At 60.4% G+C, this 46,840-nt stretch carries 36 protein-coding genes, 2 tRNA genes and 7 pseudogenes; 31 read left to right on the forward strand and 14 right to left on the reverse strand.

Translation table 11 applies throughout. The features are described from left to right. Positions 1 to 236: 236 nt before the first annotated feature. Positions 237 to 701 carry a hypothetical protein gene (locus BM438_RS41190; RefSeq protein ID WP_093646656.1) on the reverse strand — a complete coding sequence of 155 codons (465 nt, stop codon included), beginning with the start codon at positions 699 to 701 and terminating at the stop codon, positions 237 to 239. A gap of 397 nt (positions 702 to 1,098) precedes the next feature. Then, positions 1,099 to 1,944, reverse strand: coding sequence for a FadR/GntR family transcriptional regulator (locus BM438_RS41195; protein WP_093646658.1), 846 nt, complete (start codon positions 1,942 to 1,944; stop codon positions 1,099 to 1,101). Between the two features lie 273 nt (positions 1,945 to 2,217). On the opposite strand from BM438_RS41195, the gene BM438_RS41200 reads away from it, so the two are divergent. From BM438_RS41200 to BM438_RS41235, 8 genes are all read left to right on the forward strand, one after another. Next, positions 2,218 to 3,426, forward strand: coding sequence for an ABC transporter substrate-binding protein (locus BM438_RS41200; protein WP_093646660.1), 1,209 nt, complete (start codon positions 2,218 to 2,220; stop codon positions 3,424 to 3,426). Positions 3,427 to 3,498: 72 nt separating this feature from the next. Next, positions 3,499 to 4,359 carry a branched-chain amino acid ABC transporter permease gene (locus BM438_RS41205; protein WP_093646663.1) on the forward strand — a complete coding sequence of 287 codons (861 nt, stop codon included), beginning with the start codon at positions 3,499 to 3,501 and terminating at the stop codon, positions 4,357 to 4,359. After that, positions 4,356 to 5,423, forward strand: coding sequence for a branched-chain amino acid ABC transporter permease (locus BM438_RS41210; protein ID WP_093646665.1), 1,068 nt, complete (start codon positions 4,356 to 4,358; stop codon positions 5,421 to 5,423). The genes BM438_RS41205 and BM438_RS41210 overlap by 4 nt, the downstream gene beginning before the upstream one ends. Beyond that, positions 5,420 to 6,187 (forward strand): ABC transporter ATP-binding protein, encoded by a 768-nt coding sequence (locus tag BM438_RS41215; RefSeq protein ID WP_093646668.1) that lies wholly within the window; start codon positions 5,420 to 5,422, stop codon positions 6,185 to 6,187. Before BM438_RS41210 ends, BM438_RS41215 begins: the two co-directional genes overlap by 4 nt. Beyond that, the gene (locus tag BM438_RS41220; protein WP_093646670.1) at positions 6,184 to 6,885 is read left to right on the forward strand and encodes an ABC transporter ATP-binding protein; all 702 of its coding nucleotides are present in this window, start codon (positions 6,184 to 6,186) and stop codon (positions 6,883 to 6,885) included. Before BM438_RS41215 ends, BM438_RS41220 begins: the two co-directional genes overlap by 4 nt. Positions 6,886 to 6,924: 39 nt before the next feature. Then, the gene (locus tag BM438_RS41225) at positions 6,925 to 8,205 is read left to right on the forward strand and encodes a Zn-dependent hydrolase (RefSeq protein ID WP_093646673.1); all 1,281 of its coding nucleotides are present in this window, start codon (positions 6,925 to 6,927) and stop codon (positions 8,203 to 8,205) included. After that, positions 8,202 to 9,692, forward strand: a complete 1,491-nt coding sequence (locus tag BM438_RS41230; RefSeq protein ID WP_093646675.1) for a M81 family metallopeptidase — start codon at positions 8,202 to 8,204, stop codon at positions 9,690 to 9,692. Before BM438_RS41225 ends, BM438_RS41230 begins: the two co-directional genes overlap by 4 nt. Before the next feature lie 112 nt (positions 9,693 to 9,804). After that, positions 9,805 to 9,881: transfer RNA gene (locus BM438_RS41235), tRNA-Val, on the forward strand. A 45-nt stretch (positions 9,882 to 9,926) separates the two neighbouring features. Here the strand turns inward: BM438_RS41235 and BM438_RS41240 are convergent. After that, the gene (locus tag BM438_RS41240) at positions 9,927 to 10,862 is read right to left on the reverse strand and encodes an amidohydrolase family protein (RefSeq protein ID WP_093646678.1); all 936 of its coding nucleotides are present in this window, start codon (positions 10,860 to 10,862) and stop codon (positions 9,927 to 9,929) included. 2 nt (positions 10,863 to 10,864) lie between these two features. Then, positions 10,865 to 12,163, reverse strand: a complete 1,299-nt coding sequence (locus tag BM438_RS41245) for an MFS transporter (RefSeq protein WP_093646680.1) — start codon at positions 12,161 to 12,163, stop codon at positions 10,865 to 10,867. 155 nt (positions 12,164 to 12,318) lie between these two features. Between BM438_RS41245 and BM438_RS41250 the strand changes: the two genes are divergently transcribed. Together BM438_RS41250 and BM438_RS41255 are read left to right on the forward strand one after the other, a co-directional pair. Beyond that, on the forward strand, positions 12,319 to 13,062 hold the full coding sequence (locus tag BM438_RS41250; protein ID WP_093646682.1) for a GntR family transcriptional regulator: 744 nt from the start codon (positions 12,319 to 12,321) through the stop codon (positions 13,060 to 13,062). A 241-nt stretch (positions 13,063 to 13,303) separates the two neighbouring features. Beyond that, positions 13,304 to 14,614, forward strand: a complete 1,311-nt coding sequence (locus tag BM438_RS41255) for an MFS transporter (protein WP_093646684.1) — start codon at positions 13,304 to 13,306, stop codon at positions 14,612 to 14,614. Between the two features lie 6 nt (positions 14,615 to 14,620). Here BM438_RS41255 and BM438_RS46820 read toward each other — a convergent pair whose 3' ends face one another. The 4 genes from BM438_RS46820 to selD form a co-directional block, all read right to left on the reverse strand. Further along, positions 14,621 to 14,755: a hypothetical protein gene (locus BM438_RS46820; RefSeq protein WP_266212432.1), complete on the reverse strand. Its 135-nt coding sequence runs from the start codon at positions 14,753 to 14,755 to the stop codon at positions 14,621 to 14,623. A 3-nt stretch (positions 14,756 to 14,758) separates the two neighbouring features. Then, complete coding sequence (locus tag BM438_RS41260) at positions 14,759 to 15,814, reverse strand: permease (RefSeq protein WP_093646687.1); 1,056 nt, start codon at positions 15,812 to 15,814, stop codon at positions 14,759 to 14,761. Positions 15,815 to 15,845: 31 nt separating this feature from the next. Next, positions 15,846 to 16,913 (reverse strand): tRNA 2-selenouridine(34) synthase MnmH, encoded by a 1,068-nt coding sequence (mnmH, locus tag BM438_RS41265; RefSeq protein ID WP_093646689.1) that lies wholly within the window; start codon positions 16,911 to 16,913, stop codon positions 15,846 to 15,848. A gap of 145 nt (positions 16,914 to 17,058) precedes the next feature. After that, positions 17,059 to 18,123 (reverse strand): selenide, water dikinase SelD, encoded by a 1,065-nt coding sequence (gene selD / locus BM438_RS41270; RefSeq protein WP_093646726.1) that lies wholly within the window; start codon positions 18,121 to 18,123, stop codon positions 17,059 to 17,061. A gap of 254 nt (positions 18,124 to 18,377) precedes the next feature. On the opposite strand from selD, the gene fdnG reads away from it, so the two are divergent. From fdnG to BM438_RS41340, 14 genes and pseudogenes are all read left to right on the forward strand, one after another. Beyond that, the gene (gene fdnG, locus BM438_RS41280; protein WP_143131847.1) at positions 18,378 to 21,446 is read left to right on the forward strand and encodes a formate dehydrogenase-N subunit alpha; all 3,069 of its coding nucleotides are present in this window, start codon (positions 18,378 to 18,380) and stop codon (positions 21,444 to 21,446) included. Between the two features lie 9 nt (positions 21,447 to 21,455). After that, the gene (gene fdxH / locus BM438_RS41285; RefSeq protein ID WP_093646694.1) at positions 21,456 to 22,388 is read left to right on the forward strand and encodes a formate dehydrogenase subunit beta; all 933 of its coding nucleotides are present in this window, start codon (positions 21,456 to 21,458) and stop codon (positions 22,386 to 22,388) included. After that, entirely contained in the window at positions 22,375 to 23,040 is a 666-nt protein-coding gene (locus tag BM438_RS41290; protein ID WP_093646697.1) for a formate dehydrogenase subunit gamma, read from the forward strand. Before fdxH ends, BM438_RS41290 begins: the two co-directional genes overlap by 14 nt. A 109-nt stretch (positions 23,041 to 23,149) precedes the next feature. Then, a complete protein-coding gene (gene fdhE / locus BM438_RS41295) occupies positions 23,150 to 24,148 on the forward strand; it encodes a formate dehydrogenase accessory protein FdhE (RefSeq protein ID WP_093646699.1) in 999 nt (332 codons plus the stop codon). 16 nt (positions 24,149 to 24,164) lie between these two features. Next, positions 24,165 to 25,595, forward strand: coding sequence for an L-seryl-tRNA(Sec) selenium transferase (selA, locus tag BM438_RS41300; RefSeq protein WP_208620768.1), 1,431 nt, complete (start codon positions 24,165 to 24,167; stop codon positions 25,593 to 25,595). Then, positions 25,592 to 27,508, forward strand: coding sequence for a selenocysteine-specific translation elongation factor (selB, locus tag BM438_RS41305; protein ID WP_093646704.1), 1,917 nt, complete (start codon positions 25,592 to 25,594; stop codon positions 27,506 to 27,508). The genes selA and selB overlap by 4 nt, the downstream gene beginning before the upstream one ends. Positions 27,509 to 27,565: 57 nt before the next feature. Further along, positions 27,566 to 27,658 (forward strand) — tRNA-Sec (locus BM438_RS41310). Positions 27,659 to 27,825: 167 nt separating this feature from the next. After that, the gene (locus BM438_RS41315) at positions 27,826 to 29,079 is read left to right on the forward strand and encodes a tyrosine-type recombinase/integrase (protein WP_093646706.1); all 1,254 of its coding nucleotides are present in this window, start codon (positions 27,826 to 27,828) and stop codon (positions 29,077 to 29,079) included. 1,271 nt (positions 29,080 to 30,350) lie between these two features. Beyond that, on the forward strand, positions 30,351 to 30,815 hold the full coding sequence (locus BM438_RS41320; RefSeq protein WP_093646709.1) for a hypothetical protein: 465 nt from the start codon (positions 30,351 to 30,353) through the stop codon (positions 30,813 to 30,815). 9 nt (positions 30,816 to 30,824) lie between these two features. Further along, positions 30,825 to 31,517 (forward strand): nucleotide-binding protein, encoded by a 693-nt coding sequence (locus BM438_RS41325; protein ID WP_093646711.1) that lies wholly within the window; start codon positions 30,825 to 30,827, stop codon positions 31,515 to 31,517. 85 nt (positions 31,518 to 31,602) lie between these two features. Further along, positions 31,603 to 32,214 (forward strand): hypothetical protein, encoded by a 612-nt coding sequence (locus BM438_RS41330; protein ID WP_425270765.1) that lies wholly within the window; start codon positions 31,603 to 31,605, stop codon positions 32,212 to 32,214. A 237-nt stretch (positions 32,215 to 32,451) separates the two neighbouring features. Beyond that, positions 32,452 to 32,757, forward strand: a pseudogene (locus BM438_RS47130) (SDR family oxidoreductase); the annotation flags it as partial. A gap of 91 nt (positions 32,758 to 32,848) precedes the next feature. Beyond that, positions 32,849 to 33,073, forward strand: a pseudogene (locus tag BM438_RS47135) (SDR family oxidoreductase); the annotation flags it as partial. A 122-nt stretch (positions 33,074 to 33,195) separates the two neighbouring features. Continuing rightward, a complete protein-coding gene (locus BM438_RS41340) occupies positions 33,196 to 33,531 on the forward strand; it encodes a DNA recombination/repair protein RecA (RefSeq protein WP_244179578.1) in 336 nt (111 codons plus the stop codon). Positions 33,532 to 33,833: 302 nt separating this feature from the next. On the opposite strand, the gene BM438_RS41345 is transcribed toward BM438_RS41340, so the two are convergent. Then, a complete protein-coding gene (locus tag BM438_RS41345; RefSeq protein WP_093646716.1) occupies positions 33,834 to 35,186 on the reverse strand; it encodes a chloride channel protein in 1,353 nt (450 codons plus the stop codon). 107 nt (positions 35,187 to 35,293) lie between these two features. Next, positions 35,294 to 35,719, reverse strand: coding sequence for a MarR family winged helix-turn-helix transcriptional regulator (locus BM438_RS41350; RefSeq protein ID WP_093646719.1), 426 nt, complete (start codon positions 35,717 to 35,719; stop codon positions 35,294 to 35,296). A 516-nt stretch (positions 35,720 to 36,235) separates the two neighbouring features. On the opposite strand from BM438_RS41350, the pseudogene BM438_RS47140 reads away from it, so the two are divergent. Beyond that, positions 36,236 to 36,310 (forward strand): annotated as a pseudogene (locus BM438_RS47140) (IS6 family transposase); the annotation flags it as partial. A 263-nt stretch (positions 36,311 to 36,573) separates the two neighbouring features. On the opposite strand, the gene BM438_RS41355 reads toward BM438_RS47140, so the two are convergent. Together BM438_RS41355 and BM438_RS46515 are read right to left on the reverse strand one after the other, a co-directional pair. Further along, positions 36,574 to 37,713 (reverse strand): IS110 family RNA-guided transposase, encoded by a 1,140-nt coding sequence (locus BM438_RS41355; RefSeq protein ID WP_093646721.1) that lies wholly within the window; start codon positions 37,711 to 37,713, stop codon positions 36,574 to 36,576. 128 nt (positions 37,714 to 37,841) lie between these two features. Next, positions 37,842 to 37,916 (reverse strand): annotated as a pseudogene (locus BM438_RS46515) (IS6 family transposase); the annotation flags it as partial. Between the two features lie 468 nt (positions 37,917 to 38,384). Between BM438_RS46515 and BM438_RS41365 the strand changes: the two are divergent. Beyond that, positions 38,385 to 41,072 (forward strand): glycoside hydrolase family 3 protein, encoded by a 2,688-nt coding sequence (locus BM438_RS41365; RefSeq protein WP_093646731.1) that lies wholly within the window; start codon positions 38,385 to 38,387, stop codon positions 41,070 to 41,072. A 29-nt stretch (positions 41,073 to 41,101) separates the two neighbouring features. Next, a complete protein-coding gene (locus tag BM438_RS41370) occupies positions 41,102 to 42,184 on the forward strand; it encodes a porin (protein ID WP_093646734.1) in 1,083 nt (360 codons plus the stop codon). 67 nt (positions 42,185 to 42,251) lie between these two features. On the opposite strand, the gene BM438_RS46880 is transcribed toward BM438_RS41370, so the two are convergent. Further along, on the reverse strand, positions 42,252 to 42,398 hold the full coding sequence (locus BM438_RS46880; protein ID WP_167378534.1) for a hypothetical protein: 147 nt from the start codon (positions 42,396 to 42,398) through the stop codon (positions 42,252 to 42,254). A 133-nt stretch (positions 42,399 to 42,531) separates the two neighbouring features. Here BM438_RS46880 and BM438_RS41375 point away from each other — a divergent pair, with 133 nt between their 5' ends. The 4 genes and pseudogenes from BM438_RS41375 to BM438_RS46525 form a co-directional block, all read left to right on the forward strand. Next, positions 42,532 to 43,935, forward strand: a complete 1,404-nt coding sequence (locus BM438_RS41375) for a Mu transposase C-terminal domain-containing protein (protein WP_244179579.1) — start codon at positions 42,532 to 42,534, stop codon at positions 43,933 to 43,935. Beyond that, positions 43,919 to 44,356, forward strand: a pseudogene (locus tag BM438_RS47145) (TniB family NTP-binding protein); the annotation flags it as partial. The gene BM438_RS41375 and the pseudogene BM438_RS47145, both read left to right, overlap by 17 nt. 111 nt (positions 44,357 to 44,467) lie before the next feature. Beyond that, positions 44,468 to 44,833: pseudogene (locus BM438_RS47150) on the forward strand (DDE-type integrase/transposase/recombinase); the annotation flags it as partial. Between the two features lie 109 nt (positions 44,834 to 44,942). Further along, positions 44,943 to 45,087, forward strand: a pseudogene (locus BM438_RS46525) (phage integrase central domain-containing protein); the annotation flags it as partial. A gap of 141 nt (positions 45,088 to 45,228) precedes the next feature. Here BM438_RS46525 and BM438_RS41390 read toward each other — a convergent pair. Continuing rightward, the gene (locus tag BM438_RS41390) at positions 45,229 to 45,987 is read right to left on the reverse strand and encodes a CerR family C-terminal domain-containing protein (RefSeq protein ID WP_093646724.1); all 759 of its coding nucleotides are present in this window, start codon (positions 45,985 to 45,987) and stop codon (positions 45,229 to 45,231) included. Positions 45,988 to 46,840 lie beyond the last annotated feature (853 nt).

A 46,840-nucleotide genomic window follows, 5' to 3' on the forward strand; every position in this document is an offset into this window, starting at 1 on the left:
TGATAGTGCGGATTCCCGTGTGAAAGTAGGTAATCGTCAGGCTCCCCAGCATGACCAGAAATCCCACCCTAAAAGGTGGGGTTTCTGCGTTTACGCGGCAAAAACGTGGACGCAGAAAACATCGCCGCGGTGAGACTTTGCCCGAAGCGCTCCGGTTCTTCTGGTCTCACCCCTATCCGTAATGCCGCAAAATCGCCGACGGTACTCCCCTCACCGTCCTGCATCATCTCATCCGTTTAAGCCCTTTTCCGCACCGGCGTCTGATACGACAAGCCTGCGGTGAAGCGGTCGAGCCGTTCACTGGCGTCGGTGATCGCCCAAAGGGGTGCGCTGTGCAGTTGCCGATCGTAGTTCGATGCGATTTCGGCGAAAAGCGCGAACCCTGCGCTGTCCAATCTCCACTCGCCGGTCTCACGGCCGATATCGAAAACCGCTGACACCGCTCTCTCCGCCGCACCGATCTGCTCGCCAGTCGTCGAGCCAAAACCCGATTCAGCCAGAAAACCCGTCAACAGCATGACCTGGGTGAGCGTTTGCGCATCGCTCGTGCTGCCGGCACCCCGGCGCAAGGCGTCGAGCGCCAGATGCACGCGCAGGGCAAGGTCGTCGGCGACCTGCCGGGCGATGGGCAACAGCATGGCTTTGTCATGCCGAGCACGTGCGGCGCCAGTCTTGCGGGAAAACGGAATAGGTTGTGCCATGACGGTCCAGTGTTATGCCTGTGCAGATGCAATAACGGCGCGTACGGCAAAAGGTTGAGTCCTTATTAGGCGGCTATCACACCCCAATTCGGTCGTCGAAAGCAGTGGAATGGCTGTCTTAAACCAATTGGCATAGACTGACCGGTGCACTCGAGCTTTCATCTCGATTGCACGGTTTTTCCGATTTCCCTTGTTTTGTCGCAGCCTCGGATCGAACAGTCTCTGGAACTACCGGGTCCCGCATCATGGCAATTTCGGACATACCGGCCCTGCTTGGTCGTCGTGTCCCGGCGGTTTGGTCGACCGTGAACACGCTGTTAGTAAACTTCCGACCTAAGCCGAGCACATTCCGTTGTAGACGCCGCGCTACCCAGCCGCAGCATCTGTCAAATCGGCTTCACTCCTGATCCGGCTCATCAACCGGCGCCACACTGCGCGCCCTCACGCGCCGGCGAATCTCCGAATCGAGAATCAGCCGGCCACGCAATTTGCCCTTCATCCGTTTCACGTAGCGTGGCGCTTCGGTCATGTGGACCACCATCAACTCGCGCACCTTTTCCACATCGCGTTCACGCGCCGCTTTCGTGATCGCTTTGTGAATCTTCACGTTGGCGAGACCAAAACGTTCATGTTCGACCTGCGGCGTGTCGTTACGAAACTCGATCAATTGCCGGATCATTTCGTTGATCAACTCGCAGCTGAAGCGCAGGAATGGATTGGGATTCGCCGCCGCGAGGATGTCGTGAAAATTGACGTCTTCCTGACGTTGCCGAACGATGTCCTGTCCGCCATGTGACGAAGCCGGCCGGTCGCAGCACGCAATGCTTGCTTCGAGCGCCTCGAAGTCCTGCTCCGTCAGATGCGGCACCGCACCCGCCGCTAGCTCCGGCTCCAGCAATTTGCGCACGGTGTAAATGTCGTCGATCGATACATCCTTGAAGAACAGGTAATTCTGCAGGAGCTGTAGCGTGCGATCGAGCGGCACTTCAACCACCATGCCGCCGCCGCTTGGGCCCGTGGTCACCTTGATGAGACCTTGCACCTCGAGAGACTTCAGTGCCTCGCGAATCGTGCTCTTGCTCACCGAAAAGAGCTGCTGCAGTTCCACCTCGCGCGGCAGGCGGTCACCCGGTTTCAGGTCTTTCTCTGTGATGAGCCGCTTGATCTCTTCGGCGACCAGATCGCCACGCTTTTGCTGCTTGATCTCAATCGCGGCGCCAGCCTTGGCGCGGTCGATGGCCATTTTCGTTACTCCCAGTTTTGTCCTGCGCGCTTTTGACGGGCTGCCGGGCCCGTCATGGCACGGAAAGCCGTGCCGCTGCCGCCAGGAATTTTGCCTTATTGACACTCGAATTTATTGTACCTACGATCGAGTCCAACCTATTTATCATGATAAATAGAACAAAGCCGGTGTGGTGGAAAACTTCTCGGCGGCCAGCAGGCTTTCGTCGTCGTTCGCGCAGTCTTTCAGTTTCGCAGTCGGTCAGTGCGTGTCTCTTTCTTAAGGAGCGTCATTTTGAATCGCCGAAATATGTTGAAGCTGGCCGCGTTGTCGGCCGTTCCGGGGACGTTGGGCTCGCTAGTCGCGCGTAGCGCGTTCGCGCAGGCCGGCACCTTGCAGTTCGCCTGTCCGGTGCCGATGTCGGGCCCGTTCGCGGCGAACGGCAAGTATGCCGACCTCGGCATGAAGCTCGCTATCGAGCAGTACGGCAAGGTACTCGGTCAACCGCTTGCGTACACGGTGCTTGACACGGAAGGCAAACCCGCAACAGCCGTGCGCCGAGTGCAGGAAATCGCACAGCAGAAGAATGCACGCTTCTTTGCCGGCGGTATTTTGTCATCCGAAGCATTGGCAATGGGCAAGGAAGTCCAGAAAGCTGGCGGCATCTTTATCACCACTGCAGGCGCGGACGAAATCACCGGCAAGGACTGCAACGACGCGACTTTCCGCTGGTCCGTGCCGACTTACGGCGCGATCGAACAGACCGTGCGTCCGTTGATCCAGATGATGCCGAAAGCCAAGCGCTGGTACACCATCACGCCGCAATACGTATTCGGCGATGGTTTGCTATCGGCGGCCAAGGCGATTTTCAAGGAGAAGGGCATTGAGCACGTGGGCAATAGCTACCACTCGCTCAACGAGAAGGAATTCAGCGGCTATCTGACGAATGCAGTCGCCGCGAAGCCTGACGTTCTGCTGATTCTCAACTTCGGTTCGCAATCGTCCGATACGTTGCGCCAGGCCGTGAGTTTCGGCATGAAGAACAATTGCACGATTCTGCTCGCGTGGGCTTCCGGGTTGGAGCAGTTCGAATCGCTCGGTGCTGACCTGTGCGAAGGCGTCTATTTTGGCGCACAGTATTGGCACGACATCGACTCGCCGCTCAATCGCGATCTCGTCAAACGCAGCAATGCCGCGTTCAAGGCCAATCCCAACTACAGTCTCGCAGGTTCTTACATCTGCACAAAGATCCTGCTCGACGGCATCGTGAAAGCGGGCACAGTCGATCCGAAGAAGGTGGTCGCAACGCTCGAGGGGATGAAGTACGACGGCTTGACCGGTCCGGAGGAAGTCCGCAAGGGCGACCATCAGGTGCTGAAGAACTACTATTTGTTGAAGGGCAAGGCGAAGAACAAGATGAAAAACGCCGACGACTACGCGGATATCGTGAGCTCCGGCCAGTCGTTCCTCCCGCTCGACAAGACCGGCTGCAAGATGGCCTGATGCATCAGCGCCGCAAGCAACGCGGCACGCTCATTAGCGAAACTCCATCGCTACACCCTTTAGACGGACGCCATGAACGTTTATCTCCTGCAGATCGTCAACGGCATCGGAGTGGGAATGCTGTATTTCCTGCTCGCGGTCGGTTTGTCGATCGTGTTCGGCCTGCTGCGCTTCGTGAATTTCGCGCACGGCGCGTTCTATCTGCTCGGCGCGTACTTTTGCTATCAGGCCATGCAGTGGTCGATGAATTTCTGGACCGCACTCGTCGTCGTACCGATCGTCGTCGGTGCGCTTGCGTGGATCGTCGAGAAGCTGATTCTGCGGCACGTCTACGCGCAACAGCATGAGTTTCATATTCTGGTGACGGTCGGTCTCGCCCTCGTCGTGCAGGAATGTGCGATCCTGGTCTGGGGACCGCTCGGCGACAACGTACCGGTTCCCGACATGCTGAACGGCGTGGTGATCTGGGGCAGTTTCGTGTATCCGAAGTACCGCCTGTTTGTGATCGGCTTCACGGCTGTGCTGGCTGCGCTGTTGTGGTGGGTGCTGGAGGGTACACGGCTCGGTAGCGCGGTGCGCGCCGGCAGTGAATCGACGGAAATGGTGTCATTGCTCGGCATCAACGTGATGCGCGTTTTCAGCCTTGTGTTCGCGCTGGGCGCCGCCACTGCCGCTTTGGCCGGTGTGCTCGCCGCGCCGATTCGCGGCGTTGATCCGTTCATGGGCATCGAGGCGCTCAGCGTCGCGTTCGTCGTGGTGGTAGTCGGCGGAATGGGCAACTTTCTGGGCGCGCTGGTAGGCGGACTGCTGGTCGGCATCGTGCAGAGCGTGATGAGTACGCTGTGGCCGGAAGGCGCACGGCTGATGATTTATGTCGCGATGGCCGCCGTGCTGCTGCTACGGCCGAACGGCCTGCTTGGGAGAGCGGCATGATCGATACCTCGAAACCTGCTGTTCATGATGCCTCTTCCCGGCCGGCTCAACGGAGCTTGAAGCATGCGTTGCATCGCTATCGCTTCCTGTTGCTTGCGTTACTGGTCGTGTGCGTATTGCCGCTGACGTTACGTTCCGGATCGTTAGCCACAGAAGTACTCGTGTTCGCGCTCGCCGCGCTCGGTTGCAATCTGCTGCTCGGCCATACGGGTTTGCTCTCTTTCGGGCAGGGCATTTTCTTCGGACTCGGCAGCTATTGCGCGGGCCTCGTCCTGACCAAAACGGGCATGCCGATACCCGTGGCGCTGCTTGCCGCGATCGTGATCGGCGCGGCTGCCGCGGCGCTGGTCGGCTGGTTTTCGATTCGTCAACGCGGCACGTACTTCGTCATGTTGACGCTTGCATTCGGGCAGTTGTTCTACTTCCTCGCCTACACCACGCCCGATCTGACCGGAGGTGACAACGGCTTGCTCGACATCCCACGCCCGGCGCTGGGGTTATTCGGCAAGGCACTCTTACCGTTGACTTCGCCGTGGCAGTACTACGCTTTCGTCGCCGTGCTGTTCCTCGTGGCGTTCTGGTTGCTGATGCGTGTCTCGCATTCGGTATTCGGCCGCACGTTGCTGGCGATCCGCGACAACGAGGCGCGTGCGGCCGCAGTCGGCTATGACGTCAAACGCTTCAAGCTCATGGCGTTCGTGATCTCCGGCGCAGTGACGGGCCTCGCTGGCGCGTTGCACGCGCTGATGACCGGCATCGCGCCACTGTCCAATATCGATTACCACACGAGCGAGATGATTCTCGTGATGACGGTGATCGGTGGCACGGGCAATCTGTTCGCGTCGGTGCTGGGCGCGGCGTTCTATGTGCTGTTCGCCGACTGGTTGTCCACGCTATGGCCGCGCTGGCTGTTGCTGCTCGGCATCGTGCTGATCGCCGTTAGCCTTTTCATGCAGCGCGGGCTATGGGGCTTGGGCGAACGAATCTGGCAGGCGCTGCGGCGTAACTCATCCGCAGACGCTGACAACGATACTGGCAACCACGCAACTGAGGAGCGCATATGACCGAAGCGATTCTGCAAGCGAGCGACGTGGTGAAGCGGTACGGCAAATTCACGGCGCTCTCCGAAGTCAATCTGCGCGTTATGCCACGTACCGTGCATTCGGTAATCGGTCCGAATGGCGCGGGCAAGACGACGCTGTTTCACGTGTTGACGGGTACGTTGCCCATCACCGACGGGAAGATCATCTTCGACGGTCATGACGTCACACATGAACCCGACCATAAACGCGTGCGCCGCGGCGTCGCGCGTTCGTTCCAGGTGACGAGCCTGTTCGCCAATCTGAGCGTGCGCGAAAATCTGCGGCTTGCCGCGCAAGGTGTCGACGCGGTGCGTGCATTGAACGCATGGACGCCGCCGCATGGTGCACTCACTCACGCGGACACCGTTGACAGTGTGCTTGAACGCCTCGCATTGCAGCGCTTTAGCGAGGTGCCGGCGGGCGCGCTATCGCACGGCCAGCAGCGACGGCTTGAAGTCGGCATGGCGCTCGCAGCGCGGCCCAAGGCGATCTTTCTGGATGAGCCGACTTCCGGCATGGGCATCGACGACCTCGACGACATGAAGCAGTTGATCCGTGGCCTGCGTGACGATTACACCGTCGTGCTGATCGAACACAACATGGGCATCGTGATGGATATCTCCGACACGATCACCGTCATGCAACAAGGGCGCGTGCTGGTGGAAGGGCGCCCGGACGATATTCGCGGCGACGAGCGCGTACGCAGCGCTTATCTCGGCAACATGATTACCGGAGGCCGCGCATGATTCTCGACGTTCAGCAGATTCACGGCTTCTACGGCAAGAGCCACATCCTGCAAGGTGTCTCCTTGCAAATCAACGATGGTGAAACGGTCACGCTGTTGGGTCGTAACGGCGCAGGTAAGTCGACCACACTCAAGGCCATTGCCGGTGTTGTCACACCGCAGCGCGGTACGGTGATGTTCAACGGCACGACAATCAACGGCATGCCGCCGCACAAGATAGCTTCGCGAGGCGTGTGCTTCGTGCCCGAACATCGCGGCGTCTTTCGCCTGTTGACCGTCGAAGAAAACCTAAGGCTCGGCGCGCGCAAGGATTCGCCGTGGCAACTCGAAGACATCTACCGCATATTTCCACGGCTGAAAGAGCGGCGCACGAACGGTAGTGCACAACTCTCCGGCGGCGAACAACAGATGCTCGCGATCGGCCGTGCGTTGATGAATCATCCGCGACTGTTGATGCTCGACGAACCGGTTGAAGGCCTCGCGCCAGTGATCGTCGAAGAGATCGTCGCGCAACTCAAGTTGATCCGTGAAGCGGGCGTCGCGATTCTGCTGGTTGAGCAGAACCTGGAAGTCTGCACACAACTCGCGGATCGCCACTACATCATCGAACAAGGTGTGATCGTCTACGAAGGCGACAACGCTTCCTTCGCCGCCGACGATTCGATCAAGGACCGTTATCTGGGCGTGGGCGTCGTCTAACGCCCACGCTGTCTTCATTACGAGTACGAGGAAGCATCGATGCAAGTTCATGAATCAACAACCGTCGCGACGCTCGCTGATCTGCGTGTCGACGGTGCGCGGCTCTGGGACAGTCTCATGCAACTCGCGCAAATCGGCGCGACGGAAAAAGGCGGTGTATGCCGGCTCGCGTTGACTGACCTGGATCGCAAGGCGCGTGACCTCTTTATCGCGTGGGCAAAGGAGATTGGCTGCAGCGTGCGGATCGACGCGATCGGTAATATCTTCGTGCGTCGTGCGGGGTTGCGTGACGACCTGCCACCGGTGATGACCGGCAGCCACATCGATACGCAGCCCACAGGCGGCAAGTTCGACGGTAATTACGGCGTACTGGCTGGTCTTGAAGTGTTGCGCACATTGGCCGACGCCAACGTGCGGACGCTCGCACCGCTGGAGGTCGCGGTGTGGACCAATGAAGAGGGCTCGCGTTTCGTGCCGGTGATGATGGGTTCAGGCGTGTTCGCCGGTGCGTTCACGTTGGAGCATGCGCTCGAACAACGCGATCGCGAGGGTATTTCGGTGCGCGACGCGCTCGCGTCAATCGGTTATGCGGGTGACAGTGGGAAGCCTCATGTAGTCGGCGCGTATTTCGAAGCGCATATCGAACAAGGGCCGGTGCTGGAGGCGCATGACACGACGATCGGCGTCGTACAGGGCGCGTTAGGTCAGCGCTGGTACGACGTGACAGTGCACGGCATGGAAGCGCACGCCGGCCCTACACCGATGGAACTGCGCCGCGACGCATTGCTCGTTGCGGCCGATCTGATTCACGCGGTGAATCGCATTGCCCTCGATCACGCGCCGCATGGGCGCGGCACGGTCGGCTGGCTCAACGTGCATCCGAATTCGCGCAACGTGATTCCAGGCCGCGTGACCCTGACGGCCGATCTGCGGGCCGCTGACGATGCCTCGCTCACAGAGATGGATGCCGCACTACGCGCTGCCTGTGCGACCGCGGGTGAGAAGGCCGGCATCACGGTCGACGTCGAACAAGTGGTGTATTTCCCGCCCCAACCGTTCGCGGCGGATCTGGTCGCCGCGGTTCAACAGGGCGCGGACACGCTCGGATTTTCGTCGATGGACGTCATCAGCGGCGCGGGCCACGACGCCGTTTATCTCGCACGCGTCGCGCCAGCAGCGATGATCTTCGTACCGTGCAAGGACGGCATCAGCCACAACGAAATCGAAGACGCGCGCGCGGACCATCTGGAAGCCGGCTGCAACGTGCTATTGCAGGCGATGCTGAACGCCGCGCAAACGGCGGGGGGCACGGAAGCATGAAAGTCCTGATTGCAAGGATGAACCACGAGACCAATACGTTCTCGCCGGTGGCCACGCCGCTTGCAGCGTTCGGCCGCAATGGCCCGAGCTACGGCGAAGACGCGTTCAACGAAAACAAGGGCATGCAGACGGCAATGGCCGCGTTCATCGACGCAGCCGAGCGCGAGCATGCCGGGATCGTGACGCCCATTTCCGCATCGGCGAATCCGAGCGGACCCGTCGAAGCCGCCGCGTACGACGCGATCTGCGAGGCAATCGTTGCGGCCGCAACGGGTTGCGATGCCGTGATGCTTGACCTGCACGGTGCCATGGTCGCCGAAAATACGAACGACGGCGAAGGCGATCTGCTCGAACGCGTGCGCGCCGCGTTGCCGAACGCGCCGATTGCCGTCGCACTCGATCTGCATGGCAACGTCACGCAGAAGATGGTCGATAACGCCGACGTGATCGTCAGTTTCAAAACCTATCCGCACGTCGATATGTACGAGACCGGCGCGCATACGGCGCGTCTGCTGTTCGACCTGGTCCACGGCAGGGCGAAGCCGGTGATCGCATGGCGCCAGCCGCCGCTGCTCACGCATACGCTGCGCAGCGCGACGGCCGAAGGTGCGATGAAGCGCGCGGTAGACGCTGCACGCGCGGCTGAGGTCGATGGCGTGCTGGCTGTGTCGGTGTTGTCCGGCTTTTCGCTCGCTGACATCGAGGCGCCATGTATCAGCGTCGTCGTGGTGGCGAACGGTGACCGTGCGAAAGCGGAATCGGTAGCGGAGCGCATCGCGCGACAGATCTGGAACGAGCGCGAAGATTTCGTTTATCGCAGTGCGGCGCTGGCCGAATCTGTCGCACAGGCCGCGGCGCTCGCACAGGGCACGGACAAACCGGTACTGCTGCTCGATCACGGCGACAACTGCATGTCGGGCGGCACATGCGACACGATGGACCTGCTGGAGGAAGCGCTCAAGCAGAAGCTCGAAGGGGTTGTGAGCGGCCCGTTGTGCGATCCGCAGGCCGTCGCGGCGCTGATGGCTGCGGGAGTCGGCAGCACGGTGACGGTGACGATCGGCAACAAGGTCGCAAGCAGCGCGGTGACGCCGCGGCCGCCGGTTGCCGTGACCGGCGTAGTGCGCGCGCTGACCGATGGCGAATACGTGATCAGCGGTCCGACCTACACAGGCCAGCGTGCATTCATGGGGCGCGCGGCCGTGCTCGACACCGGCACGGTCAAGCTCGTGATGACCGAGCGCACACACGAACCGTGGGACCTCGGCGTGTTCGAGAGCGTCGGCATCGATCCGCGCCGCGCGCGTTTCCTGTTGCTCAAATCACGCATGTACTACCGGCCGGTTTTTGTGCCGATCGCCGTCGGCTTGGTGGAGTGCGACAGCCGTGGTGTGACGAGTTCGGATTACGGACTGTTCAGGTTCGAGCACGTGAAGCGGCCGGTGTTTCCGCTGGACGCGCAGACCGAATGGGCGTCGACAAACTGAAGCGGGTTGAACAACGATCCACACGACGAATCGACGGACATTCGCCCATGAACATACTTGTCCCGCAGGGCTTGTGCGACGCGTCCGGAGTCTCTATAATTCGCGCCTCTAAAGGCTCGTAGCTCAGTTGGTTAGAGCACCACCTTGACATGGTGGGGGTCGTTGGTTCGAATCCAATCGAGCCTACCAACGCATATGTGACGTAGACGAAAGCGGCTCCGCTTTCGTCTACTGTCATGTTCTCGCATCACATCGGCGCACATCGTCATCGTGCGGCTGTCCTGCCAGGTTCTCCCCTTCGTATTGGCTGTATTTCGCCACAGCCTGATTCGTTCGCTGTTCGAATCCGTAGAACAACGCAGGGGTCGTGCATAGAATCGTGTCGACCACCGCCGCGTCCAGGCCGAGTTCCAATAGCGTCGATAACGACTGGCCGTAGTTCATCACCTGCTCGTACTGAGTATGGGGCCAGTCGCTTCCCCACATCAGCCGCTCAGCGCCGAAGTGTTCGACAAGCAGGCTCGTCGCCTCACGCACAAAACCCGAACCCGGAACCGCACATCGGTACGCGCCCGAGACCTTGACCCACACCCGACCGGTTGCGCCATAACCGAGCAACCTCTTGAAGCCGGGATCGTGAATTCCTTTCTCAGGGTCGGGGCGTCCGAAATGATCGACGACCACGGGTACGCCAGCTTCGAGCAAGCGGTCGAGCATCGGTGCCAGGTCCTGCGCATTCCGGTGTAGTTCGACGTGCCAACCCAGCCTCGCCAGTCGCTCAAGCAACGGCGTCCATGATTTCGCCCCCAGATCCGGCAATGCCTGCTCGATCAGATTGAGCCGTATGCCGGTTACGCCGCGACCATGTAGGTCCGCCAGCGTTTCCTCTGAAGCATCGGGCGCAACGACCGCTACGCCCCTTAAGCGGTGCGTATCTCGCGACAGTGCTTGTAGCAGGTAGCGATTGTCCGTCCCGAGAAAACTCGGCTGCACGAGAACCGCGCGCCCGATGTCGTGCGTGTTCAGCAGTTGCAAATACGTGTCGAGCGTGGCGTCGTAGCCCGGCGCGTAGCGCCGGCTATCCGTGAGCGGCAAACCTCTCTCGAAGACATGCGCGTGAGTGTCCACGCGGCAGGAGTGGGACTGGGCGACGGATACGGGAGCACTCATGATCAACCCCGCGGCGGGTCCAGGGTCAATCGCGCGTTGTCGACGGTATCGGGAGCCGATTCAGGCACCACGCCACGCAGACGTTTGCCGCGCGTCTCGGGCAGCAGCAATACAGCGAACATCGCGAGGCCGTAAGCAATGGCCGCGTCGATTCCGATTGCCATGCCGAGCGACATCGAATGACTCATGTAGCCGACGAGCACGGGGAAGCCCGCCGAGGCGATCCGTCCGAAGTTGTAGCAGAATCCGACGCCTGTGCCGCGCATGTCGGCCGGATACAGTTCGTTGAAAAGCGGGCCGAGACTCGCTGGAATGCCTGCGGCGAACAAGCCGAGTGGGAAGCCCAGCACGAGCATTTGCGTGTTGCTCAGCGGCAGCATCACGTAAGCGAGAACTGTAACGATGCAGCAGAACGCGAAGAGGGCGACATTGCGCCGACGGCCAATGCGGTCGAGCAGATAGGCGCTCGCCATGCAGCCGCACCAGAAAGCCACGATGACGACCGCCAGATAGCCACCGGTGTTCAGAACCGACAGGTGCCGTTCTTTGGCGAGGAAGGTGGGCAGCCAGGTCATGATCGCGTAGTACCCGCCATGCGCGCCAGTGCCCAGCACGGCGCCGATCACGGTGGTCCGGAGCACACGCGGCTGGAAGACCTGGGTTATCTGCCCGAGCACCGAGACCTTAGGAGCAGCGCTTGCCGGCGCGACGCGTGCCGGTTCCTTCAGATTGCGCCGGACGAATAGCACCAGGCCGGCGGGCACGAGGCCGACGGCGAACATCACGCGCCATGCGGTGTCCGACGGCAACCAGGAGAACGCCGCGGCATACACCAGCACGGCTGCGCCCCAGCCGACCGCCCAGGCGCTTTGCACGGCGCCCATCGCTTTGCCGCGGTGTTCGGTGCGAATGGTTTCCGCCATCAGTACCGCACCTGCCGCCCACTCGCCACCGAATCCGAATCCTTGCAGCGCCTTGAGAACCAGGAGTTGCGGGAAGTTTTGCGCGAACGCGCAGAGAAAGGTGAAACCGGCGAACCAGAGGATCGTTATTTGCAAGGTCCGGACCCGTCCGATGCGGTCCGACAACGCGCCTGCGATCCAGCCGCCGAGCGCCGAAGATATCAAGGTCACGCTGCTGATCGCGCCGGCCTGCGTGTGGTCGATGCCGTACGCGGCAATGATCGCGGGGATGGCGAGGGTGAACATCTGCACATCGAGCGCGTCGAGCCCCCAACCCGCAAAGCACCCCCAGAAGGTGTTGCGTTCGAGGGGCGTGTCTTGCTTGTACCACGTGAACATAGCCGTCTCCGTCGTGCTTATCATGTAGTCATATATATGACTGTATGAATGGTGGTCGCAAAGCCACCAAAAGTCATTGAGTATTAACCCTTGCTCACGTCGCCGCCGCGGGATGTTGTACAGTAGTTACTCCTCTGAACAACTATATGAATGCTATGGACGCAACCTCTTTCGTGACCAAGCCGGATGGTCGGTTGCCCCGTTATCAGCAATTGCGTGACGACCTGGTTGGCCGCATTGCCGCAGGCGAATGGGCGCTGGAGGAACCCATCGCCACGGAGGCGGAGTTGGGGCAGTTCTATAACGTCTCCACTGGCACGGTTCGTAAGGCGATCGATCTGCTCGTTGTCGACGGCGTGCTCAGGCGCAGCCAGGGCAAGGGCACGTTTATTCGCCGGCCCCGTTTCGATTCGTCGCTGTTTCGTTTCTTCCGTTTCAAGTCGCGCGACGGCGAGCCGGTGCGGCCGACCGCGCGCGTGCTCAAGCGCGAGATCGTGAAACCCGGCGAAGAAATTCGCTCTACTTTGGGCATGAAAGCCTCCGAGAAAGCGATCCACCTCTCGCGTGTGCGCCTGATCGAAGGCCAGGCGGTTCTGTCTGAAGAAATCTGGTTGCCGCGTGCGCGTTTCGAACCCCTGGCCACGTTGCCGCTCGGTGATTTCGAGGACTTGTTGTATCCGTTGTATGAACGTCTTTGCAGGCAGATCGTGGCGTCCGCTACGGAAATCTTAAGAGTAGAACAAGCCACATCCGACGATGCCTCGCTTCTCGATGTAGCGGTCGGCAGCCCTGTCATCCAGGTCCAGCGTGTCGCATCGGACTTCGCGGGCACGCCGTTCGAATGGCGTAGCACGCGCGGCGCAGCCACGACGTTTCAGTACCAGGTGGAAATCCGCTGAGTCAGTGACCCGCTGGAATACCGCGGAACTGATCCGTCCCAACCTCACCTCGTTTTTTAAGCACCGCGGCTCCAGGATCGCTGGGCTGCACGCGCCTATCCGGGTATCACCCCATGGTGTCCGATGCTAGTTCATATAAACATATATATGACTATATCAATCTGGCCGTTTCCCTGGGCGTAGCGGCTGCCATGCCGCGAAGCGAAAGGCGAAGGCGGCCGGCGAGAAAACCGGAGCGGACATGTCTACGCAGGCAGGATTTGAGCAGCAGGTAATGAGGAAGATGGCGTGGCGTCTGATGCCGCTTCTGATCGTCATGTTTCTGATTTCGTTTATCGACCGCCAGAACGTCGGTTTCGCCAAGCTGGAGATGGTGCATGCCCTCGGCATGACGGAGGCGTCATATGGCCTCGGCGCTTCGCTGTTCTTCATCGGCTACCTTATCTTCGAGGTGCCCAGCACGCTGGCATTGCATCGCTTCGGCGCGCGGACCTGGCTCGCGCGGATCATGATGACCTGGGGTGTGGTCACGGTGCTGATGGCGTTCGCGCGCTCGCTGCCCGTTTTCTATTCCTTTCGCTTCGCACTGGGCGTTGCCGAAGCCGGCTTCTATCCCGGCGTCATCTACTACCTCACGCAGTGGTTCCCGCAAAGCTATCGCACCAAAGTGCTGGGGTTCTTCACGCTGGGTAGCTCGCTCGCCAACATGCTGGGCTCGCTGGTCGGCGGTCTTCTGCTGACGTTAGGCGGCACGTGGGGTTTCGCGGGTTGGCAGTGGGTGTTCATCGCCACCGGCATTCCCGCCATTCTGATTGCGTTCGTCGCGCTCAAATTCTTGCCGAATTCGGTGCAGGAAGCGCCGTTCCTTTCGCAGCAGGAGAAGGATGTCGTCATCGCCGCGCTCAAGCGGGAAGCGTCGGATGATGCCAAGGCGACGCGGCCTTGGGGCGCGTTGCTCGATCCGAAGGTTCTCATGTTCGCGTTGACGTACATGCTGATGTCGACGTCGTTGTACGGGGTGACCTACTGGATGCCGACGTTGCTGAAAAGCGATGGCGTGTCGTCGTCGCTGAACGGTCTGCTGAACATGATTCCGTGGGCGCTCGCGACACTGCTTCTGCTGTGGCTGCCTGGGAAGCTCAAGCGTGAGCGCGTCGTGTTGAAGGCGATGAGCGTGGTGGCCGGCATCGGCGTCGTTTGCTTTGCGTCGAGCCTGGTTCTGCCGACAGCGTCGCTGCGTTTTGCCGCGCTGTGTCTGGGCGGGGCGTGCATCCCCTTGCTCTATCCGTGCTTCTGGTCGCTGCCCCCGCGATTCTTCTCCGGCGCAAGGGCCGCAGCGAGCGTGGCGGCGATCAACGCAATCGGCAATCTGGGCGGCTTTGCCGGGCAGAACCTGATGCCTTATGTCGGCAAGGTGGCGCACAGCCATGTTGCGCCGATGCTGGTGCCGACGGCGTGCCTGTTTGCGTTGGGGATCGGCACGGCTCTGGCCGCGCTGATCGGCGCGCGTCGCAGGATGACGCTCGAGTCTGCGACGATTCGTCCGACGTAGATCCCGTCAGGGACGGAGCAGGTCGAAGCCGGCCAGCACGACAACCCCGCTTACCACGATCAGCGCTACCGAATGCTGTCCGAAGTAAAGAAGGGCCGCGGCCGACCAGCTCGTCGCTGCAAATGCTGCAATACGTTTCATGCTTTAAAACCCCAATGCGATAGCCAGCAATCCGCTGACCACCCCGCAAACCACCACGGCCAGCGCCACGACCGTCAGCACGCGCCTCGGGAACGAGCGCCCAAGCATGGCCATCGACGGCACGCTGATTAGCGGCAGCGTCATCAGCAACGCGCCAGCCGGACCCGCGGCCATGCCGAATGAGAGCATGGCCTGAATGATCGGCACTTCGCCCGCGGTCGGAATCACGAACAAGGTTCCGGCGATCGCCAAAGCGACGATCCACAGCAGGCTGTTATCGATGCTGGGTCCGATGTGCGGGAACAGCCATGCTCGCGCGGCGCCGAGAATCAGCACCAGGACGATGTATTCGGGAATCAGCCGCAGCGTCATTGTTCCGAGGATTTTCACCCAGCGTGTGAACGCGGTGCCCGGGTCGTCGGTGGTGACGAGTTGTGCCATGGCTTCGCGCGACGCCTCGGCTTCCTTCGGCGTGACTATGCGGTTCACCAGATAGCCGAGGCCGAACACCATCACGAGGCCGAGGGCGAGCCGCAAGCCCATCCATTGCCAGCCGAGCACGAAGCCCATGAAAATCAGCGTGGCCGGATTCAAAGCGGTATTGCCCAGCCAGAACGCGATCGCCGCACCCGGTGCCGCCTGACGGGCGCGCAAGCCGGCCACGACCGGCGCCGCGCAGCACGTGCACATCATGCCCGGCAACGACATCAAGCCGCCCTTCACCACGCTGCTGAAATCGGTCCTGCCGAGCGCGCGCGCGACCCATTGCGGCGGAATCAGCGCCTGCACCGCCGAGCCCAGCAGAAGCCCTAGCACCATGGCTTGCCAGATTGCCTTGCCGTAGGCCAGCGCGTAATCGATGGCGGCCTGCCACGAGGCTGCAGGCGCGCTCGGCGCCGTACCCATCAGGATCGACTTGCCGATGGAATGCTGACTTGCGGCGACGAACGCCCGGTTGTAGTACGGAAACCACTTCACATAGAAGAGCCCGACGACGGCGATCAGCAGAAACACGATCCAGCCGAGGGCGACGCGGGGCTGTCGAAGGGTTGATTGCATAGTGGATGGTCTTGAACGTTAATTTTTTTGGTCAGATGACGGCGAGCGCGCTGTTATCGAGTTGGGCAAGCAGGGCGTTGGCCTGCTCAACGACATCGGCGTCGTTGGGCCGAAAATTCATTTGCAACGCCTGCGGTAATTGCACGAAATGCTGATGGCTGCTGCGTGCATACGCCGGATCATAGTGCCGTTCGATCAGCTCGCGCGCGAGCTCGGCCCGGCTATTTTCATCGACGAGGTGTTGCCAGCCCGTGACACGTTCGCGGCTATGCAAACCGATCATCTTCTGCAACTGCGCTTTCAACGATTCAGGATCGTCGAACAGATGCGCATAGTCATGCAGCAGGAACGCCGCGCGGTCTTCGTGGCTCGATAGCACTTCGACGCAAGCGCCCTGATGAAACGTGTCGAGGAGCGCGAGCGGCAGTGCGATCGAACCGATCCGCCGGCTCTCCGCTTCGACGAACACCGGCCGTTTGGGATCGAATGTGCGCAGGGCGGTCACCAGCAGCGTGTCGAAGAGTTTTTGCGACGGCTGCTCAATGCCTGCCCATGCGCCGAGCAACGAGCCGCGATGGGCAGCCAGCGCTTCGAGATCCAGCGTCTGCGCGCCCGCCTGGCGCAGCGCTTCGAGCAGGCGTGTCTTGCCGCTGCCGGTCGGGCCCACTAGCGCGATGTAGTTGAACTTTTTCGGCAGCGTCTCGAGGGTGTCCAGCGTCGCGCGCCGATAGCTTTTATAGCCGCCGTCCAGCTGACGTGCCGGCCAGCCGATCATATTGAACAGCGTCGTGACCGAACCCGAACGTTTCCCGCCGCGCCAGCAATAGATCAGCGGCCGCCAGTTGCGCGGCCGGTCGGCGAAGGTGGTTTCCAGGTGGTGCGCGATGTTGCGCGCAACCAGCGCCGCGCCGATCCGCGTGCCTTCGAACGCTGAGACCTGCTTGTAAGTTGTGCCGACCAGAACACGCTCTTCGTTGCTCAGCACAGGTGCGTTGAGCGCGCCGGGAATGTGGTCTTCGGCGAATTCCAGAGGCGTGCGCACGTCGATGATTTCATCGAAATCACCGGCTTGATCGAGGCTGACGAGTAGGTTTTTCAAGGGGTTACGGACGAAACGGACCGGCGGGGGAAGCGAAATTATCGCATGCGGCGTGAATACGGGCTGGCGAGCCGCGCAGGCCTGCGTCCTGGACCTGCGTCTCGCCTTGCCTGGCCTGGCTTCGCCGATGAAACCCGCTTGCGCCTCAGCTAACCTCGACTCGCTTGTCTCCGCTGACCATTTCGCCGATCACGCACGCTTCGTTGAAACCGTCGGCGCGGAACAGGGCGAGCACCTCGTCGACTACTTCCGGCGCGCATGAAACCAGCAGGCCGCCCGAGGTTTGCGGATCGGTGAGCAGCGTACGGGCCGTCGACGGCAATGAGGAAGGCAAAACAATGTCTTTACCGTATGCGTCCCAGTTGCGCCCGGAAGCGCCAGTAAAAATGCCGGCTTCCGCGAAGCTGACCACGTCCGGCAGCCAGGGCAGATCCGCATAGCGCACGCGAGCAGTCAGATTCGATCCGCGCGCCAATTCCAGCGTATGGCCGAGCAAGCCGAAACCGGTGATATCCGTGAGGGCATGCACGCCGTCGAGCGCGGACAGCGCCGCGCCCGGCCGGTTGAGCTTGGTCGTGGCCGCGATCATCGCGGCATAGCCGTTTGAATCGAGCCGGTCTTTTTTCAACGCCGCCGACAGCACGCCCACGCCCAGTGGCTTGCCGAGGATCAGCACGTCGCCCGCGCGCGCACCGGCATTGCGTTTGACGCGCCGCGGATCGACCACGCCGATCGCAACGAGGCCGTAGATGGGTTCCACCGAATCGATCGAGTGACCGCCGGCGAGGGGAATGCCGGCTTCGGCGCAGACGGACTCGCCACCCTTTAACACCGCCGCGATCACGTCGTGTGGCAGCACATTGATCGGCATGCCGACGATCGCCAGCGCCATGATCGGCTTGCCGCCCATGGCGTAGACGTCTGACAGCGCATTGGTTGCGGCGATGCGGCCGAAGTCGAACGGATCGTCGACGATCGGCATGAAGAAATCGGTGGTGGCGACGATCGCCTGCTCGTCGTTGAGCCGGTAGACGGCGGCGTCGTCGGCGGTATCGTTGCCGACCAGCAGGTCGGGAAAGAACGGCAGCGGCGCGCTGCGCTTGAGCAGGTCGGCGAGCAGGCCGGGAGCGATCTTGCAGCCGCAGCCGCCGCCGTGCGACAGGCTGGTCAGGCGGGGCGAAGGGTTTGCGGCGGGGAGGGTGTCGGTCATGTGTGGCGCGGATTTCAGGCTTCGAATGACCACATTATGGCGGTTGTTCGAGCGCGGCGCAGGATAGCGGCCACCCACGGCGTGGGTCGTTGCGGACGCAATCAACTGATGCAAGAGGAATAGTGCTGCTTCCGTTAAACCGGCTGCGGCGCTTCATATTTAACAACTTTAAAGAGATGGGCAGTCTGGCTGCAGGACTTCATATCGGCCTCTATAATCGTTATTAGTATCCCAAAAAGAGCCGAGGCCATTACATGACCCACATGTCCCGGCGACAGTTTCTGAAGGTCTCCGCCACCACGCTCGCCGGATCAAGTTTGGCCCTCATGGGCTTCTCTCCGGCACCCGCGCTGGCCGAGGTTCGTCAGTACAAACTGTCGCGCACAACCGAAACCCGCAACACCTGCCCGTACTGTTCGGTGGGCTGCGGCATCCTGATGTACGGACTTGGCGACAACGCCAAGAATGCAAAGTCCAGCATCATCCACATCGAAGGCGATCCCGATCATCCGGTGAACCGCGGCACGTTGTGCCCGAAGGGCGCAAGCCTGATCGACTTCATTCACAGTCCGAGCCGTCTGAAGTATCCGGAGTACCGCGCGGCTGGATCAAATGAATGGAAGCGGATTTCCTGGGAAGACGCGCTCGATCGCATCGCCAAACTGATGAAGGAAGACCGCGACGCCAATTTCGTCGAGACGACGGAAGACGGCAAGAAGGTCAACCGCTGGCTGACCACCGGCATGCTCGCAGCATCGGCCGGTAGCAATGAAGTGGGATATTTGACGCACAAGACTGTCCGCAGTCTTGGCATGCTCGCATTCGATAATCAAGCACGTGTTTGACACGGCCCGACGGTGGCAGGTCTTGCCCCGACGTTTGGCCGTGGAGCGATGACGAACCATTGGGTCGACATCAAGAACGCGGATGTGATTCTCGTGATGGGCGGCAATGCGGCCGAAGCGCACCCGTGCGGTTTCAAGTGGGTCACGGAAGCGAAGGCGCATCGCAAGGCAAGGTTGGTCGTGGTCGATCCGCGCTTTACGCGCACGGCCTCGGTCGCGGATTACTACGCGCAGATTCGAACCGGCTCGGACATTGTGTTCCTGGGCGGGGTGATCAACTATTTGCTCACCAACGACAAGATTCAGCACGAGTACGTCAGGAATTACACGGATATGCCGTTCATCGTGCGCGAGGATTTCTCGTTCACGGACGGCCTGTATTCCGGCTACGACGCGGATAAACGCAGCTACGACAAGAGCACGTGGGACTACGAGATCGGCGACGACGGTTACGCCAAAATCGACCCGACGCTGCAGCACCCGCGCTGCGTCTACCAGCTGATGAAGCAGCACTACTCGCGCTATACGCCCGAACAGGTCGAACGGACCTGCGGTACGCCGAAGGAAAAATTCCTCAAGGTGTGCGAGATGCTGGCGTCCACAGCTGTCCCGGGGCGTGCCGGCACGATCCTGTACGCGCTCGGCTGGACGCATCACTCGATCGGCGCGCAGATCATCCGCACCGGCGCGATGGTGCAATTGCTGCTGGGCAACATCGGCATTGCGGGCGGCGGCATGAACGCGCTGCGCGGTCACTCGAACATTCAGGGTTTGACCGACCTGGGTTTGATGTCGAACCTGTTACCGGGCTACATGACGCTGCCGATGGAAGGCGAGCAGGACTTCGACGCCTTCATCAAGAAGCGCGCGAGCCAGCCGTTGCGGCCGAACCAGTTGAGCTACTGGCGCAACTACCGCGCGTTTCACGTCAGCTTTATGAAGTCGTGGTGGGGCGATAACTCGACCGCCGAGAACAACTTCGGCTACGACTATCTGCCGAAGCTCGATAAGTCATACGACATGCTGCAGGTCTTCGAGCTGATGAATCAAGGCAAGATGACCGGCTACATCGCGCAGGGCTTCAACCCGCTCGCCGCGGCGCCGAACAAGGCGAAGATCGGCGCGAGTCTGGCCAAGTTGAAGTGGCTTGTCATCATGGATCCGCTCGCTACTGAAACTTCGGAGTTCTGGAAGAACTTCGGCGAGTTCAACGACGTGGATCCGTCGACGATTCAAACGGAAGTGTTCCGTCTGCCCACCACGTGTTTCGCCGAGGAACGCGGCTCGCTGGTCAGTTCCAGCCGCGTGCTGCAGTGGCACTGGCAGGGCGCTGACGGCCCGGGCGAAGCGAAGAGCGACCTCGAGATCATGTCGGGGCTGTGGCTGCGCATTCGTAGGGCTTATAAGGAGAACGGCGGCAAGTATCCCGATCCGATTCTCAACATGAGCTGGCCTTACTCCGATCCGGAAAGCCCGACGCCTGAAGAAATCGCCATGGAGTTCAACGGCAAGGCCCTCGCCGATGTGACCGACGCTACCGACAAAACCAAGGTGCTCGCGAAGAAAGGCGAGCAGCTGGCGGGCTTCGCGCAGCTTCGCGACGACGGCAGTACTGCGAGCGGTTGCTGGATTTTCTGCGGTGCGTGGACTCAGGCGGGCAACCAGATGGGCCGTCGCGACAACTCGGACCCGACCGGCATAGGCAATACGTTGAACTGGGCATGGGCGTGGCCTGCGAACCGGCGGATTCTGTACAACCGCGCTTCCTGCGACGCCAGCGGCAAACCGTTCGACTCCACGCGCAAGCTGATCGCGTGGAACGGCAAGACGTGGAGCGGTGCCGACATTCCCGACTTCAAGGTGGATGAGCCGCCTGAAAACGGCATGAATCCGTTCATCATGAATGCGGAGGGCGTGGCGCGCTTCTTCTCGCGCGACGGTCTGGTGGAAGGGCCATTCCCCGAGCACTACGAACCGTTTGAAACGCCGCTCGGCTATAACCCGCTGCATCCGGATAACAAGGCGGTCGTCAGCAGTCCGGCGGCGCGCGTGTTCCCGGACGATCGGGCCGCCTTCGGCACGCATGAGAATTTCCCGCATACGGCCACCACGTATCGTCTGACCGAGCATTTCCACTACTGGACCAAGCACGCGCGTTTGAACGCGATTGTGCAGCCGCAGCAGTTCGTGGAGATCGGCGAAGATCTGGCGAAGGAAGTGGGCGTGGTCGCGGGGGATCGTGTGAAGGTGTCGTCCAATCGCGGGCACATCATCGCCGTGGCGCTCGTCACCAAGCGGATCAAACCGTTGATGATCGAAGGGAAAAAGGTCCAGACGGTCGGCTTGCCCTTGCATTGGGGCTTCAAGGGGCTCGCGAAACCGGGCTATCTCGTCAATACGCTGACGCCCTCCGTGGGCGACGGGAATTCGCAAACACCGGAATTCAAGTCGTTCCTCGTCAAGGTCGAAAAGGCATAAGGAAAAGAGATGGCACTGCAATCACTGGATATCAAACGCCTCTCGGCCACGACCTTGCCTGAACCGCAAGTGCGTGAGCCGGTGACGGGCACGGTCGCCAAGCTCATCGACGTATCGAAGTGCATTGGCTGCAAGGCGTGTCAGACGGCCTGCATGGAGTGGAACGATCTGCGCGACGAGATCGGTACCACGACCGGCATCTATGACAACCCGCGCGATCTGTCTGAGCATTCGTGGACCGTCATGCGGTTCTCGGAGTACGAGAACACCGAAGGCGATCTCGAGTGGCTGATCCGCAAGGACGGCTGCATGCACTGCGAGGATCCGGGCTGTCTGAAGGCCTGCCCCTCGCCGGGCGCGATCGTGCAGTACACGAACGGCATCGTGGATTTTCACGAGGAAAACTGCATCGGCTGCGGCTATTGCGTAACCGGCTGCCCGTTCAACGTGCCGCGTATTTCGAAGAAGGACAACCGTGCGTACAAGTGCACGCTGTGTTCGGACCGCGTGGCTGTCGGTCAGGAGCCGGCGTGCGTGAAGACCTGCCCGACTGGCGCGATCATGTTCGGCACCAAGGAGGACATGAAGCAGCAGGCGGCGGATCGGATTGTCGATCTGAAGGAGCGCGGTTTCCAGAACGCCGGTTTATACGATCCTGCCGGCGTGGGCGGCACGCACGTGATGTACGTGCTGCATCACGCCGACAAAGCCAACCTGTATCACGGCTTGCCGCAGAATCCGAAAATCAGCGTGATGGTTTCTCTGTGGAAAGGTCTGGCGAAACCGCTGGCGCTGGCAGGTATCGCGTTTGCTGCGGTGGCAGGGTTCTTCCATTACACCCGTGTCGGTCCGAACGAGGTGACGGAGGCGGAAGAAGCCGAAGCACAGCACGAAGCTGACGAAGCACGCCGTTCGCGGGAGGCATCCGATGAAGCACGCTGAAAATCATGAGCACGTTGTGCTGAAAGACGTGAAGGGCAACAGCCTGATCCAGCGCTACACGCCGAATGAACGGACGAATCACTGGATCACTGCTATCACGTTCGTTCTGCTGGCGCTCTCCGGTCTCGCCATGTTTCATCCGGCGATGTCGTGGCTATACGCGATCTTCGGCGGCGGGCAATGGACGCGGATTCTGCATCCATTTGTCGGCTGTGTGATGTTCCTGTCGTTCCTGATTCTTGCGTTGCGTTTCTGGCATCACAACTATCTGGACAAAGCCGACATCCAGTGGATGAAGCAGATCGACGACGTGCTCAACAATCGTGAGGAAAAACTCCCTGCGATTGGGAAATACAACGCCGGTCAAAAGCTGCTATTTTTCACTATGGTGATTTGCCTGCTGCTGTTGCTGGCGAGCGGCATTGTGATCTGGCGGCGCTATTTCTCGTTCTATTTTCCGATCGAGATCATTCGCCTCGCGGTGCTGGTTCATGCTGCGGCTGCGTTCGTGCTGATCGTCGGCATCGTCGTGCATATTTATGCGGCGTTGTGGATCAAGGGCTCGATCGGTGCGATGACGCGCGGTACAGTGACCTACGGTTGGGCGAGAAAGCATCATCCGAACTGGTTCAAGGAAATCATCGGCAAGTAGGAACGGCAACAAGCGTGGCGCAGCTTGCCACGCACCCCGAGCCGCCGCCCCTGTTCGACGAACTGCGGCGGCTCTTCAGTTTTTAGCGCAGTTTTCAGAGGTCGATACTTTGGTTCAACGCATTCTTGAGGCCGGCGATATCGAATCGCTCGACCACACGGCGATTCCCCGCATCCGTACGCCGGAACGGCTGGCGGTCTTTTCGGCGCGCGCCGCGCGGCTGCGCCAACTGGCGGCGCTCAGCAATCCGATCGCCGGCTATTTGCGTCTGATGGCTGTGCTGGCGGACGCGCAGCAAGCCGTGATCACCGGCTTCAAGGCAAAGCCGCCCAGCGCCGAGTTGATCGCGAGTGCACAGCAGCATTCCATGCCGCTGATTCCAGCGCTTTCCGGCGTGCGCGATCCCGCGTGGCACGAGGTTTTGCTGCATCTGCTCGACAAGGTGCAGGCCGCCGGCCCGCTTACACCGCCGCTAGAAGCGCTCATTGAAAAGCAGCGAACGCTGGATCAGGCCACGCTCGACACCCAGGCCGACGCGATCTTCGCGCAGCGCTTCGAGGAAGTCGATCCGGCGAGCGCGCCGTTCATCATGGCGGCGCTGCAAGTCGTATGGACCGACCTTGCTGCCGACATCGACAAGCGCGAGGTGCCGTACATCGAGACGCTGGGCTTGTGTCCGGTGTGTGGATCGCATCCGGTGGCAAGCATGGTGCGCGTGGGCGGTGCGTACGACAATTACCGTTACCTGCAATGCGGCCTGTGTGCGACGGAGTGGCACATGGTCCGCGCGAAATGCTCGAACTGCGATTCGACCAAAGGCATTGCCTATCACGCTGTCGGCTCGCAGGACGCCGACGAGGCCACGCGAGAAGCCGATTCGAAGAATGCGTCCTTGAAGGCGGAGTCGTGCGACGAATGCCATACTTACCGGAAGATCGGCATCCAGTCGAAGGACTACGATTTCGAACCGTTCGCGGACGATCTCGCCAGTCTCACGCTGGACCTGCTGATGGGAGCGGAAGGTTACCGGCGCGCGTCGCCGCATCCGTGGCTCTGGCCGGAACAGGCCGAACCTGCGGCTGATGATTCTTCCGGCGAGTCCGACTGAGAATGAGGATTGCCTCGTGAGCGATGTAACCGGCTCTGAATTGCGGGCGCTGATGGCGCGTGTGCCGTCGGTAGAAAAGGTGATGGCGTCGGCCGAGTTTGCGCCGTTGCTAACCGAGTTCGGCCGTACTCAGGTGTTGGGTGCTCTGCGTGACGCACTCGACGCCTGGCGCGTCAGCGCGCAGTCCGGCGATGCGTCGGTGAGCGCGCTCGATATCGCGCAACTACAGGTCACCGTCGAGGCCACGCTGCGCCGCCGCAACGCGGCCCGCTTGCGCAGCGTCTTCAATCTGACCGGCACCGTGCTGCATACCAATCTCGGCCGCGCATTGCTGCCCGACGAAGCGGTGCAAGCCGTCATGAAGGCGCTCACGCAACCGGCCAACCTCGAGTTCGATCTCGGCACCGGCAAGCGCGGTGATCGCGACGACCTGATCGACGAACTCATCTGCGAACTGACAGGGGCCGAAGCGGCTACCGTCGTCAACAATAATGCCGCGGCAGTGTTGCTTACGTTGTCCGCATTGGCGTCGAAGAAAGAAGTGATCGTGTCGCGTGGCGAGCTGGTTGAAATCGGCGGCGCGTTTCGCATTCCCGACATCATGAACCGTGCGGGCGCGAAGTTGCGCGAAGTCGGCACCACCAACCGTACGCATCTGAAGGACTACGACGAAGCGATCAGTCCGCAGACTGCGCTGTTGATGAAAGTCCACACGAGCAATTACGCGATCAGCGGATTCACCAAAGAGGTCGCGGTCGACGCCATCGCGCCGCTTGCCCACACGCGCGGTCTTGCCGTGGCGGTGGACCTCGGTAGCGGCACGCTGGTCGATCTGACGCAATGGGGCTTGCCGCGTGAGACGACCGTGCGCGAAACCATCGAAGCCGGTGCCGACCTCGTCACGTTCAGCGGTGACAAGCTGCTTGGCGGCCCACAGGCGGGGTTGATCGTCGGCCGGCGTGATCTGATTGCCAAGATCAAGAAGCATCCCCTCAAGCGCGCGCTGCGGGTCGGCAAACTGACGCTCGCGGCATTGGAGCCCGTGCTGCAGATGTATCGCGCGCCGGAAAAACTCGCTGAGCGGCTGACCACGCTGCGTTTGCTTACGCGACCGGGCGACGATATCCGGCTCACCGCGGAGCGGGTGCAGCCTGCGTTGCAGCGTGTGGCCGGCGATCGCTACGTCGTCGTGGCCGAGCCCATGTTCAGTCAGATAGGCAGCGGCGCATTGCCTGTCGATGTGCTGCCGAGCTACGGTCTTGTCGTCAGGACCGCCGACGGCAAGCGCAGCGGCCGTCAGTTGCTCGCGCTCGAGAAGCGCTTGCGTGAGATGGCGCGGCCGGTCATCGGCCGGATTGCAGACGATGCGTTGCGTCTCGATCTGCGCTGTCTCGAAGCCGCCGATGAAGCGCAGTTGATCGAGCAACTGAAGGACGTGCAGGCATGATCGTAGGTACGGCCGGGCATATCGACCACGGTAAAACGAGTCTGGTGAGAGCGTTGTCGGGCGTCGATACGGATCGACTCAAGGAAGAAAAGGCGCGCGGCATTTCGATCGAACTGGGCTATGCGTACGTGCCGCTCGACAACGGCGACGTGCTCGGCCTGATCGATGCGCCGGGTCACGAAAAGCTCGTCCATACGATGACCGCGGGCGCAAGCGGAATCGATTTCACGTTGCTCGTGATTGCTGCTGATGATGGCGTCATGCCGCAAACACGCGAACATCTGGCGATAGTCGAGCTACTCGGCATCAAGCGCGGCGCGATCGCGCTGACCAAGATAGATCGTGTTGATGCCGAGCGGTTGCAGCAAGTACATGACGAGGTGGCTGCGTTTCTGAGCGGCAGCGTGCTGCAGGACGCACCCGTGTTCGACACCTGCGCGACGCGTGAAGAGGATCCAGGCGTGGCCGCGTTGAAAGCGCATTTGCACGCCGCGGCAGTTGAGTGGCGCATGAGACGCGACGACGGTCTGTTCCGTCTCGCGGTCGACCGGGTCTTCACGCTCTCAGGCCAAGGCACGATCGTGACCGGGACCGTGGTGTCGGGACGCGTAGCGGTGGGCGACACGATGCTGCTCACGCCGAAAAATCAGCCGGTGCGCGTGCGCAGTATTCATGCGCAGAATCGTCCGGCCGAGACTGGAAGGGCCGGTGAGCGCTGCGCGTTGAATCTCGCGGGCATCGAGAAGAGCGCAATCGATCGTGGCGACTGGATTGTCGATCCACGTTTGTCAGAAGCCTCGGAGCGCATCGACGTCATGCTGACGCTGCTCGCCGACGCACCGTTGACGCTGGAGCATTGGGCGCCGTTGCATGTGCACCTCGGCACACAGCATCAAGTGGCGCATGTCGCGTTGCTCGATGGCGAGACGCTTTGCGCAGGTCAGCGGGCGCGCGTGCAACTCGTGTTCGAACGGCCGGTGTGCGCCCTTCCTGGCGACCGCTTTGTCGTGCGCAATGCCCAGGCTAATCGCACGGTTGGCGGCGGTCATGTGCTCGATCCGTTTGCGCCTTCGCGCAAACGTCGCTCGGCTGAGCGGCTGGCGTGGCTCGATGCGATTCAGGTCATGCTCGACACCGGCGCGCTGGATTCGCTTCTGGCAAGGGCGCCGCATGGATTGTCCCGTTCGTTGCTGGAACGACTGACGGGTATGCCGGCGGCCGTGCTCGCGTTGCCATCTGACGCACGTGTGGTGGAACTCCCCGGCGGTAATGACGCGTTGTTGATCGCTGATGCGTCATGGCGTGCCTTGAATGCGCGCCTTATTGCGGCGCTAAGGCAATACCACGAGCGCTCGCCAGACGAACTCGGCCCGGATGTATCGCGCTTACGGCGGATCGCAGCGCCGCTCGTCGACGACGCATTGTGGCGCGCACTAGTCGACGATTCAGCGGCGCGCGGCGAGATCGTCAGACGTGGGCCTTGGTTGCATTTGCCGGACCACGCGGTGACGCTCGACGACGCCGATCGCGCACTCGCTTCGGCGCTGCTGCCGGCGCTAAAAGACGGACGTTTCGATCCGCCTTGGGTGCGTGATCTGGCAAATGCACACGGCGTATCCGAAGACCGCGTGCGGCAGTTACTGCGCAAACTTGCGCGACAGGGCGAGCTTTTTCAGGTTGTGCGAGACCTCTTCTATCACCACGAGGTAATTCGCGAACTGGCTTTGATTGCGGGTTCCGAAGCGCAAAAGAATGCGGGTACGGTAGCGGCCGCGCCGTTTCGCGATGTCACTGGGCTCGGGCGAAAACGCGCGATCCAGCTTTTGGAATTCTTCGACCGGGTTGGATATACTCGCTTCCACCGTGGCCTACATCTGATGCGCACGGATAGTCGTTGGCTCGAACTGAATTGATTCAGTGTTTGAGTTGCAGGGCGTGGTTCAGGTAGTTCAATTTGTTCAATCACCGTAGGAAGGCATTCGCATCCGGTGGTGCGGCTGGACTTCAAATCCAGTTGAGGGCGTCAGACGCTCTCAGGTCGGTTCGACTCCGGCTGCCTTCCGCCCGGCATGGCTTCCCGGGCATTCCGATATCTTCCATAAACGTCTCGTAGATCGCTGATTTAAAAGCGATTTATGGGTAACGACGTGCTTGCTGCTTCCACTACGATCCGGCACAATTTACCCACGAAGTATGGGTAGGAAGATGGGTAAGTGGGTAGGAGGGAACCATGTCAGGACGACAGTTACACCGGCTCAGTGCGCTGCGGATTGCAAAGGAGGTGGCTCCTGGCCACTACGCCGACGGCGGTGGTCTCTACATGCAGATCGCGGACAGTGGTGCACGTTCGTGGGTGTTTCGCTTCAAGCTCAATGGGCGTGTTCGGGAGATGGGCCTCGGTCCGGTTTCGCGAGTCTCGCTTGCCGAGGCTCGGAAACTGGCTACCGGTTATCGTGAGATGGTCAGGGACCAGATCGATCCTATCCTTGCGCGACGCGAGGAGCAGCGTCGACAGTTGCTTAATATCTCGTCGGATGCCAACGTGACGTTTCGTGAGGCAGCCGAAGCGTACATCCGCGCGCGGGAACCTGAGTGGCGAAATCACAAACATGTCCAGCAGTGGGGCAACACGCTGAAGACATACGCCTATCCGGTGATCGGCGACGTCCGGGTGCGCGACATCGACACCGCGATGATCATGCGAATTCTCCAACCGATCTGGACGAAAAAGGCGGAGACAGCACGCCGCGTGCGTGGTCGCATCAAGGCGATCCTCGACGCGGAGGCGGTGCTGGGTCACCGCACTGGAGGCAACCCGGCACGTTACGTTGACCATCTGCAAATTGTGTTGCCGCGGTCAAAGAAACGTTCGCAGGTCAGACACCATCCCGCGTTGCCCTGGGAAGAACTTCCGGCGTTCATCCGCGAGCTGGAGCAACGTCCCCGGCGTGCGGCACGGATACTGCACCTTCTGATCCTCACGGCGACCCGCACGAACGAGGTGCGGTATGCGCGGCCGGAGGAGTTCGATCTGGACAATCGTGTGTGGTCAATTCCCGGCGACCGTACAAAAAGTGGCCGGCCGTTGCGCGTGCCGCTTTGTGAGCGGGCCGTCGACATCGTGCGCTGCGCGCTGCCCAAGGCAAAATACGGGTATCTGTTCCCGGGTTGCAAGGAAGGAAGTCCATTGTCGAACATGGCGATGCTGATTCTTCTGAAACGCATGGCACGGCACGGGATCACCGTGCATGGTTTCCGGTCGACGTTCCGCGACTGGGTGGCTGAATGCACGGAATACCCGGATTCGCTCGCTGAAGAGGCACTTGCTCACGTTATCGTTTCGCAGACAGTGGCGGCCTACCGGCGTCGCGACCAGCTTGAGCGTCGGCGCGTGATGATGGAAGATTGGGGAAGGTATTGCGCTAAGGAGCACGAAAAGATTGCGCCAATGGCTTCGGCTGTACCTCAAGCGTTCGCTGCATAATTGTTTTTTGAGGGCGCGGAAAATCGCCCGAAATGGGGGCGACATCGATTGGTTCACTTGCGCGAACCATTGCGATATGTTGCTGTCGATGCAGGATTGACACGTCGCAAAACCGAGGGCGGTCATGACGGATCGGCTGGTGTTTGTTCAACTCGAAGCAGTATCGTTCCTTGCGTGTTCTTGAAGCTCACGTCCCTTCTGCAAAAGGGCCGAATTTCGGTAAGGCGGCCGCCACATGACCAGTCAATAATTATCGCAACGGCCGACTCACCATCCGCGACAGAGCATTTAACGTCCGCAATTCTATGCGAGCGGTCTTCTACGCGACAATGTCCCGGCCGGCCGTAGTAGGGCGCGCTCGCCCTCCGCACGTCGCAGCCGACAGAGAGCTATTCGAAGGCCAATAATATGTTTCTCGATGTTCGCGTTGATCTCATCTATGACATTGCCGAAATGCGTAACAGCATCCCGGTCTACGCGAGAGGGTCCGTCGGCAAGTATAAGGTTGCGGAGACCGCGACCATGCTTATCTGATAGAAGTGCGTTGTACATGGCGCCCAGAACCGGCGGTAGCCTATCCTGCCATCCCTCGTTTTAATGTTCTTGAATTTGCCGTTCGCAAATCCCGTGAGCGAGGTTGACCGTGGCTGCGCACATAGATGAACTCCTACCGCAAGAAGACGTGTTTGCTTGCACAAGAAAATGAAACACCGTGTGCGGCAAGCTGAACCATCATGATAGAAAAGAACGGCGTATCGCGCGGACAGGTCTTCGTGTCCAAGCAAATAGTTGACCTACCCGAAACGTAATGGTGGGCGTGCTGGTGCAACATACGGAAGCATGGCTACCGGACATCGCGCAGAAAGATTTACGAGACTGGACCGATTCCCCATGCGAGGGTGCCGCCGCTCACGCAAGTTGAGCGGGATGACTCCGGCAGGTCGAGCGATAAAAACTGAGCTGTCCGGCGACGTAGTATCAAATTTCGCAATTGTCTGGCGCAGCGTGAAGCTCGAGGGATTCGACATGCTGTCTGGTGCCAACGCAAAAACCGCCAATCACTCGACTGAAAATCTGACCTGGTCGTGACCTTCGTGTGAGAAAAATCATGCGCTTTGTCACCATGCCACGGCGCAAAGAAAGTTTTTTTTCCGGCAAATTCCTGATCGTTCCGACACGTTCCATCGCTTCGAGTACCGCCTGTTTGCAGGGGTTGACGTGCGTTATTCCTCTTAGCAAGATGGGATGACGGCAGCGTGCAGGAGTGAATCATGCCGATGGTGAAGAGCTTTACCCAGGCACAGTGGGACGCTGCCGCGCGCCGTCTTGATGCGCTGCCGGAGAAGCCCGCGCATGAGCATCGCGTCAATGTCCGCGATGCAATGAAATCCCTGCGGTCTCAAATCATTGGCGCACAGAAGAAGGGGTATACGCAGGAAGAAATCGTCCAGCAGATCGCGCAGGACGGCGTGGAAATCAGTGCAGCCACGTTGCGATATGCGATGCAGCGCGCAGTCAAGGAGGGCCGGTCTGCACCGACGGAAAGGCATGTCACAAAAAATAGTGATGCGGCATTGCCTCGCGTGAAGAAAGCCAGCCACGCGAGGTCATCGCATACAGGCAATGCACGCACCGAATCGCAAAAGAAAAGGGATGGGGGAATAACCCGGCCGGAATCCACGCCGGTAAAGGGCTTCCTCGGATTTCCGATCAGGCCGGATACCGAAAACTTGTAGAGGTATGAAATGGCAACGGAAAACCACCCCATCTATATGGTCGGCGGCAGCAAGGGCGGTGTCGGCAAGAGCTTCGTCACGTTGGCGCTGGTCGATTATCTTCGTCGTTCGGACGTTCACGTCGTACTGGTGGAGACGGATACGTCCAATCCCGATGTCATGAAGGCTGTCCATGACGAGGTCGAATGCGCGTCATGCGATCTGGACGAGGCGGGGGGCTGGATAGATTTCGTCAATTTTTGCGATGCGCATCGTGATGCGACGGTCATCGTTAACACGGCGGCACGTAGTCAGACAGGTGTTGCGCAATACGGCGGAACACTTGCCGATACGCTGGACGAGCTGGCGCGGCGCCTCGTTGTGCTGTGGGTCATCAACCGGCAGCGTGACAGTCTCGAACTGTTGATGGAATTTGGCGAGAAGTTTCCACATGCGCTTACGCACGTTGTGCGCAATGGCTACTTCGGTACACCGGACAAGTTCACGCTGTACCGAGAGTCGAAACTTCGCAAGACTGTCGAGGCGCAAGGCCAGTCACTGGATTTTCCCGATCTTGCAGATCGGGTCGCCGACGAACTTCGCAGTCAGCGTCTGTCGATCCGCAGGGCGGCTGAGACGATGCACATCGGCGAGAGGGCGGAACTGCTGCGCTGGCGCGCCCTGTATAGCGACATGTTCGCGCGTGTGACGTCCGATGCGTAACCGGCGGGCGAAGTCGCCTGATGCACTCGCCCGGCTATTTCTCGATGTCGCGGGCGAAGTGCCCGATGATACGAGCTTGCTGCGCATGCGCCGGATATCCGGGGCGCTGAACCTGCGCGACAACGATGCACTATGGTCGATGATCGCTGTGCTCGAATACTACGCGCGGCTTTACGAAGCGATGCCGGATCGTATCCGCAAGGCTGGAGATGGTGGGTTCGATGCCGTGCGTCGGGAGACGGAGGAAGCAGCCGATACCCTGATGCGCCAGCATCGTGACGCGCTCGCGCGCTGCAAGGCCACGATCCAGTTGGCCGAGAGCCTGATTCGGGAACACGAAGGGAGGTATCAGGTTGCACTGGCAGAACTCAACGCGGCATCGATAACCTCGCTCGCTGAACGGACGGCGAACCGGGTTGCGAACGTGGCAGGTAACAGACTTGTCGGTGCGGCAGCGTTGGCGGCGCGGGAACACCGAGCGCGGCTGGATGAGGCAGCGAATCTTTTTGAACGGACGACAGAGGCTGCGGCCAGACAGGTGCAGGTGAGTATCGAAATATCCGGGCGGCGTCTGATACGTAGACTAGGTTATCTGTTGTCTGTCGCGGTTGGTCTGTTTGCGCTGCTGGGTGCTGTTGCATTCTGGGCAGGTGAGCGGTCGTATGCTCGCCATCGCTGTCGGCAAATCGAGCAATGATGGATGCCATTTCCTGGCTGCGAGAATTCTGGATGGTTGCCATTGAGGTGTTTGCCCAGCAAGCATGTAGGGTATGGAAATCATATACAACTCTGCCATGAACCGAAGCCTGTTCCGCAGCAATTTGCAGGATCGTAGACGAATTTTGCAGGATCGGGATAACGTTGAAGGAGTGCTTCATCGCATAGTGTGGACCACGGGTAGACCTCCCGAAGTCAATCGCAATAGGAGCATTCAATGACGGAATCATCCCCAAAAATATCGAGCAAAGTCGCCCTGATCACCGGTGCCAGCAGTGGCATCGGCGAGGCCACTGCCCGTCATCTGGCGGCGAACGGCTATCCGGTTGTTCTTGGTGCCCGGCGCACGGACAGGATCACCTCGCTTGCGCGGCAGATCCAGGAAGCCGGCGGCCAGGCGTTCTTCCAGGAGCTGGACGTAACGGATCTCGGCAGCGTTCAGTCGTTCGTCGCATCCGCTGAGGAGCACTACGGCCGTGTCGACGTATTAATCAACAACGCTGGTGTGATGCCCCTCTCGTTGATGGAAGACCTGCGGATTGACGAATGGAATCAGATGATCGACGTCAACCTCCGCGGCGTCCTTTACGGCATCGCATGCGGTCATGCCGATCATGCGCAAACAAGGCGCTGGACATATCATCAACGTGGCGTCGGTATCTGCTCACCGGGTAGATCCCACCGCCGCCGTCTATTGCGCAACCAAGTTCGCGGTGCGGGCACTGTCCGAGGGACTTCGGCAAGAAAGCAGGAATTTGCGTGTGACAGTTGTCAGCCCTGGCCTCACACGCAGTGAGCTGGCAGATGGGATCGGCGATGCACAAGTGAGGGCCGGTGTTCGCGCGATGATGGATCAGGCCTCTATTCCCGCATCGGCGATTGCAGAGGCGATCGGCTATGCGATCAGCCAGCCCGAGAACGTCGACGTCAACGAAATAATTGTTCGCCCTACGGCGCAGGGATGATCGACGTGATGAAACCTCAAAAAGACCAGGCGATAGAAATCACGACCTTCAGACTTGCCAAGGGTCTTACCGTCAAAGATTTTATCGCTGCTAATGCCGACATCGATGAATGGCTAAATTGCCAGCCAGGTTTTCAATCACGGCGCATCGCCGAGCTAGACGATGGCTCCATCGTCGACATGCTGATTTGGGATTCGGTCGCGAATGGCACTGACGCGGCAGAGCGGATCATGCTTGAGATGGGCCATTCACCCGTACATGCGGTGGTTGACCAGCGGTCCGTGGTCTGGCGCATAGCGAAAGTACGGCGTCAAACGGACCGAGCGACGTAGACTGTTGATTTGCACCGAATTCTGACCCCCCGGGGGTGCGCCCATAACTGGGGTTTGTCAGTGCGCCTTGCGCGCATGCTGCATGAGGTGCAGGGTGTTCGCACCCTGCGCGGATAGAAGTTCGTTCGGGCACTGGCTCGAACGCTCGTTACACCCCGACCCTGGATCAGGATGGGAACGGCCATGTCGTGCTAACGCTTCACCCGCTCAGCACAACATACAGGTGCCGCGATGAAGTCCAAGCCCTTCACGTGATCAAAATGGCTTGACAAACAAGTCCCCATAGAAGCGGCCGTTCGGTATCATTCCCGACGCTGGTCTTCCGCGACGGCAGTCTTCGGTGCGTCGCCCAGGGCGCGATATCGCTCCGACAGCGCTTCGTATAACGCAGGGGCAAACAGCTTCGACACCTGGCTCGAGATCAGCGCAGTCGCCATCAGCGAGATGACAAGCGCATGGCCGTTGATCATTTCGATGACGATCACGAACGCGGTAATGGGGCTCTGTGTAACGGCTGCGAGATAACCAACCATGCCAAGCGCGATCAGCATCGGGAGTTGCATCTGGCCGAATATCAGATGCAGCGCATTGCCGATTCCCGCGCCGATGGCAAGCGACGGAGCAAACAGGCCGCCTGGCGCTCCCGGCAGATAAGATCCGACCATTGACGCCATCTTAAGCAGCGGATAGGTGACGCCGAGCTGCGTGCGTCCTTCGAGCATCGCACGCGCCTCAGCATAGCCGCTGCCGAACGTATGCCCACCCGACGCAACGCCGATCACGGCGATGATCAGGCCGCAGGCAGCGCCGAAGGCGACTGGCTGGCGGCCTCGCCAGCTCGTGATGGAAGCCGGCATCCAGCGGCGGGTATTCAGCAGCAGCCAGCAGAACAGCCCACCTGCGACTCCCGACACCGCGCCGATCAGCAGGACCGCGACCGCGAGCAGGTCTGGAAAATGGCCACCTACGTCGATCGTGCCGAAGTAGGTGTAGTTTCCCTGTAGCCCCAATGAAACGACGCCGGCGAAAATAATGGCGGTGATGAGCACACCACTCGTGCGTTGTTCGAGGCTGCGGGTCAACTCTTCAATGGCAAAAACGACTCCAGCAAGTGGTGCATTGAAGGCTGCCGACAAGCCGGCAGCGGCCCCCGCGAGCGCGAGCCTGCGCTCGAGCTCTGTACCGCGAATGGCCCGGAATCGCTGCGGGTAAAAACGCCGCAGGTTAAACATAAGGGCCGCGCCAACGTGAATGGTTGGGCCTTCGCGGCCGATCGTGAATCCACCCAGTATTGACAGAAATGATACGAGTATCTTGCCGACCAGAATCCTGATGCTGAGAAGCCGGGGGGCAAGAGTGCCGTCGTCATGGAGTGTCGCTATTACCTGCGGAATGCCGCTGCCTTCCGCCCCGGGGAAAAAGCGTCGGGTCAGCCAGACGCCAGCCGCGCCAATGACGGGCGTAACCGGCAACGGAAGCCACCAGTAGCGCGTCGCATACCGCAGGAAAGCGTTATACCCAATGTCGATCAGCTGTGCGTAGAGGACGGCGAGGAGGCCTGTCGCTATAGCGCCCAGCCAGAACACACCGTAGTGCAGCCATAGTCGTCGGCCACGCTGTATTGTACGTTTGTCGATAAGCCCTGAAATATGCATGCCGCCGCCGAAAACTGGTAAGTATAGTAGATATAGCACAATGTGCCATATTCGAGCGCAGGCCGCACATAACATTGAGGCGAATGTCCGTCAGCGCGAATCGATCTTTATGGGCGCCCGGGTTTTCTGCCAAGTGTCCAGCCGAAAGACTCGATCTCGGGTTTGTGCAGCGCTGCCAGTTTCAGCAGGGATCGTTCGCCCTTCGCCGTGAGATGGACCCGTACCTGACGCCGGTCCTCCTCTCCAGGTTTGCGAATCACGAGACCAGCGGCTTCGCAGCGCGAGACCAAGGCAGCGGTGCCGTTCGGCGCCGCCTGCAGCCGTTCGGCCAGTTCGCCCACCGTCGCCCACGATCTGCCGGGGAAACCTCTAACCTGCAGCATGAGTTGATACTGCAAAGGCGTGACCCCTGCGGCATGAGTTACCTCTTCGGAAAACCGCAGGAAGCGTCGCAGCCTGTAGCGGAACTCGGACATCGTCTCCAGATCTTCTTTACTCAGTGTTTCAGGCAAAGCACCTTTGCGCGAACTCATTTGTTCTCCGGGCTAACAATCGGGTTTGAGATATTGAGCGCGGCACATCTGTCGCCGTGCCGACCACAGATGTGTTCAGCCAAGGCGTCAACTCAGCTGAGATGAATCGATGCTCGTTTGGGATTTTAAAGTGGGTCAGGCAAAGATGCGAACTAGTCAGACAAGCAGGCTGGTGGTTACGCTTGAGCTGGCAGGAAATGCCTGTATCTGACTGGCGAAAGCTGGCGGCCTGCTGCGCTCGGTCTGTTGCACATTCCTGTTGTACTTGTGGTCGACACGCAAGCAGAGGTCGGAGCATCATCTTCGGTTGAGCTGAGTGCCGATGGCATCCGGTATTACCTGCGTCTCCTGGTCCGCGATATACCGGACAGTCCCACATGATGCGACATTAGACTTCAGGGCTACCATTCGCTGAATCTGAGCTGCCCTATTTGGGGTCGATGTTGCCCCTTACGACGACGAGCCCCGAAACGGCGGCGTTGTCACGGTAGCTGGTCGGGCTGGTAGCGTGATGCGATGAAGACAACCACGCCGCTGTACCATCGCCATCGATTCCCGGGCGCCGTCATCAGTTGCGCCGTTCGCTGGTATTGATATGACTTTGCGTGTCAATCGCGAAATTGGTTTCCAGGTTGCATTGACGCATGAATTTCCTGAGGGCGGCGCAGCAGTAAGTCTCGACGGTGGATCACACTGACATCCGCGGGTTGGATACCGCATTACAGAGGTCCGCCTCATGAGCCTGCCGCTAACTTCCGCCGCAAGTTGGTGATGCCCGTTGCGTAATACCATCGCGGGTTGCTCGGATGCCGGGCTGCGCCGCCTTCAGGAAACTCCTTCCGTTGTTCGGGAAATCACACACAGGCCGCGGGCGGTTTGCTGCGAGGTATTGCAAGCGCCATGGCCAGTCGACTGATGTCCCAGATGAACGCCGCCAGTTCGCGGGCAATAGCCACGACCGTGATGTTGATGGGCTTGCCTCGCGCGGTCAGCCGGCGGAATCGTCGGCACAGCCGCACCTGGGCGTCCCAGGCGCGGTCGATGATGGCCTTGGGCAGACCTTCGAGACGGGCCTGGATTTCCGGACTGACGCGGGCAGGATGGCGGTAACTCCAGGCCGCTTCGACCAGCAGTCTTCGGGCGTAGCTGTTGCCGGTTTTGGTAATGCTGCCCTGGCGGCGTTTGCCTCCCGATGAATGCTCGGATGGCGTTACGCCGAGCCAGGCCATCAGCTGACGCGGGTGTTCGAAGCGGGACAGGTCGCCCACTTCTGAAATCATCCCGACGGCGGTAACGAACTGGACGCCCCGCATGGCCTGCAGGGCCAGCACTACCGGATAGAAGCGCCAGGAGATCACCGCTTCGCGTAGGGCTGTTTCGAGACGGGCGCACTGCGCAAGCCGGTCCTCGATCGTGCGCCGGTGTTCGTCAAAGGCAAGGTGCTGCCAGGCGCTGGGAAACGAACAGCGGCCCAGCCAGCGACGGTGCGCCTCGCCCCAGTTTGCGCTACCGGTATAACGGACGCCATGCGCGAGCAGGAACGACTTCAGTCGATGCCGTGCACGTCGCAGATCCTCGCGGGCAGCCGCCCACGCGCGGGCGAGATCTCGGAATGCCTCGTCTTCAATGCCGGGCACGTACACGGCCGACAGGTCGTCGGCGCACAGCGAGCGCGCCAGCTTGATGGCATCACGCCGGTCGGTCTTTACGCGCTCGCCCGGCTTGCGCGGGATCAGTGAAGGTGCGCAGACCATGCAGTCGAAGCCCTTCTGGACGAGCTGACGGTACAGCCCGTAACCACATGGACCTGCCTCGTACACGACGCGCACGTGCGGCGCCTTGGATTGCAGGCGTGTGCACAGGCGATCGATGTCGGCCCCGGTTGTACCGGTCTTGCCCAGCAGCTCGATCTCGCCCGCGTCGATCGCGTAGGCGACCGTGATCGAGTCCTTGTGAAGATCCAGTCCAACGTACACCGTGCTATCGTTTCGCATGCTGGCCTCCGTGGAGGAAATCGCCGGGGCATGGCCCAGTCCACGCCCGTGCGGCTCTGACAGCAATGCTAACCCGCGTTCAGTTTCCCCACGGCGGGCCAGCCCTTGCCTCACGCAAAGTCATATCAGTACCACCGCACCGCATGGCTGATGAACGTCGCCGGGAACCGGTGGCCGTGATAAAGCGATTTAGTTTTCGTGATCGCTTCATGTTACGCAAACACCCCGCCAACGTGACAGCGCCCAATAAGCGCGTCGCGAGACGTCAGCGAGTTGACAGCATGCACGAGTCGGACACACATAAAGAATTCTTTACTCTTTCCCCGCGTGCTACCTAGACGGTCTGGCCAGCCCCCCAATTGTTCACGAAATTTGACACTTCTAGACTCCGCAGCATGAGTACCTTACCAGGGTACATCCCCATGTTCGCCATCACGAGTGCCGTCCGACCAGCATCCGCGTCCAAATTCGACCCGCCTCTGCCTTGAGACTCCAAGGCGGACCGTTACCTTCACATGTAGCCGCCCAGAATCCCTCCTAATTCACCGGAAGCCGCAATGACCCACCCGAAAATCGATGTACAGGACGATATATTTCGTATGCCTAAGTATATTAAAATATCTCGTGTAAGGAAAGTAAGCAAACTCAAGACTTCCGTGGTCGTAGCAGGTATGTTGCTGGCCTCGTCCCTTTGTGCCGCAGCCACCGACGCAACATCGCTTTCCGGCACAGGCAATCCGAAGGTCGACGCATTGCTCCAGCAGATGACGCTGGGCGAGAAGATTGCCATGATTCGCGGTATCGCAGAGCCGGCGGCAACGAACCAGGGACAGGCCGGCTATCTGCAGGGCGTGCCGCGCCTCGGCATTCCACCGCTGCGTCTCGCCGACGGCCCCCCGGGCATCCTGACCCGAACTCCCTCTCCCGCGCTGACCGCGACCATGGGCCTGGCGGCCACCTTCAGCAAAAGCGACGCTCGTAAAAATGGCGAGGTCATCGCGCAGGAAGCGAGGCGCCTCGGCATCGACGTGGTACTCGAACCGTTCGTCAATATCGACCGCGACGTGACGTTCCGGCGCGGCTACAACACCTACGGTGAGGATCCCGTCCTCACCGGTGCGATCGGCGCCGCACAAATCAACGGGACCCAGGACCGGGGCGTAATGGCTCAGGCGAAGCACTTTGTCGGCTTCGACACCAACGCACACGACGTGACCATCGGCGCACAGGCGCTGCACGAGGTCTATCTAGCCCCGTTTGCCGACGCCATCAAGGTTGGCGTCTCGTCGATCATGTGTTCCTACAACAAGATCAATGGCGCGTTTGCATGCGGCAACAACGCGGTGCTTAACAAGGTGCTAAAGCAGGAAATGGGCTTCAAAGGCTTCGTCACCTCCGATTGGGGCGCCGTGCACGGCAACGACTACCTGAAAAACGGCCTCGACATGGAGATGCCCGGTATCGTGCCCGCGTCGAGCCCATTCGCCGGCATGATGAACTCCTACTTCGACATCGCCAGTGGAAAACAGGCCGCGATGGACCCGAAGTTCGGCGTGCTGGCAGCGCTGTTCGAAGGAAGCATCCCGGAGGAACCGAAGCACCCTCCCGTGAAGTGGGCGGCCGAGTTCCCGGCTGATCCTGATCCGCAGAACCTCTGGAACGCGATGAACGACGGCACGGCCGACGAGGCGATGATCACGCGGGCGGCGGGGCGCGTGCTGAACCAGATGGATCGGTTCGGCTACCTCGATGGCGTGCACGCCAGAGCGCGCGATAACGCGCAGAAAGCCGCGGATCTGCGAGTCAATGCTGTCATTCAGAAAACGAGCGAGGATTCCGCGGTACTGCTGCGCAACGAGAACGGCGCATTGCCGCTGAAGGGAAGCGACCTGCAATCGCTCGCGCTGATCGGCCCGGGCGCGGGACAGGTCGTCGCGATCGGCAAGGCGGGCGAGCGTTCGGTCGGCATTTCTGCGAATCAGGTCGGCCCGCTTGACGCGATCAGGAAACTGGCGGCGAATGTGCCCGGCACGAACATCACGTATGCCGTCGACGATGACATGACGGGCTCGCCTATCCCCGCCTCCCTCCTGTCTCACAACGGCAAGCCGGGCCTCGCTCGCACGGTCGCCGACAATACTGGCACAACGATCGACCCGTCCATCGACTTCACCACCCGGGGCGGCAATGCGTTGCCTGCAAACGGCAACGTCACCTGGAAGGGCACGCTTACGGTGCCTTCGGCAGGTTCGTACTGGCTCTACCTGCAGATACTCGGCGCACGCGGCACGTTGTTCGTCGACGGCAAGCGCGTCTCCGGCACCGGCTCAATGACAGGCGCACTGCATGGCGACACCGTGCATGCCAACCTCGACAGCCTTCTGCCGACTACCGATGGTCTGGACAACGTGCGTTCAGCCGTTGACCTCACCGCAGGCACACATGAAATCGCTGTGTCGATATCCGGGGACACGTCCAACCAGCCTCAACAGGTCCGGCTTAACTGGGTGACACCGGAGGTACGCGAGGCCAATCACGCAGCGGCGATCGCGGCGGCGAAACAGGCAAAGACTGCCGTGGTGTTCCTCTGGAGCCGGGGCGCTCCTGCATTCGGGCTGCCGGCCGACCAGGACAAGCTCGTCGACGACGTGGCTGCCGTGAACCCAAACACGATCGTCGTGCTCAACACCAGCCAGCCGATCGCAATGCCGTGGCTGGACAAGACGCGCGCCGTGGTCGAGATGTGGTGGTCGGGTGACCTTGGTGGCGTGGCGACGGCGAATGTGCTGCTCGGCAAGCGCAGCCCGGCGGGCCGTCTGCCATTCACCTGGGCCAACCACCTCGAGGACTATGCCGCCACAGACCCGGCCCATCCTGAACGCTCTGGACAGGGTGTGAACGGCAAGACCGTGTTCTCCGAAGGCGTCGATGTGGGCTATCGCTGGTTCGACAGGCAAAAGACCAAGCCCCTGTATGCATTCGGCTACGGGCTTTCCTACACCAGTTTCAAATATTCGTCGCTCACCGTCCGCAATGTGAAGGACGGGGGAATCGATATCGGCGTCGACATCCGCAACACCGGCCCGGTGGCGGGCGATGAAGTACCGCAGGTCTATCTCGGCGCGCCGCAAGAGGCACCCGAGGGCGCCCAGTTCCCGGTCCGTGCGCTGGTGGCTTTCGATCGCATCACCCTGAAGCCTGGCGAACACAAGCGGGTTGTGCTGCACGTTGCTCCGCGACGGCTGCAGTACTGGTCCACGAAGCAGGATGGCTGGGTGACCATGCGTGATGGACGTCAGGTGTTCGTTGGGGCTTCGTCCCGCGATCTGCGATTGAGCGCACCGCTACCGCGCGGCTGATTCGGACGATAGCTACTCAAGAGATGACCATGCGTAAAGCAAGATTCCTCGCAATACAGTGCATCACGGCCGCGGCCGGCACAATCGCCAGCATCTCCGCCCATGCACAAAGCAGCGTCCTGCTCTATGGCCGGATCGATAGCGGCATCGAGTATATGTCAGGCATCCCGACGGCGACCGGCGGCACCACATCACGCGTGCGCGCCGAGAGCGGCAACTGGAGCGGAAGCTATTTCGCCATGATCGGCGCAGAAGACATCGGCGGCGGAACAAAGGCCACCTTCCATCTAGAAAGTGCGTTTCTTGCCAACACCGGACAGGGCTCGCCCGATGGGCTGTTCAACCGATGGGCCACCGTCGGGCTGAAGAACGATAACTACGGCGCGTTTCAGATTGGGCGCCAACTCTTTGTCGCCAACAACATCGTCAGCTTCGATCCATACCTGCTCGGGTCATGGGCATCGACCTCGCTAACGCGCGGCAGAAGCTGGATCAAGGCGAGCAACGCCGTGTCGTACCAGTCGCCGAAGATTGCGGGCATCGACGTATACGGGCAATATGCGCTGTCGAACGCGACCAACTGGAACGGCAACGGCACGACGTCCCAGGGCCGTATGGCCGGCCTGCAGGTTACGTATGCATCGGCGTGGGTGATGGTGCGGGGCATTTATGACGAAATTCGAGACCCGACGAACGGCAAGTTCGACAATATCTTCCAGTACTCGCGGGAATATTTCGTCGGCGCCAATCTGTACCTCGGTCAGTTCAAGCTGCAGGGCGCATTCCAGACCCTGCACGCAGACTCGGGCAGTACGACTACCCTTCGGCAGGAGTGGGGGGCGGTCAACTGGACTGCGCAACCCGACATTGACCTGAAGGCCGCTGTGTTCCATGTGAACGCCAACGGGGGCGGCGGCAACGCGACGATGTACACCGTGGGCGCCGCGTACTTCCTTTCAAAACGGACGCAACTGGATGTCCAGCTGGCAAGCGTGCGAAACAGTTCGACGGCAAACTTCAGCCTCGAAGCGAACTCGCCGACTAACCCCGATAACCCAGTACCAGGGCATACGCAGTCGGGTGCTTATGTGAGCATCCAGCATTCCTTCTAATAATCTATCGGCAGATTCTCTACTCTGAATTCGCGCCGCGCGCGCCGGCGCGAATGCTTATGCACGCTCATACCGAAGACGCAGGATGCTCGCAGAGTTGAATCGCGCGCATCCCGGCCTCGAGATATGGCTCGAGCTGATGAACCGCCGTGTTGATTTGCTCGCTGAGGGCTTTGATATTGACGTACGGATGGGTGAAGTTGTTGGTGTCCAATAATTCTGCTAGCCATGTTCACCGCGGCGTGCACTGGACAACTGTGCATCGTCTGCGCCGGAGATTCCTGGCAGACCCCGTCGCGAGCTCAGTCGCTCCGTATCGCCGAGGCCCGTCACCGGACGGCGGTCGGTTGGGCAATGACGTCGATAAAGTGATCGACGAAGTAGTGCATGTCTGGCTTCCGAAGCAACGACAACTCGCCCATCCTGCAACGGATCTTGTGCTGGAGGTTCGACGCAGATGTGCGCTCGCTGGTCTCCAACTGCCGAGCCGAACGACGATCGGACGGCGATGGGCGAAGCATCGTGAGTCGGACGCTTTAAAGCGCGCGGCGCTCCCCGACGCCCTGAAAGCGCCAGGGTCGCTTGTCGCCAAATATCCCCTGGAGATCGTCCAGGTCGATCACACACAAGCGGATGTGCTCCTGGTGAGCGAGTACGACAGACGTGTGATCGGCCGCCCTTGGCTGACCCTCGCTCTGGACGTTGCGACCAGGTGCGTGCTGAGTTTCTACGTGAGCATGGACCGTCCGGGGGCGGCAACTGTGGGTCTGCTAATGACCAGAGCAGCACTATGCAAGGCGCCATGGCTTGCGAAGATTGAGGTGGACGGGGATTGGCCGATGCGCGGAATTCCGCAAGTCCTGCATCTCGACAATGCTGCCGAGTTCAAAAGCAGGGCCCTTCGCAGCGGTTGCCGGGAATACGGCATCGACCTTATGTATCCAGTAGGGCGTCCTCATTTCGGTGGCCATATAGAGCGCCCGAACCGGACTCTAATGGAAAGGGTGCGGGGCCTGCCGGGGGCGACCGCATCGTCACCGAAAGGTCACAAGGCGCGACAGTCCGAAAAGACGGCCGCGTTGACCCTGCGGGAGTTTGAGCAGTGGCTCGCGATCGAGGTCGCGAGACGATACCATCACGCCGCACATCACGGGCTACTCGGCGCGACGCCAGCAGGCATGTGGCGAATGCAGGCGCGTAGTGCCGATTCACGACAATTGCCAGCAACTGGAGGCGCAGCGTTGCGGTTCCTGATTCGTTTCTTGCCTGCAGCGCAAAGGACAATACAGGCGTATGGACTGACGTTTTTCCATATTCGCTATTGGCATCCAATATTCGTTGCATGGCGCGAGGCCCGGCGCACGGTAACTGTTCGCTACCATCCGGAGGATCTCTCTCGCGTGTTCGTGACCGCAGGAACGCGTGACTACCTCGAAGTCCAATACGCAGATATGCGGCGCCCGGCGATTTCGCCTTTCGAACAGCGAACCGCGCTAAAGGCCATCCGGTCGGAAGGACAGCAATCCGTCTCTGAGGCGCTGATTTTCCGAACCGTAGAGGAGCAGCGACGCCTAATCGCTAATGCCAGACGGACGACGGTCAGTGCACGTCGGCGGTCACGTAGAAAGTATGTTCCGTTGGAGGAGGTGCTTGAGAGAGTCGTGCAATTCAGGAGCGAGACGTCGGAGCACGAGGTCGAGACGGTCGATTACGATGCACCCGTTCAGGCATTCGATGTCGAGCAATGGTGAGGTGAAAGATGGCACGCTCGCGCATTTGCTGCCAGCCGCCAGAAAGCAGGCCGAGTTGGGGAACGACGAACGCATTATTGGGCTTCTTCGCGATCGCTGGATAGACTACCCGCGCGCCACGCAAGCCTTGCAGCAACTTGAGCGTCTATACGAGACGCCTCGCCGAGACCGGATGCCGTGCCTCCTTTTGCATGGCGATTCAAATATTGGCAAGACAAAAATCACCGCCAAATTCCGGCGAGCGCATCCCAACGAGTTTGACGAACGAAGCGGGGTCGAACGTTGTTCGGTCGTTTCCATGCAGATGCCGCCGACTCCAGACCAGCACCGATTTTATTCGGGGCTTCTTTTCGAGCTAGGAGCTTCGCACAATGCTGCTGCCGGTCTGGCGTCCCTGGAACGCCTGGCTCGTGACACTCTGAGACGCATTCGGGCTACTTCGTCACACCGGGCGCGTCGGTCAAACCGGGCGCTTTGCAGAGCGCATCGTCGCCCGCCGAATCGACGCGCGTCGATATTAGCGACCTGGTTCGACATCCTGCTGCAAAAGCAGCGCGACAAAGCCGCTGCCAAACGCTTCTTCAAACGTGTGCTGCGTTCGAGCCCGTTGCCGAGCAAGATCGTCACCGATCAGTTGTGCAGCTATCCGGCGGCAAAAGCCCTGATCCCGGAACTTGCGAACGTGAAGCACGTGTTCGTCAAGGCTGCGGCCCGACTGAACAACCGCGCAGAGAACAGTCATCAACCGACGCGCGAACGCGAGCGTCGCATGCGAGGCTTTCGCGACCCGAAACGCACGCAGGCTTTCCTTTCGAGCTTCGGTCCGATCCGTCAGCACTTCGCACTGAAACGGCATCTACTGCGCGCTTCTCTCTATCGCAAACAACTCGCGGCGTGATTCGCTGCGTGGTGCAACATCACCGAAGTCGCTCAAAATCCGTCCTCCGCCTTCTGAGGACGCTCTTTTCCGTCGTCTTTTCTCCTCAGCCTCGACAAGTTGACAAAGCCGTCTCATTGCTCAGAATGACTCGCCCGAGATTTTAACTGTTCTGAAACGCATTAACGGTGCGCGGTGCACGATTCACGGCTTACCGCGTACGCAGCGAGATCAGTCGCATAGTTCGCTATGCCATCAAGGAATGGTACGCAAGGCAGCCCCGGCATGCGACCCGTCGGTCGATGTGGCGGACGCCGCTTGAGCAGGGCAGCGGGCTATCGGCGTGGCTGCGCTCTTCATCTCCACGTGCTGATGCCTCGCGCCTCCGCGATCGCTTTGTCGTCGTGACCAGATCACTACTGTTCGCGTGATTTTGCTCTGCCCGTGGTTTGCACAACGGGTGTGCGCCCCTCATCACGTTCCCGGCTCCATTGTTCAAGTAGCGTGCGCGTCTGTTCGCGTATAGTCGACTTGATCTGTTCGGTTTTCTCTGCATCGATCCTATTCCAGCCAAAGACCGTCAGCGTCGAGCGGTGCGCGACATGAAAAATCACCAGTTGCCCATGCAGGCTGAACGTGCGGATCAGCGTGACCGGATCATCGGCGGCGTGTCCAGAAATTCGCGCCACAAGCGCAGTGCTCGCATCATTTAGCGGCTCGCGGATCCGGCCGGTGAGAATCTGCGTTGCACTTTCGGGTTCGTGTCCGGCCTGCTCGCGCGCGAAAAAAAGCCGCCTGCCGGGAATGTTGGCTTTCGCGAGGACGGTGTCAGCGATTGCTTCCTGAATGCGCATGAAGGCATCAATCAACGCTGCGGCGTCGGCATTTTCACGGAGCGCTTCCTCCGCGTGCTTGACGACCGGCCCGAATGCCTTCCATGCATCGTCGGCGAGCGCTTCGAGGCACGCGCGATACACACCTTCCTTGTTCTCGAAGTAGTACTGCAGCGCGGGCGCGTTGACGCCGGCGCGAGCCGCGATGTCGCGCGTCGACGCGCCCCCAAACCCGTGTTCGACAAACAGTTCGATCGCCGCCTCGATGATCCGGTGGCGCGTCCGATCGCCGCGCGCGTAGCCGCCCTCTGGCGAACGGCGCAGTCTTCTTTCGGTGTTCATCCATGTGTCTCCATTTCATCCGCAGAAATAAATCGCCTGACACAATTGTAGCGTCTGGAATAATTGCACCAACCGGAAATAATTTGATCGATACGAGGTTGGCGACCGGAGGCTCTCCATCCCGCCCGATGCCCACCTGCATCATGCGTCAGGCGAACCGTGCAGATCGCACTTTGCATCGTCGTGCTGATTGCCGGACCGGTTGGCTCGTCCGCCGGTGGACCGTTGGGCGCTTCATCGAAAGCTGTTGATGTTCGTTACTGACCGTCATTTGCGCCTCAGCCTTCAGAGCCACAGGGTGAGCCTAGCCGGACGGCGATAGCTCATGAGTGGAATGGCAAGCGCAGGGTTTGCCAGGAAACGGAGTTGCCCGACGCGCCCTCATTACCGCCTCGGTTTGTGGCTCAAGCGCCCTTCGGCGAAGGATAAAAAGTGCACATTGCCGATTGCACTAACCCACGCATATATCCAGCGTGGTGCGACAGTCTTCTCAAGGTCTCAATCGGCGAGCATGACACGGTCGGTTGCGGGACGCGTGCGACGCAACGCGTATCGGTTTCGCGAGCAATCATGGAACCGACATAAGGGATCTTCGTGCATCGCTAATGCTTGCGGGCTGCCCTGAGGCAGGGGCAGCCCGGCACTGTGAGAATCGGCAACGCTGTGGTTTTTCTTCTCGATGTCCTAAAACCCATGTTGCCGAAGGGAGATGCGTCAGGCGGAGCTGCTGGCGCAGACACCGCGGGGCAGACGTCGCTGGGACTCTGCCAGGATTTCCTGCGCCTTCAGAATGACCGGCCGGTCGACCATGCGGCCGTCCACAGCAACGGCCGCGCCGTGGGATGCAGCGGCG

The sequence above is a fragment of the Paraburkholderia aspalathi genome (assembly GCF_900116445.1).
Classification (GTDB): Bacteria; Pseudomonadota; Gammaproteobacteria; order Burkholderiales; family Burkholderiaceae; genus Paraburkholderia; species Paraburkholderia aspalathi.

Bases quoted from the DNA above. Each gene is read 5' to 3' on its own strand.
- BM438_RS41190 (WP_093646656.1), bottom strand. From the start codon at position 701: ATGGCACAACCTATTCCGTTTTCCCGCAAGACTGGCGCCGCACGTGCT.
- BM438_RS41195 (WP_093646658.1), bottom strand. From the start codon at position 1,944: ATGGCCATCGACCGCGCCAAGGCTGGCGCCGCGATTGAGATCAAGCAG.
- BM438_RS41205 (WP_093646663.1), top strand. From the start codon at position 3,499: ATGAACGTTTATCTCCTGCAGATCGTCAACGGCATCGGAGTGGGAATG.
- BM438_RS41210 (WP_093646665.1), top strand. From the start codon at position 4,356: ATGATCGATACCTCGAAACCTGCTGTTCATGATGCCTCTTCCCGGCCG.
- BM438_RS41215 (WP_093646668.1), top strand. From the start codon at position 5,420: ATGACCGAAGCGATTCTGCAAGCGAGCGACGTGGTGAAGCGGTACGGC.
- BM438_RS41220 (WP_093646670.1), top strand. From the start codon at position 6,184: ATGATTCTCGACGTTCAGCAGATTCACGGCTTCTACGGCAAGAGCCAC.
- BM438_RS41225 (WP_093646673.1), top strand. From the start codon at position 6,925: ATGCAAGTTCATGAATCAACAACCGTCGCGACGCTCGCTGATCTGCGT.
- BM438_RS41230 (WP_093646675.1), top strand. From the start codon at position 8,202: ATGAAAGTCCTGATTGCAAGGATGAACCACGAGACCAATACGTTCTCG.
- BM438_RS41240 (WP_093646678.1), bottom strand. From the start codon at position 10,862: ATGAGTGCTCCCGTATCCGTCGCCCAGTCCCACTCCTGCCGCGTGGAC.
- BM438_RS41245 (WP_093646680.1), bottom strand. From the start codon at position 12,163: ATGTTCACGTGGTACAAGCAAGACACGCCCCTCGAACGCAACACCTTC.
- BM438_RS41250 (WP_093646682.1), top strand. From the start codon at position 12,319: ATGGACGCAACCTCTTTCGTGACCAAGCCGGATGGTCGGTTGCCCCGT.
- BM438_RS41255 (WP_093646684.1), top strand. From the start codon at position 13,304: ATGTCTACGCAGGCAGGATTTGAGCAGCAGGTAATGAGGAAGATGGCG.
- BM438_RS46820 (WP_266212432.1), bottom strand. From the start codon at position 14,755: ATGAAACGTATTGCAGCATTTGCAGCGACGAGCTGGTCGGCCGCGGCC.
- BM438_RS41260 (WP_093646687.1), bottom strand. From the start codon at position 15,814: ATGCAATCAACCCTTCGACAGCCCCGCGTCGCCCTCGGCTGGATCGTG.
- selD (WP_093646726.1), bottom strand. From the start codon at position 18,123: ATGACCGACACCCTCCCCGCCGCAAACCCTTCGCCCCGCCTGACCAGC.
- fdxH (WP_093646694.1), top strand. From the start codon at position 21,456: ATGGCACTGCAATCACTGGATATCAAACGCCTCTCGGCCACGACCTTG.
- BM438_RS41290 (WP_093646697.1), top strand. From the start codon at position 22,375: ATGAAGCACGCTGAAAATCATGAGCACGTTGTGCTGAAAGACGTGAAG.
- selB (WP_093646704.1), top strand. From the start codon at position 25,592: ATGATCGTAGGTACGGCCGGGCATATCGACCACGGTAAAACGAGTCTG.
- BM438_RS41315 (WP_093646706.1), top strand. From the start codon at position 27,826: ATGTCAGGACGACAGTTACACCGGCTCAGTGCGCTGCGGATTGCAAAG.
- BM438_RS41320 (WP_093646709.1), top strand. From the start codon at position 30,351: ATGCCGATGGTGAAGAGCTTTACCCAGGCACAGTGGGACGCTGCCGCG.
- BM438_RS41325 (WP_093646711.1), top strand. From the start codon at position 30,825: ATGGCAACGGAAAACCACCCCATCTATATGGTCGGCGGCAGCAAGGGC.
- BM438_RS41330 (WP_425270765.1), top strand. From the start codon at position 31,603: ATGCGCCGGATATCCGGGGCGCTGAACCTGCGCGACAACGATGCACTA.
- BM438_RS41340 (WP_244179578.1), top strand. From the start codon at position 33,196: ATGATCGACGTGATGAAACCTCAAAAAGACCAGGCGATAGAAATCACG.
- BM438_RS41345 (WP_093646716.1), bottom strand. From the start codon at position 35,186: ATGCATATTTCAGGGCTTATCGACAAACGTACAATACAGCGTGGCCGA.
- BM438_RS41350 (WP_093646719.1), bottom strand. From the start codon at position 35,719: ATGAGTTCGCGCAAAGGTGCTTTGCCTGAAACACTGAGTAAAGAAGAT.
- BM438_RS41355 (WP_093646721.1), bottom strand. From the start codon at position 37,713: ATGCGAAACGATAGCACGGTGTACGTTGGACTGGATCTTCACAAGGAC.
- BM438_RS41365 (WP_093646731.1), top strand. From the start codon at position 38,385: ATGTTGCTGGCCTCGTCCCTTTGTGCCGCAGCCACCGACGCAACATCG.
- BM438_RS41370 (WP_093646734.1), top strand. From the start codon at position 41,102: ATGCGTAAAGCAAGATTCCTCGCAATACAGTGCATCACGGCCGCGGCC.
- BM438_RS41390 (WP_093646724.1), bottom strand. From the start codon at position 45,987: ATGAACACCGAAAGAAGACTGCGCCGTTCGCCAGAGGGCGGCTACGCG.